Origin of the sequence: Spirillospora sp. NPDC049024, from assembly GCF_040649235.1 — a bacterium.
Classification (GTDB): Bacteria; Actinomycetota; Actinomycetes; order Streptosporangiales; family Streptosporangiaceae; genus Spirillospora.
Window position 1 is genome coordinate 115,344 of record NZ_JBEZFD010000019.1, and the last position, 56,626, is coordinate 171,969.

The following is a 56,626-nucleotide window of genomic DNA, read 5'->3' on the forward strand; positions in this document are numbered from 1 at the left end:
TCGTCTCGGACGAGCTCCGCTCGGCGATCATGTACGGGTCGCTGGAGCCCGGCGCGCAGCTCGGCGAGGCCGACCTCGCCGCGCGCCTCGGCATCAGCCGCGGACCGCTGCGCGAGGCCATGCAGCGGCTCGTCCAGGAGGGGCTGCTCGTCAGCGAGCCGCACCGCGGACTGTTCGTGATCACGCTGGACGAGGGGGACGTCGAGGACGTCTACCTCGCCCGGCTCGCGATCGAGCGGGAGGCCTGCCGGCTGATCATGGAGCGCAACCGGGGCGAGGCGGTGGCCCGGCTCACCGAGGCCCTGGAGGCGCTCGTGGCCGCCGCCCGCCAGCGCGACCGGGTCGCGATGAGCGACGCCGACCAGGCGTTCCACGAGGTGCTGGTCAGCTCGTCGGGCAGCCCGCGGCTGGAGCGGATGGCGCACACGCTGCTGGTGGAGACGCGCATGTGCCTGAACGCGCTCCAGGACACCTACCCCGAGCCCGCCGACCTCGTCGAGGAGCACCGGCGGCTCGTCGACGCGATCGGCGACGGCGAGGAGGAGCGCCTGCTCACCCTCATCGAGGAGCACATGACCGAGTCCATCACCCGGCTCCGCGAGTCCTAGCTTCCGGCGCCGCCACAGAGGAACGGCCCCGCTGGACAACCGGCCCGGGGCCACCTAGATTGCAGATTGTCGACAATCTACCGGAGGGACGCCATGGCGACGCTGTCTCCCCTGCTCAAGCAGGCCACCCCCGTCCTTGCCGAGCGCGGCGAGGGCGTGTACCTCTACGACGCCGAGGGCCGCAGGCACCTGGACTTCACCGCGGGCATCGGCGTCGTGAACACCGGCCACTGCCACCCGCGCGTGGTCGAGGCCGCGCAGCAGCAGGTGGGCACGCTCATCCACGGCCAGTACACGACCGTCATGCACCGGCCGCTGCTGCGGCTGACCGAGGCGCTCGGCGAGGTGCTGCCGGAGGGCCTGGACTCGCTGTTCTTCCTCAACAGCGGCAGCGAGGCGGTCGAGGCGGCCATCCGGCTCGCCCGGCACGCCACCGGCCGGCAGAACATCGTCGTCTTCCACGGCTCCTTCCACGGCCGGACGATGGGCGCCGCCGCCCTCACCACGGCGGGCACGAAGTTCCGCGCCGGGATCGGCCCGCTGATGCCGGGCGCCGCCATCGCGCCGTTCCCGCAGGCGTACCGGTACGGGTGGTCGGAGGAGGAGGCGACGCGGTTCGCGCTGCGCGAGCTCGACTACCTGCTCGTCACCGCGAGCCCGGCGTCCGACACGGCCGCGTTCGTGGTCGAGCCGGTGCTCGGCGAGGGCGGCTACATCCCCGCTCCCCCCGCGTTCCTGGAGGGGCTGCGCGAGCGCGCCGACCGGCACGGCATCCTGCTGGTCGTCGACGAGGTGCAGACCGGGTACGGGCGGACGGGCCGGTTCTGGGGCCACGAGCACTCGGCCGCGCGCCCCGACGTCCTGATCACGGCCAAGGGCCTGGCGAGCGGGTTCCCGCTGTCGGCGATCGCCGCACCCGAGGCGCTGATGGCCAAGGCCCGCCCGGGGTCGCAGGGCGGCACGTACGGAGGCAACGCCGTCTCGTGCGCCGCCGCACTCGCCACCCTGCAGGTCATCGCCGACGAGGACCTCGTCGGCAACTCCGCCCTGCAGGGCGCGCGGCTCAACGACGGACTGCGCAAGGTCGCCGCCGACCACCCGGCGATCGGCGACGTGCGCGGGCTCGGGCTCATGCAGGCCAGCGAGTTCACCACGCCGGACGGCGAGCCCGACCCCGCCGCCGCGGCGCGGGCGCACGCGGCCGCCGCCGAGCGCGGGCTCCTGCTGCTGACCTGCGGCGCGTACGGCAACGTCGTCCGGATGATCCCGCCGCTGGTCATCACCGGCGACCAGATCGACGACGGCCTGGCCCTGTGGGCCGAGGCCGTCGCCGACGCCGTCGGCTGAGGTCCCGCCGCGCCGCCCGGCCCAGGGCGCCCGGAGTGACGCGCCGCCTGCTAGATTCCGAACCTCGTTCGGTACGAGGAGGCGCGGTGGATCCCTGGCAGACCCCGGAGCGGGCGGCGCTGCGCGCCCTCGTCCGCGACTTCACCGCGCGGGAGATCGCGCCCTTCGTCGCCGGCTGGGAGGACGCGGGCGAGCTGCCCCGGTCCCTGCACGTCCGGGCCGCCGAGGCGGGACTGCTCGGGGCCGGGTTCCCGGAGGAGGCCGGCGGGTCCGGCGGCGGGCTGCTCGACGCGCTGATCGTCGCCGAGGAGATCATCCAGGCGGGCGGGTCGGGCGGCGTGGTCGCCTCCCTGTTCACGCACGGGATCGCGCTCCCCCACATCATCGCCTCCGGGGACGCGGCGCTGATCGACCGGTTCGCGCGGCCGACGCTCGCCGGGGAGAAGATCGGCGCGCTCGGCGTGACCGAGCCCGGCGCCGGATCGGACGTCGCGGGCATCCGCACCACCGCCGTCCGCGACGGCGGGCACTACGTCGTCGACGGCGCCAAGCTGTTCATCACCTCGGGCGTGCGGGCGGACTTCGTCACCACGGCGGTGCGGACGGGCGGGCCCGGCTTCGACGGCATCTCCCTGCTGGTCGTGGAGAAGGGCACCCCGGGCTTCACCGTCTCCGCGCCGCTGCGCAAGATGGGCTGGCTCTGCTCCGACACCGCGGAGCTGTCGTTCGACGGCGTCCGCGTTCCCGCGGAGAACCTCGTCGGCGCGGAGAACAGCGGGTTCCTGCAGATCGTCCAGAACTTCGTGACCGAGCGGCTGTCGCTGGCCGTCCAGGCGTACGCGACGGCGCAGCGCTGCCTGGACCTCACCCTGGCCTGGGTCCGGGACCGCGAGACGTTCGGCCGCCCGCTCGCCTCCCGGCAGCTCGTCCGGCACAAGATCGCCGAGATGGCGCGGCGGACCGACGTCGCCCGCACCTACACCCGCGCGGTCGCCGAGCGGCACGCGGCCGGGGAGGACGTCCTCACCGAGACGGCCTACGCCAAGAACACCGCCGTCCTCGCCTGCGAGCACGTGGTGCACGAGGCCGTCCAGCTGCACGGCGGGATGGGCTACATGCGCGAGTCGGAGGTGGAGCGCCACTACCGCGACGCCCGCATCCTCGGCATCGGCGGCGGCACCAACGAGATCATGAACGAGATCGCCGCCAAGCGCCTCGGCCTCTGACGCCGCGGCGCCGCCTGTGACGCGGGCGCGCCCGGCGGTGAGAGGGGAGACCGCCGGGCGCCGCACGGGTCAGCCGAGGGGCTTCGCGCAGTCGATGGGCCAGTACGGGCCCCAGATGTCGAGCGAGTTCAGCACGAACTTGATCATCACCGGGTCGAAGGCGATGCCGACGTGCGCGTTGGTGTCGTTCGGGCACTTGTCCTGCAGCAGGACGTTCTGCGCGTTGGAGCCGTTGAGGAACTCCGAGGTGTAGGGCGTGACGACCTCGTCGTACTTGGTGGACAGCACGATGTAGGTCGGGCCGGGCACGGTGTCGCCGCCCCCGTTGAGCTTCTTCAGGAAGTCCGAGTCGACGATCTGCTGGCCCGCCGCCGGCGCGGCCTTCACGACCTCCTGCGTGATGCCGAGCAGGGTGCCCAGCTCCACCAGCCCGGACATGTTGGTGCCGTGGTTGGACGGCACGATGCCGACCAGCTTGTTCACCTTCGCGGCGCCGCCGAGGAACTTCATGTAGTACCGCGGCATCATGCCGCCCTGCGAGTGCCCGACCATGTCGACCTTGGACGCCCCGGTGGAGGCCAGGACCTTGTCGACGAACACCGACAGCTCACCGGCCGACGTGGGAATGTCGCCGATCCCCTGGATGGGGCCGTCCTTCGGGCCGCCGTAATTGAGGGCGTAGACGCAGTACCCGGCCTTCTTCAGCGCCGGCGAGAGCTTCTGCCAGTTGAACGCCATGTTCTCGAAAGTGCCGTGCACGAGCACCACGGGGCGTGGATGCAGGAACGAGGGTTTGCAGTTCCAGTCGTTCGCCCCTTCCGGGCTCGTCTCGGCGTGCGCCGCGGGGGCGACCGCCCCGGTCAGGCCGAGTGCGGCGGGAATGGCCGCGGTGATGACCGCCCACGAGCGGAGTCGTTTGAAACGCATGGGCATCTCCCTTTTGCGGGCACGGCGAACACGGCCGGCGACCGGCCTTTCCGTTCGTCGTGCTGTCGGGGTGGAGTGCCCACAACGTACGACCGCGTTCCGGCGCGGTCTTGTGGAATGACCGCCGGTTACCGCGAGGGAATTGTCAGCCGATTAACTATCCGCCCGCGCACGGGCGGCACGGCCTGCGTCCATCGGCTCCGGTGGCCGTGCCCGGGCGGGACGGCGCGGGGACGGCCACCGAGGCGGTCACGCCTGAGCGACGGCGCCTTCCTTGAGGAGGGCCTCGGCGTCGTCGAAGCCGAGGTCGTCCAGGACGGCCCTGGTCTGGCCGCCGGGGAGGACGGGGACGCCGTCTGTCTCGGTGGAGGTCCGGGAGAAGCGGGGGGCCGGGGCGGGCTGGCGGTGGCCGGCGAGTTCGGGGAAGACCTCGCGGGAGGTGTTGTACGGGTGCTCGGCGGCCTCGGCCAGCGACAGGACGGGGGCCACGCAGGCGTCGCTGGGGACGAACACCTCCGTCCACTCGTCGCGGGTCTTCGTGCGGAAGGCGGCGGCGAAGCGCTCGCGCATGGCGGGCCAGCGCTCGCGGTCGTACTGGGCGGGGAGGTCGTCATCCCCGTCGAGGCCGAGGCGGCGGAGGAACTCGGCGTAGAACTGCGGCTCGATGGCGCCGACCGCCATGTGGCGGCCGTCGGAGGTCTCGTAGACGTCGTACCAGGGGGCGCCGGTGTCGAGCATGTTGACGCCGCGGCGGTCCTCCCAGATGCCGCCCGCGAGGAAGCCGTGGATGAAGGTGGACAGGTGGGCGGTGCCGTCCACGATGGCGGCGTCGACGACCTGGCCGCGCCCGCTCGCCCGCGTCTCGAGCAGGGCCGCAAGGACGCCGGTGACGAGGTACATGCTGCCGCCCGCGAAGTCGCCGAGCAGGTTCATCGGGACCTGGGGCGGGCCGCCGGCGCGGCCGATGGCGTGCAGGGCGCCGGTGATCGCGATGTAGCCGACGTCGTGGCCCGCGGTGTGCGACAGCGGCCCCTCCTGCCCCCAGCCGGTCATCCGCCCGTAGACGAGGCGGGGGTTGCGGGCCAGGCAGTCGTCCGGGCCGATGCCGAGGCGCTCGGTGACGCCGGGGCGGAACCCCTCGATCAGGACGTCGGACTTCTCCACCAGGCGCAGGACGACCTCCCTGCCGCCCTCGCTCTTGAGGTCGACGGCGATCGACCGCTTGCCGCGGTTGGTGAAGTCGGTGCCGCCGGCGGTCTCGCCGTCCCGGACGGCGGACGCCCGGTCGACGCGGATCACGTCGGCGCCGAGGTCGGCCAGCAGCATCGCGGCGAACGGCCCCGGCCCGATCCCGGCCAGTTCGATCACGCGTACTCCGGAGAGCGGCCCCTTGCCCATCTGCGACTCCCTGAATCTGGTTCGGTTCCCCTCAAGTGTGCCCGATCAGGGTAAGCGGATGCTGACCGGCCCGCCCTAACGGGCGGTCAGGGTGACGGGGGTACCGGGGGCGCCGCCGGCGACGAGGAGGCGGTCGCGGGTCACCGGCCGCCGGGCCCCCTCGGCGTGCGGGACGAGACCGCGCCCCGCCGCCGCCAGGTAGTACCAGCGGCCCGACGGCGCGCGCCACCACGTCCCGCTCACCGGCCGCTGGACGTCGCAGGCGCCCGTCGCCCGGCCCTCCGCCGCGAGCAGGGTCGCGAAGGCGGCGGCGCCGCCGTCGGCGTAGGCGAACCGGGTGCAGGCCCAGTCGGCGTGCCGTCCGCCGTGCGGCAGCGTCCCCGACCAGAAGTCGAACGCCATCGCCGCCGAGATGGGCCGGGACGCCGCGGGCAGCGCGCAGGCCAGCTTCTTCCAGAACGACCGGGCGGTGCGGCCCAGGACGGCGGGGCGGTCCTGCCCTCCCGGGCGCCGGTCCGGCGCGCGGTGGCCGAGGACGGCGGCGCGCGCGCCGCCGAGGTCGCCGACCGTCCGCGAGCCGAGGTGGAAGAGCGGGCCCCGGCCGCAGCCGGTGCCGGGGCGGACCGGGTCCGTCACGCCGCCGGACGTGGCGAGCCGCCGTCCGGCGAAGGTCTCCGGCCGGGCGTCCCAGGGCGCGAGGAGGTAGCGGCCGCCGCCGAGGGCGATCGGCGCGGACGGGTCGGTGCCGATCGCCGCCACGTCGACGCGGCCGGAGGCGTAGCGGGCGAGGCGGCCGCCGCTGCGCATCACCGCGAGGGGCGCGCCGTCCACCCGGCCGGCGTACAGGAGCTGCGCGGCGCCGCTGTCAGGGCGGCGGCCCCCGGGCGCGGCCGCCCAGGCGTCGGCGGCGCGCCGGGTGAAGGCCCGGTCGCCGGCGAGGTCGCCGCGGGCGGGCCAGACGTCGAGGGAGCGGGCGCCGCGCGTCCAGGCGTCCGGCGCCGCGGCGGCGAGGCTCAGGCCGCGGGCGGACGCCTCGCGCGCGCCCTCCCGCTCGGTGGTGAGCAGCGCGCCGACCAGCGCGGCGGTGAGGACGACCGCGGCCGCGAACGGGAGCACCGAGCGGGTGCGGACGGGGCGCAGCAGCGCCGGCTCGAACCGGTCGGCGCGGCGGGGCACCGGCACCTCGACGGCCTCGGCGGCGCGGATCACCGGCAAGGGGTCGCGCACCCGCAGCTCGATCAGCTGGTCCCGGACGGCGTAGCGGGGCATCCCCTCCACGTTCCGCAGGACGTAGGCGACGCGCACGTGCGGGTCGAGCCGGGACAGCGCCGCGGTCAGCGCGGGGTCGGGCAGCCGGGCGGGCAGCGCGCGCAGCCACGGGCCGAGCCCGATCTGGAGCCGGCGGGACGGGCGCAGCGCCCGGCGCAGCACCCGGGTGCGGCGGCGGGCGTGCCCGGCGGCCGAGCGGTCGCGGGCGCCGCGCGCGGTGGAGTCCACGATCCGGCGGGCGATCGCCAGCCGGTAGACGCGCTTTCCCCGCCCCGGCAGAACGAAATACGCCATCCGCACAAGATCACCATAAGCCGTTTCGGATGGCGGTGTTTCCTCGTGCGGATTTGTCATGACTTCGTCCGTCACGGCGGGCCACTCCCTCTGGGGCAGTTCCTTCGTCGCGAATCCCGAGGTTAGGGCGAAGAGGGCCGCTGCCGGAGTGCAATTGGCACAACGATTAACCGGGGCAATGGAAATGTCATCTCATTTCCCCCGAGGGTGCCGGACGGCGGTCGGGCCGGGCCTTCCCGGCGAGAGCACCCGCGCCCGTTTCCTCCCCGTACTACGCTGTTGCCCCCGGGGGGGAACCGCCCCGGGCCGCACGGCATCGAACGATCGCGCCCCCGCCGCGCCCCGGACGAGACGAGCAAGCGAGAGGGATCCCCCCACCCATGACCGAGGACGTTCCGGGCTACCGGGTGCTGGAGCAGGTCGGCGAGGGCGGCTTCAGCATCGTCTACCGCGCCCACCAGGAGCGCCTGGACCGGATGGTCGCGCTGAAGGTCCTGTCGGTCAGCGCGGTCGACGACGCGGCGATGCGGCGGTTCCAGCGCGAATGCAAGATCACCGGGCGGCTCTCCGGGCATCCGAACATCGTGACCGTGCTGGACACCGGCACCACCCGGTCCGGGCGCCCCTACATCGCGATGGAGTACTTCGAGCACGGCGCGCTCACCGACCGGCTCGCGCGAGAGGGGCCGCTGCCGGTCGCCGAGGTGCTGCGGATCGGCGTGAAGATGGCCGGCGCGCTGGCCGCCACCCACGAGACCGACGTCCTGCACCGGGACGTCAAGCCGCAGAACGTGCTGCTGTCGCGGTACGGGGAGCCCGCCCTCGCCGACTTCGGCATCGCCCGCCTGGTCGACAGCTTCGACGCCACCCACACCCAGGCGTTCACGCCGCACCACGCCGCCCCCGAGATCCTGGAGGGCCGGCAGCCGGGCGTCGGGTCCGACCTCTACTCGCTCGGCTCGACGCTCTACCAGCTGCTCGCCGGGCACCCCGCGTTCAAGGGGCCGCCCGGCGAGGGCATCGCCCTGCTGATGCTGCGGATCCTCAACGACCCGCCGCCGCCCGTCCCCCGCTCCGACGTCCCCCGGCAGGTCGCCGACGTCATCGCGCGCTCGATGGCCAAGACTTCCGAGCAGCGGTTCGCGAGCGCCGTGGAGTTCGCGCAGGCGCTCCAGCGCGTGCAGGCCGAGCTGGGGCTGCCGGTGACGGACGTGGCGCACAGCAGCCGCGGCGCCGCGCCCGGGCCGGACGCCGGCCCGCGCCCGTCCTTCCCGGACGTCTCCGGCCCGCCGCTCGTGCCGGAGTGGGCGCCGACCGCGCAGTCGCCGTCCACGCAGTCACCGTCCCCGCCGGCCGCGGCGCGGCAGGCTCCGGCGCCCGTCGCCGCGCCCGAACCGCCGCCGTCGCCGTCGCCGTCGCCGTGGGCGCCTAACGCCGTCCCGCCGCAGACCCCGGACGCCCTCCTCCCCAAGGACGGCCCGCGTCCGGCGCCCGAGCCCGCCTGGCCCCAGGCGCCCCAGGCGGGCGACCAGCGCGCGAGCGGCTCCCACACCTCACCGCACACGTCACCGCACACAACCCCGCACGCAAGCCCGCACCAGATCACCCAGGACCGTCCGCACGACGGGCCCCGCCGAGGCCTCATCGTCGCGGCCGGGATCGCGCTCGTCGGCGGGGTGTCCCTCGGCGTCGGAGCGCTCGTGCTGTCCGGCGGCGGCGACGGCGGGGGCGGGACCGCCACGGGGTCGACGCCGCCGTCCCAGACCGTCCCGCAGGGGCAGGCCACCCAGGACCCGCAGGTGCCGATCACGGCCGCGCAGCTCGCGGCGGCGCGGCCGCGCAAGGTGGTCGCGCGGCCGGCCGGTCAGAGGGCGGTGCTGCTGTGGACGCTGCCGCCGGCCGCGCGCGAGCTGCCGCTGCTCGTCCAGCAGCAGCCCGCCGGGACCAAGCCGATCGTGGCGGTCAAGGCGGGCTCGCGCTCGGCGACCATGCCGGGCCTGCGGCCGAAAACGGCCTACTGCTTCAAGGTCGGGGCGGTGCTGCGCCTCAACCCGGGCCGGGCGCCGGACGTGGCCTGGTCCGCTCCCGCCTGCGTCGGCAGGACGAAGAAGCGGGCCTAGCCGTACCGGCGCCCGCCGGGCGGCGGGTCAGGGCTCGCACGTCCAGACCGCGGGGCCCGCGAAGCTCTTCCAGTCGCCCGGCGTGTTGACCAGGTAGCCGATGATGTAGCCGGTCTTGCCGCTCCACGTGATGTTGGCGTACATGTCGCCGGCGAGGCTCGCGGCATTCGGGTGCTGGTAGTAGGCGCCCTTCTTCTGGCAGTTCACGACGACGAGTTCGCCGTTGTTGTTGTTCATGGTGGCGACGACCGTGCCGTTGTCGGCGTCGGGGATGTTCCGGATGTAGGCGTTGGAGTTCCCGTTGCGCTCGACCGGGTACTTGGCCGCGGGGCCGGTGAGCCTGGTGGCGAGGGAGGCCGCCGTGCCGGTGCCCGCGCCGTTCACGGCGGCGACCTTGAAGGTGTAGGACCCGTTCGTCCAGACGTTGCCGAGCGTCGTGGACATCGCCGAGCCCGCCGCGGCGGTCACCGTCGTGGCGCCCTTGACGGGGCCGTCCCAGGCGACCCGGTAGGCGGACGCGCCGGGCGGGGCCGTCCAGGAGACCTTCGTCCCGGACGCGGTGGCCTGCGCGGCGAGGCCGGTGGGCGCGCCCGGCGTCACGCACGGGCGCGCGGGGTCGCTGGGCGCCGACACCTGCTCGCGGGTCCGGCCGCGGGCGTCGCGGTAGCGGACGGCCACGCGGAAGCGGTACTCGCGGCCGCAGTCCCCGCCCCGGACGGTGAACGTGAACGGCCCGGCGCCCGGCGGGATCGCGGACGGGCTCGCCGCGAGGCCGGGCGGGACGTCCTTCAGCGCGTACCCGAGGACGCCGTCGCCCTGGGACGGCTGGAAGTCGATCCGCATCGTGCCCGCCCCCGGGGTGACCGACACGTTCAGCGGCGGGGTCGGCGGCTCGCCTGGGCGCGGGCGGCGCGGGTCCTGCGGGGCGGTGCTCGGCGGGGCGCCGCCGCCGGGCTGCGGGAGGGTGCGCCGCCCGGGGCCGCCCGCGACCCTGTCCCGGTACTTGTCGATGCCCTTGCGGCCGCCCTGCCCGTCGATCACGACGGCGCGCGGCCCCGCCGGGTCGTTCGCCCACAGCAGCCCGTCGCGGACGAAGACGTCCAGCCTGGCGGGCCGCCCGGTGACCGGGACCGGCGTCTCGAACCGGTTGCCCGCCGAGTCGTACACGAGCAGGGCCCCGGCCGTCTCGTCGGGGATGTAGACCTTCGGCCCGAGCATCTGCGGGGGCCGGTACCGGTGCTTCGGCATGGCGAGCCGCGTGCTGGAGTACCGCCCGGTGTCGGTGTCGACGGTCACCAGCGACCCGGTGCCGGGCACCAGCAGCGGGACCGTCTTGCCCTCGGTGGCGGGCGGGGCGAGCACGCCGCCGCGGCCCGCCTGCCTGACGGTCGCCGGCAGGGCCACGGTCAGCGGCGTCCCGGACGGCTTGACGACCGTGGCGGTGGCGGCCGTGGAGTTCACGACGACCGGGTCGCCCGCGGCGATGGTGAGCGCGAGGTCGTCGCCCGCCCCGCCGACCTTCACCGGCGGCTGCGTCCGGCCGTCCTTGAACGCGGCGACCTGCCCGTTGCCCGCCACCGGCACCCACAGGGCGCCGCGCGCGTCGATGCCCGCCTGCCCGAGGACGGGCGGCAGCGTCGCAGGCGCGCCGACCGGGGTCAGGCCGACCGGGTCGATCTGCTGGAGGACGCCCTTGACGGAGTCGACCGTGTACGCCTTCCCGGCGTCCGCGAGGACCTGGATGCCCTGGCCGAGCGGGCGGCTGGCGCCGACGTCCAGCTGGGAGGGGTCGAGCCGGCTGACCACGCCGGTGTCCTGGTCGACGAGCAGCACGGTGGCGCCGTCCTGGACGACCTTGATGTTGTGGCCGCGCATCTGCGGAGGCAGTGCGGCCTTGCCGTCCACCTTGGCGGCCGGCCCGTTGGCGTGCACGACGATGCCCTTGCCCCGCGCGGTGAGCCAGGCGCCGACGTCGGAGATCCGGTACTTGGCGCTCGCGACGCCCACCCCGTACACGACGGCGGCGATGACGAGCACGCCGGTGAGCCCGACGGCGACCTGTCCCGTCAGCCGGTCACGCCTGAACAGAACTCCCAGGCCAGACATGTCCTGAAATCACCCACCTCTTCGCACCGGACACCGTAGCCGCTCGTGTCCCACCGGCGCCGGGGGTTCGCGGGAACGCCGCCGCTCAGCGCCCGCCGAGGGCGGCGATGTACGCGGGAACGGTGATGTTGCGGCCGGAGACGACCACCACGGGGCGGCCGGTGAGCTCGACCTTCCCGGCGAGGACGGCGGCGACCGCCGCCGCGCCCGCGCCCTCGGCGACGAGCCCGTGCTCGTGGAACAGCCAGCGCAGCGCCGTCCGGATCTGCTCGTCGGTGACGGACGTCAGCTCGGCCGTGCCGCCGATCACCTCGGGGGTGACGCAGCCGGGTTCGAGGTTGCCGGGCAGGCCGTCGGCGAACGTCTCGCCGACCTCGACCTCGACCACGCGGCCGGCCGCCACCGACGCCGACACGCCCCGCGACACCGCCGACTCCACGCCAACGACCCGCACGTCGCCGCGCTCGCGCGCCCACAGGCACAGGCCGGCGACCAGCCCGCCGCCGCCGACCGGCGCGACGACCGTGAGCGGGCCCTCCGCCTGCCGGTCGAGTTCGCGCCCGATGGTGCCCTGCCCCGCGATGACCGCCGGGTCGTTGTAGGGCGAGACGTAGTGGCCGGGCAGCGTCATCGCGTACGCCTCGGCCTCGTCGTAGGTCGTCCCGTGCAGGACGAGCCGCACCGGGAACGCGCCGATCCGGTCGACCTTGACCTGCGACGCCCGGGTGGAGACCACGACGGTGACGTCCGCGCCCGCCTTCGCGGCGGCGTACCCCATGCCGAGCCCGTGGTTGCCCGCGCTCGCCGTGACGGCCGGCTCCCCCGGCGGGAGCGCGGCGACGGCCGCGAGCGCGCCCCGCACCTTGAACGCGCCGATCGGCTGGAACGTCTCCAGCTTCAGCAGGGCGCCGGGCGCCAGGCCCGACGGGACCAGCGGCGTGGGCGCGAGCTCGGCGGACACGGCCCGCCAGGCGCGGTCCAGGTCGTCCGGGCCGGGCGGGCGGACGGCGCGCACCGTCATGACCGCTCCCCCTGCGGCTCCTCCAGCCGCTCGTGGAGGCGCTCCCGGATCTCCTCGGGCGTGTAGGCCCGGCGGCGGCGCTCGGACCGCACGATCACGGCCCCGGTCGCGGCGACGCCGATGAACCCGGCGACGCCCAGCGCCTTCCAGAGGTTCGGCGCCTTCCAGAGGTCGGACGCCTTCACCAGACGGGCTGCTTTCCCCAGGGCGGACCCTCTCGACGTGCGCATACGGCTACCGTAGCGATCATGTCGGGTACGAGCATCTCCCTCGCCGAGGCCGTCGAGCTGACCCGCACCGGGGACGTGTGGCTGTTCCGCGGCCGGACGGTCGCCGACCGCGCCATCCAGATGACGACCAACAGCCCCGTGAACCACGTCGGCATGGCGCTGGTGATCGACGACCTGCCGCCGCTGATGTGGCACGCGGAGCTCGGCCGCTCGCTGCGCGACATGTGGACGGGCGGGCACCACCGCGGCGCGCAGCTGCACGACCTGCGCGACGCCGTGCTGGCCTGGGGGAACCGCTACGGTCAGCGGGCCTGGCTGCGGCAGCTCGAACCGCCGCCGACGCGGGCGATGGAGGACGCGGCGCTGCGTGCGGTGGCGCGGCTGGACGGCACGCCGTTCCCCTCGACGTCGAAGCTGGCGACGCGGTGGCTGCGCGGGCGGGTGCCGATCCAGCGGCCGGCCGAGCGGGACGCGAACCTGGAGACGGCGTTCTGCGCCGAGATCGTCGCGGTGACGTACCAGTCGATGGGGCTGCTGCCGAAGGGGCGCCGCCCGAACTGGTTCGACCCGGGCCGGTTCTGGAGCGGCGACGACCTGGAGCTGGAGACGGGCGCGGTGCTCGGCGGCGAGATCGCGGTCAGCGTGCCCGCGTCCTGACGGCCCGCTCGGGGCGCGGCGAGCCCTCCTCCGGCGACCCGTTCTCCGGCGCCCCGTCTCGCGGCGCCCTGTCCCGCAGGGACCGGGGGTGCAGGCGGCGCCGGAGCCGGCGCAGCCGCCCCGCCCTGGCGGTGACGAGGCGGCCGAGCTCGTCGGTGTGCCGCCAGGCCCGGTCGGCGGCGGCCTCGTCCGGCCGGGACGCGGCGAAGCGGCTGCGGTCGACGAGGTCGGCGAGCGGCCCGAGGTGGCCGTGGGCGTCGTCGCCGACGGCGGACGCGCCGAAGCGGGCGACCTCGTGCGCGGTCAGCGTCCTGGCCGTGGCCAGGCCGACGTCGGCGAGGTGGTCGAGCGCCTGGTGCCAGGCGCCGGTGATGCGGGCGGCGGGCGGTCCGGCCCGGCGGCGCCGCCTCCGCAGCGCGGGGGCGATGAGGACGGCGCACAGGTAGCCGAGGACGAGCGCGCCCACCGCCGTCGACGCGAACACCCACCACGGGGTGGGCGGGTCAGCGGCGGCGGGCGCCTTCCGCGGACCCTTCTGCGGCGTGTCGCCCGGTCCTTGGCCGCGCTGCTGCGAGGCCGCGTTCTTCTGCGCCTGCTCCAGCTTCTGCTCGGTCTCCCCCGCCGCGACGGAGTCGTTGTTCTTGGACCGGCGCGCACTGTCGGGGAGCGGGTTGAACCGGATCCAGCCGAGCCGGTCGAACTTGATCTCGGGCCACACCATCACGTCCCCGGAGCGGACCTGGACGGTGTCGCCCGCGCGGGCGCCGCCGTCGAAGCCCACGATGACGCGGGACGGCAGGCCGAGCGTCCGGGCCAGCAGGGCGTAGGCGGTCGCGAAGTGCTCGGGCGTGCCGCGCCTGCCCTCGCCCAGGAAGTAGTCGAGCTGCCGGTAGCTGTGGCCGGGCGGTGCGGTGACGTCGTACCGGGCGTAGCGCTTGAGGTACTCGGCGAGCATCGCGGCCTTCTGGATGGGCGACACCGCGCCCCGCGTCGCGGCCTGGGCGAACCTGCGGAACTCGGCGAGCTGGACGGGCGGCTCCTTCGCGCCCGGCCCCCACGGCAGGTCGCGCGCCGCCCTCGCCTCGGCGTCGACCGCCACCTCCGCTCCGGCGAGGTCGTCGGCGGTCCATTCCGGGACGACCGACTCGACGCGGTAGGTCTGCCCGGGGCGCAGCGGCTGCGCCGCGGCCAGCGCGCCGCTGGCGGGGTCGACGACGACGGGCAGCCCGGCGACCTCCCGCGGCCGGTCGGCGGCGGGCACCCACACGCCCGGCAGGTCGCGGATCGTGATGTGCTGCGCGACCTCGTGCTCGCGGTCCGGGTCCGGTCCCTGCGGCACGCGGCTCCCGGTCGGGACGAACCGCGCCGTGGACGACCACGTCACCCCGTCGAACCGGTCCAGCACGGCGAGCCGCTCGATCTCGCCGCGCCGCGCCCGGACCGTGAACATCACCTGGTCGGGGCTGAGCAGCCAGCCGCCGACGCGGTCCAGCGGGCTGACGCTGTCGCGCTGCTGCGGCGGCGGTGCCTGCACCTGCTCGCGCGGGTTGTACGGCTCCGCGCTGACGGGGACGACGAATCCGGCGGCGAACGCCAGCGCCCCGAGGACGGCCGCGGCGGGCACGCCGATCGCGAGGGGCCGCCACGCGGCGCCCGCGCCCGGACCGTCCGCGCGGACAAGGACGAGCACGGCGACGAGCACGACGGTCGCGGCGGCGAGCGGCAGGTTGGACCCGGGCCCGTCCACCCCGAGCAGCAGCGCGACCGCCCACACGCCGAGGGCGGGCACGCAGGGCAGGGCGCGCAGCGGCGTGCGCAGCGCCAGCTCCGCCGCCGCGAACGCCGCCAGCCACACCACCACGTGGACCAGGACGAGGTACTCCGGCTTCGCGGGGGCGGGCAGCAGCGTGGTCAGGATCGACTTCCACGAGCCGAGCACGCCCTCGCGCACCGCCTGCGGCAGCGTCCCGTCGCCGAGGGCGGGGCGCAGGACGGTGACCGAGACCGTCCCCGCCCAGGCCACGACCGTCAGCACCAGCGAGATCCACAGCGGCCACGGGCCCTTGTCCTTGCGCGGCCCCGACAGCAGCCCGCACAGCAGGGTCGGCACGACCGCCGCGACGGCGGCGACGGGCACGACCGGCCCGAGCCCGAAGACCCGCTGGAACGCCAGCCCGGCGACCGCGGCCAGGCACGCCGTCACCGCGGTCGAGGCGTACCGCGTCACCGCGCGCTCCCCAGCCGCCGCCACGCCTCCGCCAGCGCGTCCAGGTCGGCGAAGTCGACGACCTGGACGCCGGGCGGCGCCGCCGCGGGCGCGGACGGCCTGACCCGCAGCACGACGATCCGGTCGAAGCGGCCGCGGACGGCCGCGACGCGCCCGAGCTCGGCGTCGTCCGGGGTGATGACGACGAGGGAGCCGCCCGCGCGCACGCGGCGGACCGCGTCCACGGCCGAGCGCGGCCCCTCCTGCGTCTGGACGGAGGTGAGCCGGTCGAGGAGGACCTCCACGTCGTCCGGCCCGCCCCGCGTGTCGGCCACCTGGCCGTCGCCGGTCAGGATCCGGACGGGGAAGCTCGCCGACGCCGCGCCGACCGCGACCGACGCCGCCGCGTCCACGGCCAGCTCGAAGTCGTCGGGCTCCGGCCACGAGCCGGGGCGCGCCTCCAGCACGACCGTCGTCGTCGGCAGGCTGGCGTCCACGAGCTGGCGGACCATCAGCGTCCCGGTGCGGGCCGACGACTTCCAGTGGATGTGCCGCAGCTCGTCGCCGATGACGTACTCGCGCAGCGCGTGGAACGTCGCCGTCCCCGCCGGTGACCGGTCGCTGGTCGGGCCCTCCAGGTGGTGGGCGCGGCCGGACGGCAGCAGCCCCAGCCGCACCGTCCTCGGCCGGACGAGCAGGATCTGCGGCGTGCCGTACTCCCGCACCCGCCGGGCCAGCCGGAGCGGGTCGGCGCGCACCAGCCGCAGCGGCCCCACCGGGATCTCGCCGCGCCGGGCCGTCGGCAGCCGGTAGGTCACGGTGCGCGTGCCGCCGGACCGCAGCCGCGGGACGTCGACCGCCACCGGGGTCGCCCCCGCCGCGTCCTCGGCGCTGAGCCCGCGGACGCCGCGCCCCTTGTTCGTCACGTGCAGGACGCCGACCGCGGGCCGGCCGCGCTCCACCCGCGTCGGCGCGATCTCCCGGCGGACCTCCAGCTTCGGGCGCGGCAGCGTCCACAGCGCCGCCGCCCCCACGGCGGCGAGCCCGGCGACGGCCAGCACGGCGGGCTCGGGGTAGCCGAGCCACCAGCCCGCCGCGTACAGCGGGACCGAGACGGCCGCCGTCCCCCACCCGAGCGGCGTCAGCACGTCACACCCCGGCGGCCTGCGGCGTCGGGACGCCGCCCAGCGCCTCGGCGACCACGTCGGCGCCCGAGCGCCCGCGCAGCTCGGCCTCCGGCGTGACGATCAGCCGGTGCGCGATGACCGGGACCGCCAGCGCCTTCACGTCCTCCGGGACGATGTAGGAGCGCCCGGCCGCCGCCGCCCGCACCCGCGCGGCGCGCAGCAGCGCGATGCTGGCCCGCGGGCTCGCGCCGAGCCGCAGGTCGGGGTGCCCGCGGGTTGCCGAGACGACCCGCACGAGGTAGTCGTGCAGCGGCGGCGCGACGTGCAGCCGCTGCGCGAAGTCGATCATCCGGGCGAGGTCCTCGCGGCCCATCACCGGCGGCATCTGGTCGAGCATCGCCCCGGTCGGGGCTCCGGCGAGCAGCGCGACCTCGGCCTGGTGGTCGGGGTAGCCCATGGAGATCCGCATCAGGAACCGGTCGAGCTGCGCCTCCGGCAGCGGGTAGGTGCCGTCCATGTCGACCGGGTTCTGCGTGGCGATCACCATGAACGGGCGCGGCACCGGGTGCGGCACCCCCTCGACCGTGACCCGGCGCTCCTCCATGACCTCCAGCAGCGCCGACTGCGTCTTGGGCGAGCCGCGGTTGATCTCGTCGGCGACGACCAGGTTCGCGAAGATCGGGCCGGGGTGGAACTCGAACGCGCTCGTCCCCTGGTTGAAGATCGACACGCCGGTGATGTCGCTCGGCAGCAGGTCGGGCGTGAACTGGATGCGCGCCCACTTGGCCTCCACGGACGCCGACATCGCCCGCGCCAGGGTCGTCTTGCCGACGCCCGGGACGTCCTCGACGAGGAGGTGCCCCTCGGCCAGCAGGCAGATCAGCGCCAGCTCCACCTTCTCCCGCTTGCCGCGCACGACCCGCTCGATGTTGCCCGCCAGCGCCGCGAACATCTGCGCGAACCGCCCGGCCAGCGCGTCCGCGTCCATTCCGGGGTTCTCAGTCATCAGGTGCACTCCCAGAGCGTGGAGGAGAACGTCCCCGCGTTCGAGCCGGGGGTGTTCACGTAGAGGTCGCTCACCCAGCGCGTCCGGCCGCCGTATTCGATCTTGTCCCAGACGCTGCTGACCAGGCTGGGGTCGTTCGCGTCCCGGACCGAGTCGGCCCGCTGCTGGCAGTACACCTTCACCTGGCCCGTGAAGCCCTTGGGGAACTGGCCGTCGCGCGGCGCGCCCGTCCCCGGGCCGCTGTGCAGCCACGTGTTGGTGTTGTCGTTGTTGTGGCCCGGATAGCTCCTGGCGTGCGCGTCCGGGTTGAGATCCGCGGTGGCGCTCACGGCCGTTGACGACCCGGCTCCGTTGCGGGCGGTCACCTTCAGCGTGTACGTCCTCGCGTTGGCGAGGTTCCTGACCTGGTGCGAGGTGGCCTTGGTCGAGCCGGATCCGGTGTCCCAGGCGACGTCGTAGGTGACGTCGTAGCCGGACGAGGGGGCCCAACTGAGGTCCGCGCCGTGGTTGACCGGCCTCGCGGTGAGGCTGGTCGGGGGGCCGGGGGCGGTGCAGGCGGTGGCGCCGACCGGGCTGGACTCGCTGTAGGCGGTCTTGCCGCCCTTCCCCTTGTACTCGGCGGCCACCTTGTAGAGGTAGGTGGTCGTGTCGCAGGTCAGGCCGCCGACCGTGAACGTACCGCCCTGGCTGGAGCCGGGGAACCGCGCGGGGCTCGCGTTCGCGACGGGCCTGCCGTCCCGGCCGAGCAGGACGAACCGGCTCACCGGGTAGACGCCCGGCGGCTGCGCGGCCGCCGTGAACCGGACCCGGACCGAGCCGTTGTCGCCGGACGCGGCGGGCGTGGGCGGGTCGGGCGCGGCGGGGTCCCTCTTGACCGGCGGCTTGGCGGGCCTGCCCGGCGGCGGCACGGCGTTGGAGCCGCCGGTCCCCCCGCCGCCGCCGTTGCGGTTGCCCTGGCCGCCTCCCGGGTTCGCCTGGACGGGCAGCGGGCGCCGCGCGCTTCCGGGGACCTTGTCCTCGTACTTCTTGATGCGCTTCATGCCGCCGTCCGGGCCGAACGCGAGCGCGGTGGGGCCGTCGGGGTCGTTCACCCACAGCATGTGGTCGCGGACGAGGACCTCGATCGCGCCGCCGGGCCGGGTGGCCGTGATCGGCCGCTCCCAGGCGTTGCGCTCGGTGTTGAAGACCAGCAGGCGGCCGGACGTCCGGTCGGGCAGGTAGACGCGCCGCCCGAGGACGCTCGGGGGCTCGAAGGCGTGGTCCGGCACGCGCAGGGCCACCGAGTCGACCCGTCCGACGCCGGTGTCCAGCAGGTACAGGGCGCCGCCCGCGCCGAGCATCGGGACGATCTGCCCGTCGGCGACCGCCGGGGTCTTGAGGCCGTTCGCGGCCCGCGTGACGGGCGCCGGCAGGTTGATCCGCCGGGTGCCCTCGGGGCGGACGATCAGCGCGGTCGCGGACGTGCTGTCGACGACCACGGGCGCGCCGGCGGCGATCGTCAGCGCGAGGCGGTCGCCGGCCTTCCCGGCCGCGACGGGCTCGCCCTGGCGGCCGGACCGGAACGGGACCACCTGGCCGGTCTGCGGGACGGGCACCCACAGCGCGCCGTCCGCGTCGATGCCCGCCTGCCCGAGCGGCGCGGTGAGGGCCGCGGGCCCGCCGACCGGCGCCAGGCTCAGCGGGTCGATCTGCTGGACGGCGCCCTTGAGCAGGTCGACCGTGTAGGCGGCGCCGGCGCCGGAGAGCACCTGCAGGCCCGGCCCGCCGACCCGCCGGCTCCCGGTGATCTTGAGTTGGGAGGGGTCGATCCGGCTGACGACGCCGGTGTCCTCGTCGACCAGCAGCACCGTCGTCCCGTCCTGGACGACCTTGATGCGGTGGCCGCGCATCTGCGGCACCACCGCGGCCTTGCCGTCGACCTTGCCGGCCAGCCCGTTGGCGTGCACGACCAGGCCCTTCGCGCTCGCGCTCAGCCAGGCCCCCACGTCGGAGACGTGGTACCGCGCGCTCGCGGTGCCCACCCCGTAGACGAGCGCGCTCACGCCGAGCACGCCGACCAGCCCGGCCGCGATCTGGCCCGTCAGCCTGTCACGCCGGAAGTTTCGGAAAAGACCGCGCGGGCCCCTGGTCCGCGCGGAGGATCGGTCCCCGTTCAATCCCCGCTCACCCTCTCGGCGCGCCGGGCGCGGGAGCCGCGGACCCGGGGCGCGAAGGGCACCATAACGGCATTGCGGGGCGCCTCGGAACGAGATGGCGAAGATCGGCCTGGTGGTCCGGTGCCGGTACGCCGCGTTACGGGGGATGCGCCATGACATCGATCACATCCGCCCGGCGGGGGTGCCATGCCCCTGTCCGTGGGTCTGAGAACCGAACGCGAACGTTATCCGTGACGTCCTAATGTTGGGCATCGCGACGACGACTCCGAGGTGGACGTGGAAAACGTGAGCATCGCCGACCTGTGGCACCGGGTGACGGGTACGCAGCCGGATCCCCCGTGGTGGCTGGTGGCCCTCGTCGGCCTCGTGGCGCTCGCCTCGGTGGTCCACGGCCCGACCTGGCGGGTGGCGCGCAACACCGTCACGATCGCGCACGAGGGCGGGCACGCGCTCATCGCGCTGGTCACCGGCCGCAAGCTGGACGGCATCAAGCTGCACTCCGACACCTCGGGCGTCACGGTCTCGCGCGGCAAGCCGCACGGCCCCGGCATGATCTTCACGGCGATGGCCGGGTACCTGACGCCGCCGCTGCTCGGGCTGCTGTTCGCGCTGCTCCTCGCCGACGGCCGCATCACGCTGATGCTGTGGTTCTCGCTGGCCCTGCTCGCCGGGATGCTCGTCATGATCCGCAACGCCTACGGCGCGCTGTCGGTGATCGCCACGGGCGCGGTCATCTTCGCGGTGTCGTGGCTGGGCAGCGCCACGGTGCAGGCCGGGTTCGCCTATCTGGCCGCCTGGTTCCTGCTGCTGGCCGCCACCCGCCCGGTGATCGAGCTGCAGCGGATGCGGGCCCGGCACATGGCGCCGAGCTCCGACGCCGACCAGCTCGCCCACCTCACCGGCGTCCCCGGACTCGCGTGGGTGGGCCTGTTCGCGGCCACCGCCCTGCTCGCCCTGCTGGCGGGCGGCGCCCTGCTCGTCCCGGACGTCTCCATGCCCGACCTCCCGACCCCGCCCGGCTTCGGCGGGACGGGCTGACGCGCGGCCGGCGCCGCCCGTCCCCGACTGTCCGAGGGCGCGGATAGTTTCGGCTGTGTGAGGGATCGGTGGTCTCGTGAGCAGGTGCTCGGGCTCGCGCCCGACGCGTCGTCCGCCAAGGCGGCGGGCGGCGTCGCCAAGCCCGCCAAGTGGGCGCGCACGGGGTGCGACGACGAGGCGGTCTGGGGCGACTGCCAGGGCAGCGGCAAGTCCGTCTACCGGACGTGCGCCGACCTGACCGGCCCCGCGTTCCGGTGCACGTGCCCGAGCCGCAAGTTCCCGTGCAAGCACGCTCTGGCGCTGCTCCTCCTATGGGCGGACGGCCTCATCCCGGCACCCCCCGCAAGTGACACAGCCGAGGTCGGGGTGCGGCCGGGGTGGGTGGCCGAGTGGATGGAGGACCGCCAGGAGCGGGCCGGCAGGACGGCCGGGCGGCGGGCGGCGTCGGCGGCCAAGGCCCGCGATCCGAGGACGGTGGAGCGGCGGGCCAGGCGGGTCGACGACGGGCTCGCCGAGCTCGACCAGTGGCTCCGCGACCAGGTCGCGCACGGCCTCGCCCAGGCGGAGAAGGCCCCCTACCGGCTGTGGGACGACGCGGCGCGGCGCCTGGTCGACGCGCAGGCGGGAGCGCTCGCGGGGCAGGTCAGGGGCCTCGCCGCGATCCCGCGCCGGCCGGGCTGGCCCGGCCGGCTGCTGGAGGAGTACGCGCTGCTGCGGCTGCTCGTCCGCGCCTACCAGCGGCAGGAGGAGCTGCCCGAGGGGCTGCGCGCGACCGTCCGCTCGCGGGTGGGGTTCACCGTCCCGCAGGAGGAGGTGCTGTCCGGCGGGGAGCGCGTCCGGGACGTGTGGTCGGTGACGGGGTCGCGCGACACCGCGCAGGAGCTGCTCACCACGCGGCGGGTGTGGCTGCGCGGGAACCGGACGGGGCGGCCCGCGCTCGTGCTGTCCTTCGCCGCGCCGGGCACCACCCTCGACACCTCGCTCGTCGTGGGTACGCAGGTCGACGCGGAGCTGGCCTTCTACCCGGGCGCGCAGCCCCTGCGGGCCCTGGTCGCCGAGCGGCACGGGGCGGCCGTGCCGGGCACGCCCGCGGGGACGTCGGTCCGGGGGTTCCTGGACGAGCACGCCGCGGCCGTCGCGCTCGACCCGTGGCTCGACCGCTGGCCCGCGACGCTGGAGAGGGTCCGCCTGGCGCGCACCGAAGGAGGAGAACTGCACGTCGTCGACGACGCCGGGGACGCGCTGCCGCTCCGGATCGGCGAGCCGTGGCGGCTGCTCGCCCTGTCGGGGGGCGGGCCGGTCACGCTGGCCGGGGAGTGGCGCCCGCTGGGCCTGCGCCCGCTGGCCGCCTGGCACGAGGACGAGGGGACGGTGATCCTGTGACGGCGTGGGACGAGCACGTCACCGCCGCGCTGCTCGGCACCGAGCGCCGCGACCCGCCCGCCCTGGCGGAGGCGCCCGGCGACGGTGGCGAGGGCACCGGCGAGGGCGCCGACAAGGCGGGGCGGCTGCTCGACCAGGCGGCGCTGCTGGCCGTCCGGCGGCGGGCGGGCCTGGTCCCGTCGGGCGCGGGCCCCGAGCCCGTGGCGTCGGCCCCGGTGGAGGACGCCCCGGCGGTGCCGAGGGCGGCCGCGGCGCGGCTGCGGCGGATCCTCGGCGGCGAGCAGATCCGGGTGCTGCCCGAATGGCTGGACGCGGCGGCCGCCCGGGGCCTGCGGGTGCCCGCCCAGGCGCTTCCCGACCTGCTGGAGCGGGGGCGCAGTGACCGGATGCTGCGGCCGTCGATCGCGCGGGCGTGCGGGAGGCGCGGGGTGTGGCTGGCCCTCCAGAACACCGACTGGGCCTACCTGGTGGGGTCGGGCGACGATCCGGGCGGCGGCCCCGAGGTGTGGGAGACCGGCACCCGCAACCGGCGGGTCGCCTATCTGACCGGGCTCCGCGAGACCGACCCGGAGCGCGCGCGAGAACTCCTCCTGGAGACATGGGCCAAGGAGCCCGCGCCCGATCGCGCCGCGTTCATCGCCACGTTCGCGCATGGGCTGTCCCTCGACGACGAGGAGTTCCTTGAGACGGCCTTGGACGACCGCGGTAAGGACGTCCGGCAGATCGCGTCCGACCTGCTGGCCCGCTTGCCGGGTTCGGCGTACGGGGAGCGCATGGCGGCGCGCGCACGGGCCTGCCTGACCGCCGAGGAGCGCACGGTCGGGGGCCGCAGGCAGACGTGGATCCGGGTGGAGCCGCCGCACGACCACGACGAGGGCATGGCGCGCGACGGCGTCCCGTTCCATCCGAGCGGGTCGTTCGCGCCGCGCGGCGGCGGCGCGCCGGTCGGGACGCGGGCCGCGTGGCTGCGCGAGATCCTGGCCCGCACCCCGCTGGCCACCTGGGCGGAGCTGTTCGGGCTGCCGCCCATGGAGATCGTGTGCCTGCCCGTCTCCGAGTCCGACGGACGGGACGTCCGCATCGGCTGGGCGCGCGCCGCCCTGGGCCAGCGCGACACCGAATGGGCGCGGGCCCTGCTCAGGGGCGGCGTCATGGCGGACGAGCCGGAGGAGCTCGCCGACCTGCTGTCCGTCCTGCCCGGCCCGGAGCGCGACCCGGCTGCGGTCGACCTGCTCCGCTGGGTGGAGGGGCGGTCGGGCCCGCTGCGGGTCCTCGAACGGGTGCCCGGGCCGTGGGCCGGGCCGCTCGCCGCGGCGGTGGTCGAGACGCTGGCCGCGTCCGCCGAGCGGCTCACCCGCCGCGACGAACTGATGATCACGCAGCTGTGCCGGCTCGCCGACCAGCGGCTCGACCCGGCCGCCGCGGCCCGCCTGGCGGGACTCGGACCGGCCGCCCCGCAGGCCGTCACCGACCTGATCGCGACCCTGCTGTTCCGCGACGAGATGCTGAAGGAGCTCGACCAGTGACCGAAGAGGCAGGCCCGGGGGGCCTCGGGGGCGCTTCGCCCGCGCCGACCGCAGGCGCCGTGCTGCGCCCGCACGCCGAGCAGGAGCACGCCGGCGAGCTGGCGCGGCTGGCCGAGCACGACGACCGGCCGCGGCCGCCCGGCTGGCGGCTGTCGCCCTGGGCGGTCACCACGTACCTGCTCGGCGGCGAGCTGCCGGACGGCACGCTGATCAGCCCGAAGTACGTGGGCCCGCGGCGGCTGATGGAGGTCGCGGTGGCGACGCTCGCGACCGACCGGGCGCTGCTGCTGCTCGGCGTCCCCGGCACGGCGAAGACCTGGGTGTCGGAGCATCTCGCCGCCGCGGTCAGCGGCGACTCCACACTGCTCGTGCAGGGGACGGCGGGCACGGCGGAGGAGGCGATCCGCTACGGCTGGAACTACGCGCGGCTGCTCGCCGAGGGCCCCTCGGAGCGGGCGCTGGTGGAGAGCCCGCTGATGCGCGCGATGCGGCGCGGCGCGGTCGCCCGCATCGAGGAGCTGACCCGCATGCCCTCCGACGTCCAGGACACCCTCATCACCGTCCTGTCGGAGAAGACGCTGCCGGTGCCCGAGCTGAACACCGAGGTGCAGGCGCGCAAGGGCTTCACGGTCATCGCGACCGCCAACGACCGCGACCGCGGCGTGAACGAGCTGTCCAGCGCGCTGCGCCGCCGGTTCAACACGGTCGTGCTGCCGCTGCCGGAGTCCGTCGAGGACGAGGTCGAGATCGTCGCGCGCCGCGTCGACCAGATCGGCGCCGGGCTGGAGCTGCCCGAGAGCCCGGCGGGCCTGGAGGAGATCCGGCGCGTCGTCACGGTGTTCCGGGAGCTGCGCTCCGGCGCCACGGCCGACGGGCGCACCAAGCTGAAGTCGCCCAGCGGGACGCTCAGCACCGCCGAGGCCATCTCGGTGATCACCAGCGGGCTGGCCCTGGCGGCGCATTTCGGCGACGGCGTGCTGCGCGCCGCCGACGTGGCGGGCGGGATCGTCGGCGCCGTCGTCCAGGACCCGGTGTCCGACCGCGTCGTGTGGCAGGAGTACCTGGAGGCGGTCGTCCGGGACCGTCCCGAGTGGCGCGACTTCTACCGCGCCTGCCGGGAGGTCTCTTGAGCCAGGTCGAAGTCTTCGGCATCCGGCACCACGGGCCGGGGTCGGCCCGCGCGCTGCGGGATGCGCTGGAGGACTTCAAGCCGGACGCGGTGCTGATCGAGGGGCCGCCCGAGGCCGACGCGATCGTGGAGCTGGCGGGCGAGGCCGGGATGGTGCCGCCGGTCGCGCTGCTCGCCTACTCCCCCGCCCCCGCCGACGGCGACCGCAGGGCCGCGTTCTGGCCGTTCGCCGAGTTCAGCCCCGAATGGCAGGCGATCAGGTACGGGCTGTCGGCGGGCGTCCCGGTCCGGTTCTGCGACCTGCCCGCCGCGAACCAGCTCGTCCCCGCGGAGGAGGAGCCGCCCGAGGAGGGGATCCGGCTCGACCCGCTCGGCTGGCTGGCGAAGGCCGCCGGGTACGACGACGCCGAGCGCTGGTGGGACGACGTGGTCGAGCACCGCCACGACGGCCCGTCGCCCTTCCCCGCCATCGGCGAGGCCATGGCGGAGCTGCGCGGCGAGCTCGAACCTCCCCCGCGGGAGGCGCAGCGCGAGGCCCACATGCGCCGGACGGTGCGCCGCGCCCTCAAGGAGGGGCTCGACCGGGTCGCGGTCGTGTGCGGGGCGTGGCACGTCCCCGCCCTGCGGGCCAGGGTCCCGGCGGCCCACGACGACAGGACGCTGCGCGGCCTGCCGAAGACGAAGGTCGCGATCACGTGGGTGCCGTGGACGCACGGGCGGCTCGCGGGGCGCTCCGGCTACGGCGCCGGCGTGCGCTCCCCCGGCTGGTACCACCACCTGTTCACGGCCCGCGACCGCCCGATCGAGCGCTGGCTGACCGCCGCCGCCCGCGTCCTGCGCGAGGAGGACCTGCACGTCTCCTCCGCGCACGTGATCGAGGCCGTCCGGCTCGCCGAGGCCCTCGCCGCGCTGCGCGGCCGCCCCCTCGCCGGGCTGGACGAGGTCACCGAGGCGACCCGGGCCGTCCTGTGCGAGGGCGCCGAGCTGCCGGTCCGGCTCATCCAGGACCGGATGGTCGTCGGGGAGCGGCTCGGCGCCGTCCCGGAGCGGACCCCGATGGTGCCGCTGCAGCGCGATCTGCAGGCCGAGCAGCGGCGGCTGAGGCTCAGGCCGTCCGCGCTCGACAAGGAGCAGGACCTCGACCTCCGCAAGCCCACCGATCTGGAGCGCAGCCGCCTGCTGCACCGGCTCCGCCTGCTGGACGTGAACTGGGGCGTGCCGTCCGAGAGCCGGTCCAAGGGGACGTTCCGCGAGACGTGGACGCTGGCCTGGCGGCCCGAGTTCGACGTGGAGCTGATCGAGGCCGGCGCGTGGGGCACCACCGTGCGGGGCGCGAGCACCGCCCGCGCCAAGGCGGCCGCCGAGGACGCGACCGCCCTCGCCGACCTCACCGCCGTGGCCGAGCGCTGCCTGCTCGCCGACCTCGGCGAGGCGCTCCCCGCGGTCATGCGCGCCCTCGCCGACCGCGCCGCGGTGGACGCCGACGTCGCGCACCTGATGGCGGCGATGCCCGCGCTCGTCCGCGCGCTGCGCTACGGCGACGTCCGCGGCACCTCCACCGGCCCGCTGCGCACGGTGCTTGACGGCCTCGTCGTCCGCGTCTGCGTCGGTCTCCCGCCCGCGATCACCGGCCTGGACGACGACGCCGCCCGCGAGTTCCTCGGGCACGTCGACGCCGTCCACGGCGCCCTGTCCCTGCTCGCCGACGAGGGCCACATCGAGCGCTGGCGCCGCACCCTGGAGGGCCTGCTCGGCCGCCCGGACACCCTGCACGGACTCATCGAGGGCCGCCTGACCCGCCTCCTGCTCGACGCAGGGCGGCTGCACGACGTCCCCGACCGGATGGCGCGCGCCGTGTCCGTCGGCGCCGCGCCCGACCGCGCCGCCGCGTGGGTCGAGGGCTTCCTCGCCGGCGGCGGGCTCGTCCTCATGCACGACGAGGCGCTCCTGCGGCTCGTCGACGAGTGGATCTCCGGGCTGCCCGCCGACTCGTTCACCGACGTCCTCCCCCTGCTGCGCCGCACCTTCGGCGCCTATCCCGCCGCCGAGCGCCGGGCCATCGGCGAGCGGCTCCGCCGCCGCGGCGCCGCTCCCGCCGGGCGGGCCGGGCCGGCGGAGGAGGACGTGGACGCGGCGCGGGCCGCGCCGGCGGCGGCCACGGCCCTGCGGATCCTCGGATGGGAGAGGCCCTCGTGAGCGACGAGACCGTGACCGACGAGCACGCGAGCGGCGAGAGCCCGGACGACCGGCTGCGGCGCTGGCGGCTGGTCCTCGGCGGCGACCAGGCCGACGGGACCGGGGTGACGCTGGCCGGGGACGACGTCCGCATGGACGGGGCGCTGGAGCGGCTCTACGGGGCCGGCGGCGGCGAGGGGCGGCCCAGGCCCGGGCGGCGCGGCGCCGGGCTCGGCGACTCGGCGCCTTCGGTGGCCCGGTGGCTCGGCGACATCCGCACGTACTTCCCGTCGAGCGTCGTGAGGGTGATGCAGAAGGACGCGATCGAGCGCCTCGACCTCACCCGGCTGCTGCTGGAGCCGGAGATGCTGGACGCCGTCGAGCCGGACGTCCACCTCGTCGGGACCCTGCTGTCGCTGAACCGGGTGCTGCCCGACAAGGCGCGGGAGTCGGCGCGGGCGGTGGTCCGCAAGGTCGTCCGCGACCTGGAGCGGCGGCTCGCGCAGAAGACGCGCTCGGCCGTCGGCGGGGCCCTCGACCGGTCCGCGCGGGTGCTGCGCCCGAGGCGGCTCGCCGACGTCGACTGGGACCGCACGATCCGCGCGAACCTGCGCCACTACCTGCCCGAGCAGGGGACGCTCGTGCCGGAGCGGCTGATCGGGTACGGCAGGCGGCGGCAGGCCGTCAAGCGGGACGTGGTGCTCGCGATCGACCAGAGCGGGTCGATGGCGGCCTCGGTGGTGTACGCGAGCGTGTTCGGGGCGGTGCTGGCGTCGATGCGGTCGCTGCGCACGTCGCTGGTGGTGTTCGACACCAGCGTGGTCGACCTCACCGACCAGCTCCACGACCCGGTCGAGGTGCTGTTCGGCACGCAGCTCGGCGGCGGCACCGACATCAACCGGGCCGTCGCGTACTGCCAGGGGCTGGTGACGCGGCCGGCCGAGACGATCCTCGTGCTGGTCAGCGACCTGTACGAGGGCGGGATCCGCGACGAGATGCTGCAGCGGGTCGCGACCCTGACGGCGGCGGGCGTGCAGGTCGTCGTGCTGCTCGCCCTGTCGGACGAGGGCGCGCCCGCCTACGACCACGACAACGCGGCGGCGCTGGCCGCCATGGGCGTCCCGGCGTTCGCGTGCACGCCGGACGCCTTCCCCGGCCTGATGGCCGCGGCCATCGAACGGCGCGACCTCGGGGAGTGGTCCGAGCGGGCCGCGGGAGACCGGTGACGGCGTCAGCGGGAGGGGCGGGACAGGCCCCGCGCCAGTAGGACCACCACGACGGCGGTCAGGGCGGCGTGGCCCGCCAGCGCGGACGGCTGGATCTGGACGAGCGCGCCCCAGGCCGCCCACATCGCGACGCGGGCGACGCGGGCGGCCATCACCGTCCACGCCGCGGGGCGGCTGCCGCGCCACGCCAGGATCACCCCGACCAGGGTGACCACCGCGACGACGGCGAACGACGAGGCCACCACGGGCAGCAGGCCGCCCCGGTGGCCCTCGCTGAGGGACGGCCGGGCGATCAGGATCGCGAGGGCGGCGACGTCCAGCGCGGCGAGCAGCCCGGCGAGGAGCAGGCCGGCAACGACCGCCGGGCCGCGCCGCAGCCGCCGCGGCCCCGCCTGCGCGGCGGACGCCGGCGGGCCCGGAGCGGGCGCGGGTGTGATCGGACCCGGCGGAGTCGGCGCGGGCGCGGTCGGAGTCGGGGCGTGCGGCGTGGGCGCCTGCGGTGTGGGCGGGGGTGGTGGCGGCGTCCGCGGCCCCGGCGCCTGGACGAACGCGCCGCCGGCCGCCTCCGGCGCGGGGACGGCGTCGGGGGCGGGCCTAGGTGCCGGGGCCGTCGGCGGGGCGAGGCGCTCGGTGGGGATCTCCAGCCGGGCGTGCCGCTCGCGCTCGCCGAGCAGCCAGAGCAGGACGTCCTCGGAGGTGGGGCGGGCCTGCGGGTCCTTGGCGAGGCACGCGGCGGCGACCTCGGCGAGCGGGCCGGGCAGGGCGCCGAGGTCGGGCGTCTCGTGCAGGATCCGGTACATCACCGCGGGCAGCGGGCCGCCCGCGAACGGGTCGCGGCCGGTGGCGGCGAACAGCAGGGTGCTCGCCCACGAGAACAGGTCGGCGGACGGCCCGACCCGCCCGGTGAACTGCTCGGGGGCCATGTAGGCGGGCGTGCCGACGACCTGGCTCGTCATGGTCGCGCCCGCGTCGAACGCGCGGGCGATCCCGAAGTCGATCACCCGCGGCCCGTCCGGGCCCATCAGCACGTTCTGCGGCTTGAGGTCGCGGTGCACGACGTTCGCGCGGTGGATCGCCGACAGCGCCGTCACCGAGCTGATCGCGAGCCGGTCGAGGGCGGCGCCGGTGCGCGGCCCCTCGTCGCGGACGAGGGCGCGCAGCGAGGGCCCCGGCACGTACTCGCTGACGATGTAGGGGCGGTCGCCCGCCACGTCGGCGGCGAGCATCTGCGCGGTGCAGAACCCGGCGACCCGCTCCAGCACCGCCAGCTCGCGGACGAACCGCTCCCGCGCGTTCGCGTCCCCGACGAGCTGGGCGTGCAGGAGCTTGACGGCGACGCGGGAGGGCCCGGGGCCCGGCGCCGCGGGCCTGCCGAGGTACACCACCCCCTGGCCGCCGGCGCCGATCCGGCCGAGCAGCTCCCAGCCGCCGAGCCGGGTGGGATCGGCCGCCGTGAGGGGAACCGGACCCGCCATTCGCACCCCCGCGAAAAAAATCGAGCATTCCTGCGGGCACAAAACCGCTCCGCCCGGCATCGAAGAGTATAGGTTCGGCGAACCCGAGGCGGGGGAAGAGGATGCTGGAGATTCGTTCGACAATTGCGCGGCCCGGGGCCTGCGCCCGGTCGCTGGCGGGGGCCGTCGCGGCCCTCGTGGCGGCGGCGGGCGCGCTGTCCGGGTGCGGGGACGCCGGCGCGACCATCACGCGGCTGACGGTGGGATCGCCCGGTCCCGAGCCGTACACGCTGGTGGCCGGCACCGACCGGAGCGACGTGAAGGCGCGGCCGCAGGCAGGCGGCACGAGGGAGGGGGACGCACCGGGACTCTACGGCGGGACGCGCCGGGCCTCGACCTGCGACCGGGCCAAACTGGCCGCGTTCCTGCAGGCCAACCCGGAGAAGGCGCGGGCGTGGGCGGAGGTGCAGGGCATCGCGGCGGGCGACATCCCGCGATACGTGTCGCGGCTGACGCCGGTGCTGCTGCGCACCGACACGCTGGTCACCAACCACGGGTACTCCGACGGCCGGGCGACGAGCGGCCCCGCCGTCCTGCAGGCCGGAATGGGCGTTCTGGTCAATGGTTACGGAGTGCCCACAGTGAAGTGCAATTGCGGCAATCCCCTCACTCCGCCCGACAAAAAGATCTCTACCCGGAACGCGGCGTACAGTGGCCGGTCCTGGCCGGGATTCGAGAAGGGGAATGTCACCCGGATCCGGCCGCGGGATTCCCGGGAAGGGACGATCACCACTTTCGTCCTGGTCGACCCGGAGGCCACCATGGGCTTCGAGCGGCCCCGCGCCACCGAGGGCGCGGCGGACGGGCCCCCGACCGCGCTGCCGGTGACGGAGACGGTGGCCGCGCCGAGCGACTCGCCCGCGCCGTCCGGCTCGGGCCTGGAGACGCCGGGCACCGAGTCGCCGGGCACGGAGTCGCCCGGCACGGGGACGCCCGGCCCGGAGACGCCGGGGCCGCAGACGCCGGGGACGGAGCCGCCCGGGCCGGAGACGCCGGAGCCCGGGCCCTCGACCCCGGGAACGGGCGTGACGACGCAGGCCCCGGGTACGGGCGCCGGGGGGATGGAGACGCCGGGCGAGGGCGGGCACGGACCGGTGTCCCTGCCGCCGTCGGAGGAGCCCGCTCCCGTGACCTCCTGACCCTGGTGCGCTATCTTTGCTCATATGAGCAGTGCTTCAGATGTCATCGCCCCGGACGCCTGCGCCGTCCGGGTGGTCGACGCCGCGAAGGTCGCCGCCGTCTCGGCGTCCCTGCCGGACGGGGACACGATCACCGAGCTGGCGCAGGTGTTCGGGCTGCTGTCCGACCCCGGACGGCTGCGGGTGATCACCGCGCTGCTCGAAGGAGGGGAGATGTGCGTGTGCGACATCGCGGCGGCCTGCGGGCACTCGGAGTCCGCGGTCTCGCACGCCCTGCGCCTGCTGCGCGCCAACCGCGTGGTCCGGGTCCGCCGCGCCGGCCGGATGGCCTACTACCGGCTGGCCGACTCGCACGTCCGGCTGCTGCTCGATCTCGCCCTCACCCACGTCGGCCACGGGGAGGAAGGCACATGATCGGGGACCGTGAGGACGCGCCCGGCAAGCGGGGGCACGAGGGGCACGGCCACGGCCACGGGCATGGCCACGGGCACGCCGTCTCGGCGGGGGCCGACCGGCGGCTGCTGACCGGCGCGCTGGCGCTGATCGTCGCCTACATGTCGGGCGAGGTGGTCATCGGCCTGCTCGCCGGGTCGCTGGCGCTGATCACCGACGCCGCGCACATGATGACCGACGCGTTCGCGATCGCGCTGGCGCTGGTCGCGATGCGCATCGCCGCGCGCCCGCCGAAGGGCGGGTACACCTTCGGCCTGCGCCGCGCCGAGATCCTGTCCGCGCAGCTCAACGGCCTGACGCTGATCCTGCTCACCGTCTACTTCGTGTACGAGGGCGTCCGGCGGCTGATCGAGCCGCCCGCCGTGGAGGGGCAGTTCGTCTTCTGGACGGCCCTCGCGGGCATCGCCGTCAACGTCGCGGCGACCGTGCTGATCAGCCGGGCCGACCGGCGCAGCCTGAACGTCGAGGGCGCGTTCCAGCACATCCTGAACGACCTGTTCGCGTTCGTCGCCACCGCGGTCGCGGGCCTGGTCGTGTGGACGACCGGCTTCGCCCGCGCGGACGCGATCGCCTCGCTCGTGGTGGCCGCGCTGATGCTCAAGGCCGGGTACCGGCTGCTGCGGGACGCGGGCCGGGTGCTCATGGAGGCCGCGCCCGCAGGCGTCGACCCGTCCGAGCTCGGCGCCCGGCTCGCGGGGCGCCCGTGCGTGGAGGAGGTCCACGACCTGCACGTGTGGGAGGTCAGCTCGGGCTACCCGGCACTGTCGGCGCACGTGCTCGTCGACACGCAGGGCGACTGCCACGCCGTCCGCCGCGACCTCCAGGAACTGCTGCGCGACGCCTACGGGATCACGCACACGACGCTGGAGGTCGACCACGTGGACGAGCCCGCCGGCGGCGGGCACGGCCACTGCGACGACGCGCACGGCCCCCGCCATATGGCGGAGGCCGACGAGCCCCACGAGCACGCGGGCACCACCCCGTGCGACCACTAGCGGGCGCGGTCGCGAGGGCCGGTCGGCCGCGGAGCCTGGTGGTCGCCGAGCTCACGTGACCCGCGGGTCCTGCCACCGGCGGGCCCCGCGGTCAGCGTGATCGGCCGACCGGCGGGGCCCGGTGGTCAGCGGCGGGTGCAGGGGGCGCCGTTGAGGGTGAAGGCGGACGGGGCCGGGTTCGTCCCGCCGCTCGATCCGTTGAAGCCGATCGTCACCGAGCCTCCCGGCCGGATCGTCCGGTTCCAGTCGAGATCGCGTGCGGTGACGTCCGGGCCCTTCTGCGTCCAGGAGGCGTTCCAGCCCTGGGTGACGCGCTGGTCCGCCGTGAACGAGAAGCCCAGCGTCCAGCCCGAGACGGGCGAGTCGCCGGTGTTCGCGACGGTGACCTGCGCGGTGAAGCCGCTCCCCCACTGGCTCTGCACCGTGTAGCCGACCTCGCACGCCGACGCGGCCGGGCCGTCGTCCGCGGGGATCTCGACCAGCGTGATCGAGGACGCCGGGAACGTCGAGGTGAACCCGTCCGCGCCCACGGTCACGTCCGGGGCCCGGACGATCGCGGACTGGTCCGCTCCGCTGTACCGGTAGACGCGCCCGGCCGCCGGTCCCGACCGCCCTGCGATCGAGACCGTGCTGGTGAGGTCGTCGGTGCGCGACTTGTTCACGATCATCAGGGTGAGCGCCTTGTCGGACGAGCGCTCCGCCGCGTACACCGCGAGCCTGCCCTGGTCGGCGCTCGACGCCCGGACGGACGTCTCGCCGAACGAGGCCCCCGCGCCGTCGTAGTTCCGGTACATGCGGAAGGCGTAGGCGCCCGGGTCGGACGTGCCCGGCGGCGCCCACAGCGTCGCCAGGTCGAGGCCCTCGCGCCCGAAGATCCCGAGGACGTCGGCCTGGGCCAGCGCCCCGTTCAGGTGCCCGAGCGCGCCCCAGTTGTACTCGGTGATCGCCAGCTTGGTGCCCGGGTAGTTCTGCTCGACGAGGTCCCGCATCCGGGGGATGAACTTGATCGGCTGGTTGATCCAGCTCTCGTCGGTGTAGGAGGGGTCCCACAGCTGCCGGGTCGAGCGCAGCCGCAGCTCCTGGGTCGCCGCGTCGCCGGGGTCGGCGGAGGACACCCCGGCCTGCTGCGGGTAGATGTGCTCGTCGAAGTAGTCGAGGATGCGGGTCCCGTGCTCCTCCTCGTAGGCCTTCATCTGCCGGAGGTACCAGTCCGCGAACGGGAGGCCGTCGTGCGCCGCCCGGTCCGGCGGGTCGGACCAGCAGTCGCCGCCCTCCCGGTCGCAGGTCTGCTTGTCCAGGCCCGACAGGGTGAGCGACTGGAAGCCCCAGCCGACCGGCCCGAGCGTCTTCGCGCCCGGGTCGGCGGCCTTCACGGCGGAGGCGATCGCGTACGTCTGGCGGCGCATCTCGTCGTAGCCGGCGCCGTCCGGGTGGACGTCCCGGTGGGTCGCGTGCCAGAGGTCGGGCTCGTTGTCGAGGTCGTAGAAGCGCACGCCGCCGCCGTCCGCCCGGCCGTACTTGCCGGTCAGGTGGGACAGCCAGTCGGTGACGTACTCGGGGCCCGCCGGGACGCTGGTGTCCGCGGGGTCGTTGCCGGTGACGTTCGTGCCGTCCGGCTTCACGCCGTTGCCGCAGTCGGGCCGCCACTGGGTGTCGGCGCTCTGCTGCGGCCCGTACTTGGCGATGCCGAACCCGCAGGCGTAGTCGCGGCCCTTCGGCGTCCAGCCGATGAGCGGGACGGTGAGGAGCGTGTCGGTGCCGGTCCGGCGGTCCTGCTCGGTGAACTGGTCGGTCTCGGACCCGTCGGGGAGCTTCGCGGGGTCCGGCGCCGGGCCGGGCACGTTCTCGAAGTACCAGTCCGAGCCCCGGTTGGTCTCGTCGTAGAGGTAGTTGTAGCGGGTCGTGGCGTTGCCGCCCCACCGCCGGACGGGGAGGCGCAGTTCCTTGGCGAGGGCCTCGTCGGCGAAGTTCATCCCGTAGACGTAGGGGCTGATCGCGTGCCGGGACGCGGACGGGTCGACGGTCAGCGCGGGACCGTCCGCGGCCTGCGCCGGGGGTACCGCCCACGGCAGGAGCGCGGCGGCCGCCACGGCGGCGAGCCAGGCCTTCCGGGTCATGTCACACCTCGCATGCCTTGTCGTTGACCTCGAACGCGGCGGGCGCGCCGCTCGCCGCACCGGTCGCCTGGAACCCGACGGTGACGGAGGCGCCGGGCGCGAGGGAGGCGTTCCAGTCCAGGCTCTTGGCGGTGACGGCGGCGCCGCTCTGCGACCAGGTCGCGCTCCACCCCTGGGTGACCTTCTGGTCGCCGGGGAACGCGAACTCCAGCGTCCAGCCGTTCAGCGCCGAGGACCCGCCGTTGGTGATCGTGACCTGCGCCGTGAAGCCGCCCGACCAGCTGTTCTGCACCGTGTAGGCGACCTTGCAGGACGTCCCCGGCGTGCCCGGGTCCCCGGGGTCGCCGCTCGGGTCCCCCGCGCCGAGCAGGTAGGGGTCGAGGTAGGACTGCTTGGCCGTGTTCACGGTCGTCCAGTCGTCGTTGAGGATGCCGCCGGTGTCGCCCGAGTTGGGGTTCCACGACCAGAAGGTGAAGGAGATCCCGCCGGTGCCCTTGCCGAGGTAGGCCATCAGGGTGCGCAGCCAGGTCTGGTCGCGCGGGTCCGAGAGGGTCGTCCCGAACTCGCCGAGCAGGACGGGCGCGACGTTGTTCTTGTAGAGGTAGCCCCAGTTCTTGTCCCAGATCCCGGCCAGGTTGGACGGGAAGGACGGGTCGTCGAACCACGGCTGCGGGTACACCGAGGTGGCGTAGTCGTGGGCGGAGTAGACGAGCCGGTTCGGGACGTCCAGCCGCACCGGGTACTGCGCCGCGCCCTGCAGGTTTCCGCCCCACCAGTAGTTGTCGCCGCCGTGGTCGTTGACGCCCTCGACGATGATCAGCCAGTTCGGGTTGGCCGCGAGGATCGCGTTCCCGGCCCGCTCGGCGGCGAGGCGCCAGTCCCGCGTCTGGTCGCCGCAGCCCCAGCAGGCCGGCGAGTGCGGCTCGTTGTGCAGGTCGGCGCCGATGACCGTGGTGTCGCCCGCGTAGTGCCGGGCGAGCATCGTCCAGTCGGAGATCCAGCGCGACTCGGGGTAGGCGGCGGTGTACCAGAGCGCGGACTGGCCGCCGGAGTCCGGGCGGTGGCGGTCGAGGACGACCTTCAGCCCGATCCGTCCCGCGTAGGCGATGATCTTGTCGAGGATCTGCAGCCCGTTCAGGCCCTGCAGGTCCGGGTTCTTGGCGTAGTCGATGCTGTTCGGGCTGCTGCCGGAGTCGAAGAGCTGGCTGCTGTAGGGCAGCCGCAGCGTGTTGCACTTCAGGCTCTTGATCTGGTCGAGCATGTCCTTGTAGCCGCGCGACCAGAGGCCGTGCGGGGCGTAGTTGGACGTCTCGGCGCCGAACCAGTTGATGCCCGTCATCCGCACCGGCTGCCCGTTCGCGTCGAGCAGCTGCCGGCCGCTGGTGTGCCAGTAGCCGGCGCCCGCCGCCCGGGCCGGGCGCGGCACGGCCTGGACGAGGGCCAGCGCCAGCAGCGCGGCCACGAGGATCGGGACGAGCCGGATCCGCCGGAGTCTCGCGGTCATGGTCGTTCTCATGCGGGGTCCTCGGTTCGAGCCAGTGGGAGCGCTCCCAAGGTCGCGACCGGCGACCGGCCTGTCAAGGACGCGGCCGGGCGCCCCGCGGTGACCAGGCGTCCCGCGTGAAAACCCGTGAAACGGCGGCGCGCCCCTACGAGAGCCCGAACAGCTGGGCCGGGCCGCGCCAGCAGACCGACCGCAGCCAGTCGTCGCCGAGGTCGAGCGCGGCCAGCGACTCCAGCTGGTGCGCGTACTCGTAGGGGATGTTCGGGAAGTCGGTGCCGAGCAGGACGCGCCCCTCCAGGCCGAGGTCGCGCAGCCGGGGCAGCAGGGCGTCCGGGAACGGCGCCAGCGCGGCGAAGCGGGTGAAGATCATCGTCGTGTCGAGGTGGACGCGCTCGTAGGCGTCGGCGAGGGCGAAGAAGCCGTCGAACTCCGGCGCGCCCAGGTGGGCGACGATCGCGGTCAGGCCCGGGTGGCGGGCGAGGACCTCGCCGAACGGCCCGGGACCGGTGTAGCCGTTGGCGACCGGCCCGGAGCCGGCGTGCACGAGGGCGGGCACCCCGGCGTCCGCGAGCATCCCCCACACCGCGTCCAGCTCCTTGAGGCGCGGGTCGAAGCCGCCGACCTGGAGGTGGACCTTGAAGACGCGGGCGCCCGCGTCCAGCGCGCGGCGCACGTACTCCTCGACCCCGGGCTCGGGGTAGAACGTCGCGGTCTGGATGCATTCGGGAACGCGGGCGGCGAACTGGGCGGTCCACTCGTTCAGCGACTCGGCCATGCCGGGCTTGTGCGGGTAGGTGAGCGAGGTGAACGCGCGGACGCCGAGCCCGCGCAGGAAGCCCAGCCGCTCCTGCTCGGAGTCGCGGTAGCGGATGGGCCACTCGGTGCCGATCAGCGGACCGGCCTCGTCGAAGTACCCCCACACCGCGCTCATCAGGCGCGGCGGCATGAAGTGGACGTGGACGTCGATGATGCCGGGCAGCCCGAGCGAGCGCCAGAACGCGGGGACAGCTGAATCAGAACGGGGTTCGGCCACGACCCGACCCTAGCCGCCGCTCAGGTGATCTCCGCGAGCAGGGCGGGCAGCGTGGCCCTCAGTTCGCGGCGCCAGTAGGGCCAGGTGTGGGTACCACGGTAGAAGTGCGTGGACACCGGGACGCCGAGCTTCCTCAGCTTGCCCGCGAACTCCCGCGAGACGGTGTGGGCGAGGGCCTCCAGCACGTCGCGGGAGGCGGCCTCCCGGGACGCCGGGCCGTGGTCGAAGGGGCCGGGGGTACCGTCCCCGGCGCTCACGTGCACACGGACGCCCGCAAGCCGGCCCGCGAGGTCGTAGGGGTTGTGCTGCCGCCACACGACGCGCTGCGCCTCGGGGTCGCCCCACACGTCCGTCCAGTCGAGGGACGGAGCGCCGATCGCGACGCTCAGCTCGACGAGGTCGGCGACGTCGAGCCCGGACGGGTCGCGGTGCAGCGTGTGGACCGGCCCGCTGAACGACGCGGCCGCCCGGAAAAGGCCGCGGTGCCTGGCCGCATACGCCAGCGCCCCGAGCCCGCCCATCGCGTTGCCCGCGACGGCGCGCTCCGACCCGGCCCGGTATCCGCGCTCCAGGATCTGCCGGAGCTCGGCGAGATGGAAGGTCTCCCACTTCGGCACGCCGCCGCCTCCGCGGTTCCACCAGTCGGTGTAGTTGCCGCAGGGGCCGCCGTCCGGCATGACGACGATCACGTCGGCGTCCTCGGTCAGCTCCTCGATGTCGCTGTGCTCGCTCCACGCGGTGTGGCCGTCCCGGCCCGCGCCGGCTCCGTGCAGGAGCCAGAGCACCGGCCAGGTGCGGGAGGCGTCCCGTGACCAGCCCGGAGGCAGCAGGAGGCGGGCATGGGCGACGCTCTCCAGGACGGGCGAGCGGACCGCGAGGTCGAGGACGCGGCGGCGCGGGCGGCGCTCGCCGACCACGGCCGCGCCGTCGTCGGCGGGGGCGCCGGCCGGGGCCGTGCCGCCCGCCGCGATCGACGCGGTCAGCCCGGCGACCGCCGCGATGAGACCCGCACCCGCCAAGCCGCGCATCCACATGTCCACGCCCCGGTCTTCCAGAACTCGCCTTCTGTAAAGGTTCCCTCTGACGGGAATGTTTCAACGCTGTGTAATCGGTTTATAAAATGTCGGGCCGGGAGTTCCGGTCCACGTTCCTTGTAAGGTGACGCGGACGAAGGGGGCGACCGGCGGAGATGCGGAGCGTCCAGATGCGGAGCAAGGCGGAGCTGCAGGCGGCGATCGCGGACGGCGGACGCGCGGTGCTTGTGATCAACTCCCGCTCCCGGCGGGGCCGGCGGCTCTACGGCACGGCCCGCCGCCTGCTGCGCGAGGCGGGGCTGGAGTTCCCGCACGTGTTCCCGGTGACCGACCCCGCCCGGCTGCGGGAGCTGTTCGCCGACGTCCTCGCCCTGGAGCCCGACCTCGTGGTCGTCGGCGGCGGGGACGGCACGGTCGCCGAGGCGGTCGGGCACCTGGCGCACCGCGACATCGCGCTCGGCGTGCTGCCGCTCGGCACCACCAACAACTTCGCCCGCAGCCTGGAGCTGCCGCTCGACCTGCCGGGCGCGGTCGCGACCCTCGCCCTCGGCCGCCCGGACGCCGGCAAGGTCGCCGACGTCGACGTCGGCTGGTTCGAGTCGACGGGCGACCCGCAGGGCGAGGGGCCGGGCGCCGACCGCGAGCACATCTTCGCCAACATGGTGAGCCTCGGCCTGTCGGTCGAGGTCGCCGAGCACGTCCCGCACACGCTCAAGCGCTTCATCGGGCGCCCGGCGTACGCGCTGACGGCGGCGCGGCTGCTGCCCCGGCACGAGGCGTTCACCGCCCGCATCACGATCGACGGCGAGACGCACGAGGTCGCGACGCACCAGCTCAACATCGCCAACGGCGCGCACCACAGCGGGCAGCGGATCGCCCGCGACGCCAGCCCGGACGACCGGCTCCTCGCCGTCTACCGGCTCGGCGACGAGCGGCGGCTGCGGCTGGCGTCGGCCACGGCCCGGCACGTCCTCACCGGCCCGTGGCGGTCGCTCGAGGACGACGCCTTCCTCACCACGGCGCACGTCGAGGTCGAGACCGACCCGCCGATGCAGGTGGACGTGGACGGCGAGGTCCGCGGCCGCACCCCGGTGTCGATCAAGCTGCGCGGCAACGCCCTGCGGGTGATCGTCCCGCAGTCGTTCGTCGACACCTGACCGGCCGGGAGACCCGCGCGGCCGGCCGCTACCGCGCCGTCGCCCCGGGCACCTCGTCGGGCCGGCCCGGTTCGCGCTCGTCGGCCATGACGTAGGCGCCCGCCTCCAGGCGTTCGATCAGGCCGAGCGTCCAGGCCGTGGCGGAGTCGGCGGAGTGGACCCACCAGCCGAGCAGCTCGCGCAGGTGGTCGGAGGGGTTCAGCTCGTCCAGGTGCGGGGCGACGGAGGCGCGCCAGCCGGCCAGGCCGTCGAGGCGCTCGCGCAGCAGGGCCAGCGCCTCGGCGCGCGGCAGCTCGGTGAGGAACCCGAGGCCCGCGGTGAGCATCTCCGGGTGCCGGACGTCGACCGCGGCGAGGGCGCAGCGCAGCAGCCGGTGGAACTCCGCCCGGCCGGCCTCGGTGATCTCGTAGTCGGTGTGCGGCGGCCCGGCCTCGCTCTCCTCCACCTCGTGGGCGTGCAGCAGGCCCTCCTTGGCCAGCTGCCTGAGCGCGTGGTAGATCGAGCCCGGGTTGACGTGGGCCCACTCGTCCGAACCCCAGGAGAGCAGCTCGCGGCGGACCTCGTAGCCGTGCGCCCGCCCGAACCGCCGCACCCCGCCGAGCACCAGCAGCCGCGTCGTCGACATCCTCTCCCCCTGATCGCAAACCTGTTCAGGGTAGAGGGTCCCGCGCGCGCCGCGCGCGCGGGTCACCGCTTCAGGGCGTCGAGATCCTCGGGGGCGAGCGCCAGGTCCGCGGCGGCGACGTTCTCCTCCAGGTGGGCCGGGGAGCCGGTGCCGGGGATCGCGAGCATCACGGGCGAGAGCGCGAGCAGGCCCGCGAGGAGCACCTGCGGGACGGTGGCGCCGTGCCGGGCGGCGACCGCGTTCACGCGCGCGTCGTCCGGGATGCCGAACCCGCCGAGCGGGAAGTAGGGCGCGTAGGCGATCCGGTCGCGCTCGCAGGCGGCCAGCATCTCGGTGTCCTGCGGGAGCGTCACGTCGAACCGGTTCTGGACGGCCGCGACGGGCGCGATCCGCCGCGCCTCCTCCAGCTGGGCGGGGGTCACGTGGCTGAGCCCGAGGTGCCGGATCAGGCCCTCCTCGCGGAGCCCGGCCAGGACGGCGAAGCGCTCCCCGACCGGCTCGTCAGACGGGGCCTCCAGGCCGCCGGGCCGCAGGTAGACGAGGTCGAGCCGGTCGAGCCCGAGCTCGGTGAGGTTGCGCTCCACCTCGGCGCGCAGCCCGGACGCCGGGACCTGCCCGGTCGGCATCGGGTCGCCCGGCCCCCGGTACGGTCCCACCTTCGTGGCGATGACCAGGCCGGGCGGGTAGGGGGCGAGCGCGGCGCGGATCATCTCGTTGGCCGCCAGGCCGTCCTGGTGGTAGTAGAACGCGGCCGTGTCGATGTGGTCCACGCCCAGCTCGACGGCCCGCTGGAGGATCTTGATCCCGGTGTCCCGGTCGTTCGGCGGCCCGCCGAGGGTGCTCACGGGCAGCCGCATCGCGCCGAAGCCCATCCGGGAGATCCGCAGGTCGCCGCCGAGATCGAAGTGTCGTGTCATGCGGTCCACTGTGCTGCGCCCGCCCGCCCGGGGCGAACGGCTGGCAGCTTGCTGCCACGGCGGCGCGGGGCGGGCCGCGTGGCAGACTGGATCCGTGAGCGTCGACCTTGACCGGAACGTCGTGCTGCGCGGCGACGCGGAGCTGGTCGAGCGCGCCGGACCGCTGTTCCTCGCGTGCGAGGAGTTCGCCTGCGCGGCGACCGACCAGAACACGTGGGCGCTGCCCGGCCTGCGGGAGCGGATCGTCGCCGAGCGGCGCCGGATCCGGCCCGCGCCCGCCGTCCGCAAGCTGTACACCCCGGCGGCCCTCGCCGACGAGGAGTCCGAGCGGCGGCTCCTGGAGGTCGCCGCCGCGGGGGTCCTCGTGCGGATCTGCCCGACGCCGCTCCCGCACGAGACGATCATCGTGGACCGCAGGGTCGCCATCCTCGCCGGACCGCCCGAGGGCGGCGTCCGCGAGTACACCGTCGTCCGGTCACCGGGCGTGGTGAAGGGCGTCGTCTCGCTGTACCAGGCGACCTGGGAGACGTCGGCGGAGCTGGCCGACCACCGGCGCGGCCGGCCGCCCGCGCTGGGCGAGGAGAGCCTGCGCATCCTGCGGCTGCTCGCCGGCGGGCTGAAGGACGAGGCGGCGGCGCGGCGGCTCGGCATGTCGCTGCGCACCTACCGGCGCCGCGTCGCGGAGATCCTCGTCCTCCTGGACGCCGACTCCCGCTTCCAGGCGGGCCTGCGCGCCCACGAGTTCGGACTCATGCGGCGGTCAGGTCGGGGGCGTGGGGGCACTCCCCACAATGACTCGCCTGAGGCTCTCGGTCAGGGCGTCAGCCGCCGACGAGCGGGACGAGCCTGATGAAGACCAGGTCGGGGTCGCCGGTGAGGTCGATCTCCTCGTCGAGGTCCTCGACCTGCCGGTCGCCGGCGAGCACGAAGAAGCCGTTGCCGAGGAAGGCCCGCTCGGCGATGTCGGCCTGCCGCTCCCAGTCGAGGCGGCGGGGCTCGCGGAGCCGGTAGCCGTTCAGCTCCGCCTCGGCGCCGTCCGGGCGGACCAGGCCGTTGAACCGGTCGGACGGGCGGGCGTTGTGCCGGGCGACCTCCTCGCGGACCCGGAGCCTGATCAGCTCCCGTACGGTCATCCGGTCGGGCAGCCCGGCCACCTGGAACCCGGCGACGGGCGCGCCCGCCGCCGTCTCGTCGCGGAAGGTCACGGCGGGCATCAGGCACCTCTCTTGATCTGCGCCAGGATGGACTCGTCCTCGATCGCGCCGTCGGCGGCGAGGAGGAACGCCTTGCTGAGGATGAGGGAGAGCCGCTCGTCCTCGAACGGGAGGAAGACCTTGGCGCCGGTCCTGCGGCGCTCGGGGACGATGCAGAGGTACGTGTCGTCCGGTTCCATCGCGATGTTGGCCGAGCCGAGGTGGATCCTGTAGGTGCGCAGGTCGCCGCGGACGATTAGGTGGCGGCCGTCGATCGTGCAGCGGTCGGCGATCTTCGTGCGCGGCAGGACGCGCTCCAGGGCGTCCCTGCGGGTCCGGGTCGACTCGGCCAGGTCGGCGTGCCACTCGCGCACCCAGTACTCGTGCGCCTCGCCGTCCTCCCACATGGGGTCGGCGGCGATGGAGGTGACGCCGACGAACAGGTCCACGTCCCGCATCGCCTCGCTGAACACCGGCGGGGGGACGTCGGCGAGCGCCGCCTCCCGCCAGCCGCCGCCGTCGGCGCGGCGGTCGAACATGACGCGGTTCGTGCCGGCGATCTCGTGCTCGCCCTGCCAGTCGGCCAGGACGTGGGAGAACCTGACCCGCCACTCCCCCGCCGCGAGCGTCCGGGCCGCCTCGTCGGAGCCTCCGCCGTCCCAGGGGCCGAGCAGCGCGCTCGTCCAGCCGCGGGCCCGGAAGAGCGCGAACATCCGCCGGTAGTGGACGAGGTGGGCGGCGAACCGGTTGGAGTAGGTGACAGTGTCCTTTTCTGCCGGGGTGAGCAGGTAGATCTCGCGGAACGCCTGCTTGAACGGCTGCCGGATCCGCCGGTCGACGAGCAGGTCGCGCCATGCGCGCACCTCGTCCGGCCGCGACCTGATCGGGTGCCACAGCCGGACGGGCGCGTCGTCGGCGGCGCCGGGCAGTTCACCCGTCTCGGGAAGGACGGTGCGCCGGTCGCCGGGGGCGACCTCGATCTCCCAGAGGAGCGCGCGCACCGTGGGCCCGGCGATCGGATGGAGCAGGAGCGTGTCGCGCCACTGGCCGAACGGATGGACGGCGTCGACGGTGAACCCGGCCTCCAGCGCCCGCGCGAGCGTGACGAGCTGGGCGTTGACGCGCGCGACGAGGTCGCGGAGCTCCTTGAGCTCGTCCTTGTGGTCGCGGCGGGCGGCGGCGGGGACGCCTTTCAGGGCCTTGCCGTCCTTCTCGAAGGAGAGCTCGGCCTTGCCGGCGACGGTGACGACGGCGGTGTGGCCGCCGAGCTCCCGGCGCAGGACGCCGCCGGGCCCGAACCCGTGGTCGGGGAGGCGCAGCGCGACCTCGGTCCGCTCGGCGAGCGCGGCCTCGACCTTCTTGAGCATCTTGTCGAGCTGCTTGGGCACCCCCGCGTGCCGGACGTTCCGGCGGACGTTCCGGACGGCGGTGACCAGCTCGGGCGTCGGGAACTCCTGCGCGGCCCGGACGATCTCGTAGAGCAGCGCCTGCGACGGCAGCGTCTTCGCCTGCGTCGGCGCCACGGAGACGTCGGGCAGGAGGCGGTCGAACAGGGCGGGCAGCCACGGCTCGTCGCGCAGCAGCGCGATGCGCGCGGCGAGCCCGACGGCGGCGACCTCGTCCCCGGTGAACGCGCTGTCAGCGCGGAACGGGATCTCCCCTTCCTGGACGGCGCGGGCGCGGGCGGCGGCGGCCTCCAGGGCCCGGCGGGCGAACTCGGCGCAGGCGGGGACGGCGGCGACCCGCTCCCACACCTCCGGCGGGACAGGCGGAGCGTTGAACGACCGGTTCTCGGCCACCTGGGCCAGCAGGACCCGTTCCACCGGGGCGAGGCGCAGGACGGCGTCCAGTTCATCGTGCACGATCGGCCCTTTCCAGACCTGGTGGAGGCGCCCGGCGACCGCGCGCAGGACGTCGTCGCCCGCGAGGCCGCCGATCGCGAGCAGCGCGAAGGGCTGGTCGAGGCGCTTGCGGCTCAGGAGGTACTCGACCAGCGTCCGGGCCGGGCCCGAGACGTCGGGCCAGGGCCCCGTGCACCGGACCAGCGCGCCCGCACCGAGCTGGATGTCGGCCCACTTGCGCTGGGCCAGCCCGCCGACGAGCGCCTGGAACATCCGCTCGCACGCCTCCGGCGTGTAGCGCGGCTGCCGGCTCTTGGCCTCGTCCTCGATCCTGAGCCGGACGGACATCGACACGAACGGAGCCTCACGGCCCACCGCGTAGGCGGCGGGCACGAGGGCGCCGAGGTCCTGGTCGGACAGGACCGACAGGTCGGGATACCAGGTGCGGAACTCCTCGTCCTCCGGCGCCGGGTCGGTCATGGCGCGCAGCAGCCGCGCGGGCAGGTCCATCAGGCGCCCCTCTTGATCTGCCGGAGGACGGACTCGTCGGTGATCCGGTGGTCGGCGGCGAGCAGGAACGCGGTGCCGAGGATGCGCGTGAGCCGCTCGTCCTCGACCGGCAGGAACAGGCCCTTCTGCCGGGCCCGGCGGGCCGGCTCGACCAGCAGCCGGTCGTTGCCCGGCTCCATCAGCACGCCGCCGGAGCCGAGGTGGACGCGGTAGGTGCGCAGCCCGCCGCGGACCACGAGGAACCGCCCGTCCACCGAGCAGCGGTCGGCGATCTTCGTGCCGGGCAGGACGCGGCGCAGCACGTCCCCGCGGATCTCGGCGCTCGCGGACGGCTCACCGAACGGGTCCTCGTCCGCGGCCGGGGCGGCCCGCAGGAACAGGTCGGCCTCCCGCATGCCCTCGCTGAACACCAGCGGCGGGACCTCCCGCGGCGGCACGTCCCGCCAGCGGCCGGCGATCCGCCGCTCGAACGCCACCCGCGCCGGGCCTCCCCCGCGGCCGACCCGCCACGCGCCCCCGGCGAGGACGCGCCGCAGCCGCGCGTCGAGGCGGCCGCGGCGCAGGTCGGCCCCGGCGCCGGACGGGCCGGGGCGGTAGGTCTCGCGGAACGCCTGCCGGAACGACTGCGTCATCCGGTTGCCGGTGACGAAGGCCCGCCAGGCCCGGACGGCGCCCGGGAACGCCCGCGCCGGATGCCACAGCCGCACCCGCGCGCCGCGCGGCGGGACGGGCAGGGCGCGGCCGTCCACGGTGACCAGCACGTCCTCGCCCGGGGTGGCGGCGTGCCAGTGCCCGTCCGGCGTCTCGAACTCCCAGACCAGGCCGGACGCGACCGCGCCGGTGACCGGATGGTCGCGGTAGTGCCGGCACCACTGGCCGTACGGCCAGGTCCGCTCCAGCGCCATCAGCGCCTCGACCCGCGCCCGCTCGGCGGCCAGCGTCTCCCGGACCTGCTTCGCCAATGCCTTCGTCTCCTTGACCTGGGCGGCGAACGGCACCCTGAGCGCGCCCGGGACGGTCGGCAGCGGGCGGCCGTCCGCGCCGATGAAGGTGAGCCGCACGGTCAGCGGGTCGGTGATGGCGAGGACCGCCTGGTAGCCGCCGATGTCGCGGGCGAGCGAGCCGTCCCTGCCGAGGCCGTGCGCGGGCACGGCGGGCTCGTCGGGGCCGGACGGGCGGTCCAGGAGGGCGAGCGCGGCCGGCGGCGCGTGAAGGTCGTCGGACATGAGGTGATCTTTCCAGATGGAAGCTCCGGTTCCGGGGCGTTTCAGGTGATCACACCCCCGATCTGGCGGCGGATCGAGGCGTCGGTGATCTTGTGGTCGGCGGCCAGCAGGAACGCCTTGCTGAGGATGAGCGAGAGCCGCTCGTCCTCGAACGGCAGGTACAGCGTGCCGGGCGGCCGGCGGCCCTGGACGATGCAGAGGTAGGCGCCGTCCGGTTCCATCAGCACGTTGGCGGACCCGAGATGGATCCGGTAGGTGCGCAGCTCGCCGCGCACCACCAGGTGGCGGCCGTCGAGGGCGCAGCGGCCGGCGATCCGCGTGCGCGGCAGGATGCGCTCCAGCGCGGCGCGGCGGACCTCGGCGCTCGCGGTCAGCGCGCCGAAGGCCGCCGCGCGCCGGTAGGCGGCGTGGCGGTCCTCGCCGCGGTCGGCCCAGTCCGGGTCGGCGGCGATGGAGGTGACGCCGACGAACAGGTCCACGTCCCGCATCGCCTCGCTGAACACCGGCGGCGGGACGTCGGCGAGCGGCGCCTCCCGCCAGCGCCTGCCGTGCCTGCGCTCGAAGCGGACCTGGTCGGTCGCGGCGTGCTCGACCGTCCAGTCGCCGCCGTCGTCGACCGGCTCGTGGTAGAAGCACGCCCGCCATTCGCCGCCGCCGAACTCGCCGCGCGCTTCGCCGTTGTAGCCGCCGTCGTGCGGGCCGAGGAAATTGGCCTGCCAGCCCCTTTCCTTGAACAGGGCGTACAGCCGCCGGTAGTGGACGATGTGCGCCGCGTACCGGTTGGAGTAGGTCGCGGTCTCCTCTTCCGCGGGGGTGAGGAGGTAGATCTCGCGGAACGCCTGCTTGAACGGCTGCCGGATCTCCTCCTCGACGACGCGCTCCCGCCAGGCCCGCACCTCGGCCACGGCCGCCCGGATGGGATGCCAGAGCCGCACCTGCGCGGCACCGCCGCCGGTGGCGCCGGAACCGACCGGCAGGGACGCGCGCCAGACGCCGTCCTCGCCCTGGAACTCCCAGATGAGGCCGCGGACGACGGCGCCGGTGATCGGGTGGTCGCGGTAGTGCTCGCACCATTCGGCGTAGGGCCAGACGCGGTCCTCGGACATGAGGCCCTCGACGCGCGCCCGCTCGCTCGACAGCGTCGCCCGCACCTCCTTGGCGAGTGACTTGAGCCGCCTCAGCTCCTCGGGGAAGCCGTCCTTGACCGCGGCCGGGGCCGTCCGGGAGGCGAGGCCGTCCGCGCCTGTGAAGGTCATCCGGACAGTGGCCGCGCCTTCGACCGCGACCCGCGCCCGGTGGCCGCCGAGCGTCCGCTCCACCGCACCGTCCGGGCCCAGACCGTGAGCGGGGACGGTGCGCTCGACGAGCTGCGCCCGCGTGATGCCCTGCCGCTCGGCCGCCGCCTGGAGCGCCGTGTCGAGCTGCTTGCGCAGCGCGCGGTCCCTGATCGGCGCGCGGAGCCGCCACAGCGCCTCCAGCGCGCGCGGATCGTCGATCGCGCCCAGCGCGTTGATCGCGGCGCCCGCGACCTTGAGGTCCCTGACGACGTCGCCGGACACGCTCGCGCGCAGGGCGAGCGAGCGCAGGCGGGGCACGGCCTCCGCGCCGCCGGTGAGGGCCCCCGCCCAGACGATTCCGCGCGCGACGTCCCCATGGTGCGGTTCGACCAGGTGGTGGTACCTGCAGGACCGGTCGAGGCCAGGGGCGTCATCGTGGGGGCAGTACGGCTCGTCCTCGGCGAGGGCGCGGAGGCACTCGGCGACGTCCTCGCGCGCGGCCGCCTCGTCGATGAGGGCGACGCACGCGCGGTGCCACTTCAGCGTGGGGCGCGGCGCCGAAAGGCTCGCCAGGTGCCGGACGAACCGGGTCAGCTCGGCCGACGGCGCCGCCCGCGCACGCTCCCGGAGCGGGGCGGCCCACGTGCCGTGGACGGGGAGCGCCCCTTCGGGCAGGTACGCCTCGTCCACGATCGCCAGCAGCGCCTGGAGGCGGCGGTCGACCCGCTGCCGGTACCCGATCGGGACGTCGGCCCGCGCGAAGCGGCCCTCGACCCGCTTCAGCAGCGGCGCCAGCCCCCGCAGAGCCCCGGCGTCGAGGCGCTCGGCGGCGGGGAGGACTTCTTGGAGGAGCAGGGCGAACCGGTAGCCGTCCTCCCCGGACTCGCAGGCGCGCGCCAGCAGCGCCTGGACCGTTTCGAGGCCGTCGCGCGTGCGCGCTTCCGTGGCGGGGGTGGCGTCGGGCATGCCGGGATGCTGGCAGATCCGACCGACAAAACGCGCCGCGGCGACACCTGTTCAGTGACTTCGTGGTCACCTACGCTCGGGGGGTACCGAGACAGAATGAGGTTCGGGGCGGCCATGGCGCACAGCGTTGTGATCATCGGGAGCGGGTTCGGCGGGATCGGGATGGCGATCCGGCTGCGGCAGGCCGGCGTCCACGACGTGGTGGTCCTGGAGAAGGCCGGCGACCTCGGCGGGACCTGGCGCGACAACACCTACCCGGGCGCGGCCTGCGACGTCCCCTCCCACCTGTACTCCTTCTCGTTCGAGCGCAAGACGGACTGGTCGCGCCGATTCCCTCCGCAGGCGGAGATCCTGGAGTACCTGCGGCACTGCGCCCGCGAGTACGGCGTGCTGGAGAAGATCCGGTTCGGCGCCGAGGTGACCGAGGCGCGCTTCGACGAGGACGCGGCGCTCTGGCGGATCTCCACGACGACCGGTGACCTGGAGGCGCGGGTCCTGGTCTCGGCGTGCGGGCAGCTCAACCGGCCCGAGCTGCCGCCGATCGAGGGGCGCGAGTCGTTCGCCGGCCCGTCCTTCCACTCCTCCCGCTGGGACCACGGCACCGACCTGCGGGGCAAACGCGTGGCGGTGGTCGGGACCGGGGCGAGCGCGATCCAGATCGTCCCGGAGGTCGCCGCGCAGGCGGCGGAGCTGCTGCTGTTCCAGCGGTCCGCGCCGTACGTGATCGACAAGCCCGACCGGCCGTACCGGGCCTGGGAGCGCGCCGCGCTGCGGGCCGTGCCGGGGCTGTACTCGCTGAGCCGCGCCAGGATCTACTCGCTGTTCGAGGCCCGCGCGCTCGGCTTCATCCGGTACCCGCGGCTGATGGGGGTCATGGAGCGCGGCTTCCGCCGGTTCCTGGCCGAGCAGGTCGCCGACCCCGCGCTGCGCGCCGAACTCGTCCCCGGCTACCGCATGGGTTGCAAGCGGATCCTGCTGTCCGGCGACTACTATCCGGCGCTGACCAGGCCGAACGTCCATCTGATCACCGACCCGATCGAGCGCGTCACCCCGGCGGGGATCCGGGCGGCGGGCCGCGCGCACGAGGTGGACGTCATCGTGTACGCGACCGGGTTCCGCTCCACCGAGTTCCTGTCCCCCATGAAGATCGTCGGACGGGACGGCCGGGAGCTGAACGAGGCGTGGCGGGACGGCGCGCAGGCGCACCTCGGCATCACGGTCAGCGGGTTCCCGAACCTGTTCCTGCTGTACGGCCCCTACACCAACCTCGGGCACAACTCGATCATCTACATGCTGGAGTCGCAGTTCCGGTACGTCCTCGGCTGCGTGGAGGCGCTGCGCGGCGCGGGCCTCGACTGGATCGACGTGCGGCCGGACGTGCAGGACGCCTTCACCCGGGACATGCAGGAGCGGATGCGCTCGACCGTGTGGCAGGCGGGCTGCCAGAGCTGGTACATGACGGCCGGCGGCAAGATCGTCAACAACTGGCCGGGCTACACCTTCGCCTACCGCCGCGCGACCCGCCGCCCCGACCCGCGGCACTTCCGCGCGCGCCGCGCTACCGCCCGGTAGCCGACGCGGCCTAGGCTCGGTGCCATGCCGACCGCCTTCATCACCGGCGCGACCGCGGGGATCGGTGCCGCCTTCGCCCGCCGCCTCGCCTCCGACGGGTTCGACCTGGTCCTGCTGGCCCGCGACGCCGAGCGGCTGGAGCGGACCGCCGCCGACCTCCGCGCCACCTACGCCGTGCGCGCCGAGACACTGCCCGCCGACCTGTCCACCGAGGAGGGGCTCGCCGCGGCGGAGGAGCGCGTCCGCAAGGACGTCGACCTGCTGGTCAACAACGCCGGGTTCGGCAACAAGGGCGTGTTCCTGGACGTGCCGGTGTCGGACGAGCTGACCATGCTCCGCGTGCACTGCGAGGCCGTCCTGCGGCTCACGCACGCCGTCCTCCCCGGCATGCTGGAGCGCGGCCGGGGCGGCGTCGTCAACGTCTCGTCGGTCGCGGCGTTCGCGACGCGCGGCACGTACGGGGCCTCCAAGGCCTGGGTCGTGAACTTCAGCCAGGGCGTCGCCGCCGACATCCGGAACCGGTCGCGGGGCAAGGTCCGGGTGATGGCGCTCTGCCCCGGATACGTGCACACCGAGTTCCACGACCGCGCCCAGATGGACATGTCAGGCGTGCCGGAGTTCCTGTGGCTGGACAAGGACGACGTCGTCGCCACCGCCCTGCGCGACCTGCGCCGCGGCGTCCAGGTCAGCGTCCCGGGGGCGCAGTACAAGGCCGTCGTCGGCGCCACGCGGCTGCTGCCGCGCGGGCTCATCGCCCGCCTGTCGTCCACCACCGGCCGTAAATACGATTGATCATTTAGTCAAGGGTCACGGCCTTGTCACGGGCGGTGCGACAAGGCAAGGTGGCAGGGAAGTCGATTCGATGGCGCGCCGGACGACTCTTCCCGCCCCCGTCCGCCGAAGGGTCTTTCCCGATGGGTCACGACCTGGGCCACGCCGCCCTCGCCCTGCTCGCCACCACCGTCTACTACATCGCCTTCCTCGTCTTCCGCGTCTCCGCGCGCCGGATGGAGCCGCTGCGCGGCAGCCGCCCCTTCCGGGTCGCCCGGCTCATGCTGACCGACCCCGTCTGGCTCGGCGGCGGCCTGCTGCTGTTCCTCGGCCTCGGCTACGAGGTCGTCGCCTTCTCCGCGATACCGCTCGCCGTCGCACAGCCCGTCTTCGCCATCGGGCTGGTGTTCCTCGTCGCCTTCGCGGTGGGGGTCCTCGGTGAGCGGCTGAGCCTGCGCGAATGGGCGAGCGTCGCGCTGTTCGTCCTCGCCACGGGGCTGATCGGGCTCTCGGCCACGGCCGAGGGCGAGCCGCACGCGGACGCCACCCTCATCGGGACGCTGACCCGCCCGTGGCCGATGCTCGCCGTGTGCGCCCCGGCGGTCGTCGTCGCGGCCCTGGTGTGGCTGGTCGGCGACCGCCGCACGGGCGGGCGGCACGCCCGCAAGCTCGCCGGGGTCGCCTACGGGATCGGCGCCGGGGCCTGCGCCGGGCTGGCCGAGGCCGGCATCCGCGGCATCTCGATCCGCTACGAGGACACCGGCAGCGTGCGGGCCGTGCTGGAGTCCCCCTACCCGTACCTGACGCTCGGCCTCGCCGCGATCGCGCTCGGCCAGTTGCAGGTCGCGCTGCAGCGCTGCCGGGTCGCGATCGTCGCGGTCGTGCTGACCGTCATCGGCCGGACGTACCTGGTCGTCAGCAGCACCGTCCTGTTCGGCGAGCAGTGGCCGCGCGACACCGGGCCGTTCGCGCTGCGTGCGGGCGGCTTCGCGCTGGCGCTGGCCGCGCTGGCGCTGTTCCCCCGGTACGAGGACCCGGTCGCGCCGGTCCGCGCGGCCGCCGGGAAGGGCGTGCGCGCGACCCCCTGATCGCTTACAGTGCCGGGATGGCGCTGCTCTCCCGCCGGCTGCTCGGCACCGCACTGCTCGGAGCCTCCCTGGGGCTCGCGCCGCTCGCCGCGCCGCCCGCGAACGCCGTGCTGGGCGGCGCCCCGGTGCCCGCGGCGCGGTACCCGTGGCTGGCCGCGGTCGGGTCGCCGATCTTCTTCGTCCGGGCGTCCGGGCAGTTCTGCGGCGGCGTGCTGACCGCGCCCGACCGGCTCCTCACCGCGGGCCACTGCGTGTCGATGTTCCGCTCGGTGCCCGGCGTCCTGACGGTCACCTTCGGCCGCGACGACCTGACGAACCGGGGCGGGGAGACGGTCACGGTCAAGTCGGTGCGCGTGCACCCGAAGTACCGCGAGACCTCCTTCAAGGGCGAGACCGTCAGCCACCACGACCTCGCCGTCCTGACGCTCGCCCGCCGCGTGAACCGCCCGTCCGCACCCCTCGGCGCGCCCGGCGACGCCCGCACCGGCGAGATCGCCGGGTGGGGCTTCACCTCCGAAAGCGACCTGTTCAACACCCGCCTCCGGGCGGCCCGCGTGCCGCTCCCCGGCGATGCGGCGTGCCGGCGCGCGTACGGCGACTCCTTCGACCCGTCCGACATGCTGTGCGCCGGATCGGCCAAGGCCGACTCCTGCCAGTTCGACAGCGGCGGCCCACTGATCGCGGGTGGGCGCGTCGCCGCGCTCGTCTCCTGGGGCTACGGCTGCGGCAAGCCCGGCTACCCCGGCGTCTACGCCGAACTGGCCTCCATGCCCTGACCCGGCACCCCCGCCGGACGCCGGAACCGGCCGCGGAACGTTCCTACCCGCGCGGACGGATAAACTCGCCCGCGTGTCCGAGCCGAAGTTCGAAGTCCAGATGCTGCACGACCGGGTCATGATCAAGACCGAGAAGGACAGCGGTGAGCGCCGCAGCACCGGCGGCATCGTCATCCCCGCGACGGTCGAGCAGCAGAACCGGCTCGTCTGGGGAGAGGTCTGCGGCGTCGGCCACCACGTCCGGATCGTCAAACCGGGCGACCGCGTGCTCTACCACCCCGGCGACCAGTACGAGGTCGAGATCCAGGGCGAGAACTACCTGGTCATGCGCGAACGCGACCTCCACGCCATCGCCAGCGAACGCCCCGAACACGGCACAGGGTTGTATCTCTAGCCCTTCTCTCCTCCATCTGCCCGGCAGCCACCGGCGCGGACCGGCCCGGCGCGTCCCGGGCGGCGGGTCAGTGCGCGGCCTCGAACTTCTGGATCACGTCGGCCGGGATGCGGCCGCGGTCGTTGACCGGGATGCCCGCCGACCGCGCCCACCGGCGGATCTCGGCGCTGCGCTCGCGGCTGCCCGCCGTGCGCGCGGCGGGCCGGCCCACCGCGCGGCGCGCCTTGCGGGCGTGCTCCCGGTAAGGCTCGATGACCTTGCGCAGTTTGGCGGCGTTCTTCTTGTTCAGGTCGATCTCATAGGCCTTACCGTCGAGCGCGAACGAGACGGTTTCCACGGCCTCCCCACCGCTGATGTCGTCGACCAGGTGAACCTTGACCTGCTGCGCCATGAATTGCCTTCCCCTTCGGTCAGTGACGAATGACGGTCCTGTCTTCCATACTAGGCCGCCGGGGAACAGACCAGGTCATCGGCGCTGCGCCGGGCATGGCCGCGGCCGTGCGAGGCACCGCCCCATGTCCCGGTATAAAGGCAGCGGACCGGCACACGCGCGACGCCTCTGCAATTCGAACCCTGCCTTGGGGATCTTATTGCAATTCTGTGTCCATTGCAGCGCTCTCCTCCTTCGGGCCTTGGCGGCCCTGCTGCGCCTATTGCAGTGCTCTCCTCCTTCGGGCCTGGCGGCCCTCCATCGTCGGGCACTGCGGGCGATCGCTGGCATCGCTCCGGCTCGCCTTGCGGCTCACTGCGCGATCAGATTCTTGCTTCGCTCGAATCTGCCTTCGGACGCGATCGCGGACCCCGGGTCGGTGCGTGGTGCTGTGGTGGCTTCGGTCTTCGGTTCTCAAGGGGTGGTGGGGAAATTGCCGCGGAAGACGTTGTGGGGGTCGTGGTGGGTCTTGATGCCGCGCAGGCGGGTCAGGGTCTGCGGGGTGAACGCGTTCGCGGCGGTCTCCTCGGGGTTGAGGAAGGTGAAGGGCTTGCGGCCGCTGACGGGCAGCAGGCCGGCCAGCGCGGCCTGCTTCGCGGCGACGGCCTCGGCGGTCGCCGGGTCGGACGGGATGCCGAACATGTAGAGCGCGTAGGGCTCGGTGAGCGGTCCGTGGGGGCTGTCGGACGGCTGGGCGAACGCGCCCTCCAGGTGCCGGATCTGCACGCTCAGCAGGGGGGCGATGGGGTCGGCCAGCAGCGCCTTGACCGCGCCGTCGTCCAGGGCGGTGAGCAGTTCGGCGCGCGAGCGGCCCGCGCCGGGGTCGGTGGGCTCGGCCGTGATGGCGCCCAGTTCGGAGACCGGCATCACCGCCCTGCCGTCGGACAGGGGGCGGGGCAGCCCGTCCAGGGGCCGCAGCAGGTCGCGCGCCTCGTCCGCCGGGCCGAGGTAGGTGGCGTCCACGGCGACCATGGGGGCGGCGCCGGGGAAGTGCAGCAGGTCCAGCCATGCGGTCAGCTCGTCCGGGGCGGCGGAGGTGATCTGGCGGTAGGCGTCCATCACCTCGGGCGCGTGCTCGGCCGGCCACAGCACCCGGCCGCCGTACAGGTGCGGCGCGGGATGCAGCGCCAGTTCCAGGGACGTCACCACCGCGACGTCGCCGCCGCCTCCTCGCAGCGCCCAGAACAGGTCCGGGTCGGTGTCCGCGGTGACGCGCCGGCGGCGGCCGTCCGCGTCGACGATCTCCAAGGCGGTGACGGAGTCGGCGACCCAGCCGTGGGCGCGGCCGAACCAGCTCAGCCCGCCGCCGAGGGCCACCCCGGCGACGCTGACCACGGGAGAGCTTCCGGGCAGGCCGGTCAGGCCGTGCGGCGCGACCGCCGCCTGGAGCCGTCCCGAGGCGACGCCCGCGCCGACGCGGGCGCGGCGGGCGGCGGGGTCGATCTCCAGGCCGTCCAGCCGCCGGGTGCGCAGCAGGATCGCGCCCTCGGTGCGGCCCGTGGCGCCGTGCCCGTTCGGCTGGGTCGCGATGCCCAGCCCGGCCGTGCGGGCGTGCCGGACGAGCGCGGCGACGTCATCGGCGTCGGCGGCCTCGACCACGGCCGCGACCGGCTGCTCCACGGCCAGGTTCCAGGGACGGCGCGCGGCGTCGAACCCCGGGTCGCCGGGCAGCAGGACCCCGCCGCGGACGGCGGATCGCAGAGCGTTCATCATTTTCCTCCGTAGTGCCAGCTCAGGTGAGTGGAGAACGAGCTCCGCAATAGAACCTAGGAGGAAAGAAGACCGGCGATAGAGTGCAATCCCATGGCGGAAAACTGGGTCAATCTGGCGGAACGGATCGGAGCGGACCTCCATCTGGAGCTGCCGGGCGGCGGCGGGCGCCGGGCCGCGCTGACCCGGGCGCTGCGCGCGGCGGTCCGCTCCGGGCGGCTGGCCCCCGGCACCCGGCTGCCGCCCTACCGTTCGCTGGCCGCCGACCTCGGCCTGGCCCGCAACACCGTCGCCGACGCCTACGCCGAACTCGTCGCCGAAGGCTGGCTGACCGCCCGCCAGGGCTCCGGGACGCGCGTGGCGCTCGGCGCGCAGCCGGCCCCGGCGCGCCAGGCGGCGCGCTCCGCCGGCGGCCGTTCGCCCGGACCGGCGCACGACCTCCGGCAGGGGCAGCCGGACGCCTCGTCCTTCCCGCGCGCCGCCTGGCTGGCATCGGCCCGCCGGGCGGTGACGGCCGCGCCGAACGAGGCCTTCGGCCCCGGGGACCCGCGCGGGCGCCCCGAACTGCGCCGCGCGCTCGCCGAGTACCTGGCCCGCACGCGCGGCGTCCGGACCGACGCCGACCGCATCGTGGTCTGCTCCGGCTTCGCACACGCCCTGCGCCTGCTGTTCGGCGGCGGCCCGCTGACCGGCCCCCTGGCGGTCGAGGGGTACGGCCTGCCCTTCCACCGGGGGCTGCTGGAGCAGGCCGGCGTGCGGACCCGTCCCCTGGCCGTGGACGGCGACGGCGCCCGCGTCGACGAACTCTCGAAGGCGGACCGCGCCGTGCTGCTGACCCCCGCGCACCAGTTCCCCACCGGCGGTCCGCTGCATTCGCGCAGGCGCACGGCGGTGGTGGAGTGGGCCGCCGCATCGGACGGGCTCATCCTCGAAGACGACTACGACGGCGAGTTCCGCTACGACCGCCAGCCGGTGGGCGCGGTGCAGGGCCTGGCCCCCGACCGCGTCCTCTACATCGGGTCCGCCAGCAAGAGCCTGTCCCCCGCCGTCCGGCTCGGCTGGATGGTGCTGCCCGACCACCTGGTGGACGGCGCGCTCAAGGCCAAGGGCGAGCGCGAGGCGTGGGCGGGCGTGCTCGACCAGCTGGCCCTCGCCGACTTCCTCGACTCCGGCTCCTACGACCGCCACGTCCGCCGCATGCGCCAGCGCTACCGCGCCCGCCGCGACCGCTTCGTCACGGCTCTGGCCGAGCAGGCCCCCCACGTCCACGTGACGGGGATCGCGGCCGGCCTGCACGCCGTCCTGCGCCTGCCGCCCGGCACCGAGACCGCGGCCCTGGAGGCCGCGACCCGGGCGGGAGTGGCCGTCGACGGCCTGTCGATGTTCCGCCACCCCGCCGCCCGCCTCCCGCCCGAGGACGGCCTGGTGGTCGGCTACGCGACACCGCCCGACCACGCCTTCGAGAACGCGCTGCAAGCCCTCGTACGCGTCCTCGCGCGCCCCGAGCTCAGCCGCCGAACAGGGGCAGGGTCGCCCTGACCGTCTCCACCACGCCGTAGATCAGCGGGATGCCGACGACGGCCCAGGAGACGACGAGACGCGGCACGGCCGTGTCAGTGGCCGTGTCGGTGGCCGTGTCGGTGGCCGTTTCGGGGGCCGTTTCGGGGGCCGTTTCGGGGTTCTCCTCCGGCGCGGGGCCCGGCGTTGACGCCATGGTCCTTCTCCTTCGGTGTCAGGGGTTCAGGTGGCCGGGCTGGGGTCGGAGACGCGGGCCTCGGCTTCCGCCGCGTGGTGCCGATCCGCCACCGGGCGGATCAGCAGGTTCGCGGCGAAGCCGATCGCGAGGACCCCGACCATGGTGAACAGGGCGGGCCGGTAGTCGGCGGCCACGAGCGCGCCCGGCTCGCCGCGCGCGTCCAGGAACCGGTTCACGATCAGCGGCCCGGCGATGCCCGCCGCCGACCAGGCGGTCAGCAGCCGGCCGTGGATCGCGCCGACCTGGTAGGTGCCGAACAGGTCCCGCAGGTAGGCCGGGACGGTCGCGAACCCGCCGCCGTAGAAGGAGATGATCAGCGCGGCGAGGGCGACGAAGAACGCGGTCGAGGCGTCCCCGAAGAGGGCCAGCAGGACGTAGGCGGCCATGCCGACGCCGAGGTAGCCCACATAGGTGCGCTTGCGGCCGAGGTAGTCCGAGGTCGAGGACCAGACG

At 74.8% G+C, this 56,626-nt stretch carries 47 protein-coding genes (2 of these 47 only partly in view); 22 read left to right on the plus strand and 25 right to left on the minus strand.

Annotated features, from left to right (window positions below; all coding sequences use genetic code 11):
* The 3 genes from AB0C21_RS30635 to AB0C21_RS30645 form a co-directional block, all read left to right on the plus strand.
* Nucleotides 1–608 carry the 3' portion of a GntR family transcriptional regulator gene (locus tag AB0C21_RS30635; protein WP_500208872.1) on the plus strand. The gene continues 52 nt to the left of window position 1, outside the view, so 608 of the gene's 660 nt are visible here — the last part of the coding sequence; the start codon falls outside the window, past its left edge; it ends in the stop codon at nt 606–608.
* Nucleotides 609–701: 93 nt separating this feature from the next.
* Nucleotides 702–1,955: an aspartate aminotransferase family protein gene (locus tag AB0C21_RS30640; RefSeq protein WP_353821805.1), complete on the plus strand. Its 1,254-nt coding sequence runs from the start codon at nt 702–704 to the stop codon at nt 1,953–1,955.
* 86 nt (nt 1,956–2,041) lie between these two features.
* Nucleotides 2,042–3,181, plus strand: coding sequence for an acyl-CoA dehydrogenase family protein (locus tag AB0C21_RS30645; protein ID WP_500208874.1), 1,140 nt, complete (start codon nt 2,042–2,044; stop codon nt 3,179–3,181).
* A 69-nt stretch (nt 3,182–3,250) separates the two neighbouring features.
* Here AB0C21_RS30645 and AB0C21_RS30650 read toward each other — a convergent pair whose 3' ends face one another.
* The 3 genes from AB0C21_RS30650 to AB0C21_RS30660 form a co-directional block, all read right to left on the minus strand.
* On the minus strand, nt 3,251–4,108 hold the full coding sequence (locus tag AB0C21_RS30650; protein ID WP_500208876.1) for a lipase family alpha/beta hydrolase: 858 nt from the start codon (nt 4,106–4,108) through the stop codon (nt 3,251–3,253).
* A 249-nt stretch (nt 4,109–4,357) separates the two neighbouring features.
* Complete coding sequence (locus AB0C21_RS30655) at nt 4,358–5,506, minus strand: CaiB/BaiF CoA transferase family protein (RefSeq protein WP_500208878.1); 1,149 nt, start codon at nt 5,504–5,506, stop codon at nt 4,358–4,360.
* Nucleotides 5,507–5,581: 75 nt separating this feature from the next.
* A complete protein-coding gene (locus AB0C21_RS30660) occupies nt 5,582–7,069 on the minus strand; it encodes a hypothetical protein (protein ID WP_500208879.1) in 1,488 nt (495 codons plus the stop codon).
* 380 nt (nt 7,070–7,449) lie between these two features.
* Here AB0C21_RS30660 and AB0C21_RS30665 point away from each other — a divergent pair, with 380 nt between their 5' ends.
* Nucleotides 7,450–9,189, plus strand: a complete 1,740-nt coding sequence (locus tag AB0C21_RS30665) for a serine/threonine-protein kinase (protein WP_500208880.1) — start codon at nt 7,450–7,452, stop codon at nt 9,187–9,189.
* A gap of 27 nt (nt 9,190–9,216) precedes the next feature.
* On the opposite strand, the gene AB0C21_RS30670 is transcribed toward AB0C21_RS30665, so the two are convergent.
* The 3 genes from AB0C21_RS30670 to AB0C21_RS30680 form a co-directional block, all read right to left on the minus strand.
* Entirely contained in the window at nt 9,217–11,295 is a 2,079-nt protein-coding gene (locus AB0C21_RS30670; RefSeq protein WP_500208881.1) for a fibronectin type III domain-containing protein, read from the minus strand.
* 85 nt (nt 11,296–11,380) lie between these two features.
* Nucleotides 11,381–12,316: a threonine ammonia-lyase gene (locus tag AB0C21_RS30675; RefSeq protein ID WP_500208883.1), complete on the minus strand. Its 936-nt coding sequence runs from the start codon at nt 12,314–12,316 to the stop codon at nt 11,381–11,383.
* Entirely contained in the window at nt 12,313–12,546 is a 234-nt protein-coding gene (locus tag AB0C21_RS30680) for a hypothetical protein (RefSeq protein WP_200842328.1), read from the minus strand. The genes AB0C21_RS30675 and AB0C21_RS30680 overlap by 4 nt, the downstream gene beginning before the upstream one ends.
* An 18-nt stretch (nt 12,547–12,564) precedes the next feature.
* On the opposite strand from AB0C21_RS30680, the gene AB0C21_RS30685 reads away from it, so the two are divergent.
* Complete coding sequence (locus tag AB0C21_RS30685; RefSeq protein WP_500208885.1) at nt 12,565–13,203, plus strand: hypothetical protein; 639 nt, start codon at nt 12,565–12,567, stop codon at nt 13,201–13,203.
* Here AB0C21_RS30685 and AB0C21_RS30690 read toward each other — a convergent pair.
* Genes AB0C21_RS30690 through AB0C21_RS30705 form a run of 4 tightly spaced genes read right to left on the minus strand, consistent with a single transcriptional unit; the run spans nt 13,184 to nt 19,584 of the window.
* Nucleotides 13,184–15,430, minus strand: coding sequence for a transglutaminase TgpA family protein (locus AB0C21_RS30690; protein WP_500208887.1), 2,247 nt, complete (start codon nt 15,428–15,430; stop codon nt 13,184–13,186). The two genes, AB0C21_RS30685 and AB0C21_RS30690, sit on opposite strands and share 20 nt — an antisense overlap.
* Complete coding sequence (locus AB0C21_RS30695; RefSeq protein WP_500208889.1) at nt 15,427–16,557, minus strand: DUF58 domain-containing protein; 1,131 nt, start codon at nt 16,555–16,557, stop codon at nt 15,427–15,429. Before AB0C21_RS30695 ends, AB0C21_RS30690 begins: the two co-directional genes overlap by 4 nt.
* A 1-nt stretch (nt 16,558) precedes the next feature.
* Nucleotides 16,559–17,542 carry an AAA family ATPase gene (locus tag AB0C21_RS30700; RefSeq protein WP_500208891.1) on the minus strand — a complete coding sequence of 328 codons (984 nt, stop codon included), beginning with the start codon at nt 17,540–17,542 and terminating at the stop codon, nt 16,559–16,561.
* Nucleotides 17,542–19,584, minus strand: coding sequence for a fibronectin type III domain-containing protein (locus AB0C21_RS30705; protein WP_500208893.1), 2,043 nt, complete (start codon nt 19,582–19,584; stop codon nt 17,542–17,544). The genes AB0C21_RS30700 and AB0C21_RS30705 overlap by 1 nt, the downstream gene beginning before the upstream one ends.
* A 390-nt stretch (nt 19,585–19,974) precedes the next feature.
* On the opposite strand from AB0C21_RS30705, the gene AB0C21_RS30710 reads away from it, so the two are divergent.
* Genes AB0C21_RS30710 through AB0C21_RS30735 form a run of 6 tightly spaced genes read left to right on the plus strand, consistent with a single transcriptional unit; the run spans nt 19,975 to nt 28,175 of the window.
* Nucleotides 19,975–20,736 carry a M50 family metallopeptidase gene (locus tag AB0C21_RS30710; protein WP_149263669.1) on the plus strand — a complete coding sequence of 254 codons (762 nt, stop codon included), beginning with the start codon at nt 19,975–19,977 and terminating at the stop codon, nt 20,734–20,736.
* Between the two features lie 57 nt (nt 20,737–20,793).
* Nucleotides 20,794–22,119, plus strand: a complete 1,326-nt coding sequence (locus AB0C21_RS30715) for an SWIM zinc finger family protein (protein ID WP_500208895.1) — start codon at nt 20,794–20,796, stop codon at nt 22,117–22,119.
* Nucleotides 22,116–23,645 carry a DUF5691 domain-containing protein gene (locus AB0C21_RS30720; protein WP_500208897.1) on the plus strand — a complete coding sequence of 510 codons (1,530 nt, stop codon included), beginning with the start codon at nt 22,116–22,118 and terminating at the stop codon, nt 23,643–23,645. The genes AB0C21_RS30715 and AB0C21_RS30720 overlap by 4 nt, the downstream gene beginning before the upstream one ends.
* Complete coding sequence (locus AB0C21_RS30725; protein WP_500208899.1) at nt 23,642–24,775, plus strand: ATP-binding protein; 1,134 nt, start codon at nt 23,642–23,644, stop codon at nt 24,773–24,775. Before AB0C21_RS30720 ends, AB0C21_RS30725 begins: the two co-directional genes overlap by 4 nt.
* On the plus strand, nt 24,772–26,970 hold the full coding sequence (locus AB0C21_RS30730) for a DUF5682 family protein (protein WP_500208901.1): 2,199 nt from the start codon (nt 24,772–24,774) through the stop codon (nt 26,968–26,970). The genes AB0C21_RS30725 and AB0C21_RS30730 overlap by 4 nt, the downstream gene beginning before the upstream one ends.
* The gene (locus AB0C21_RS30735; protein ID WP_500208902.1) at nt 26,952–28,175 is read left to right on the plus strand and encodes a VWA domain-containing protein; all 1,224 of its coding nucleotides are present in this window, start codon (nt 26,952–26,954) and stop codon (nt 28,173–28,175) included. The genes AB0C21_RS30730 and AB0C21_RS30735 overlap by 19 nt, the downstream gene beginning before the upstream one ends.
* A 5-nt stretch (nt 28,176–28,180) precedes the next feature.
* Here the strand turns inward: AB0C21_RS30735 and AB0C21_RS30740 are convergent, their stop codons facing one another.
* The gene (locus AB0C21_RS30740) at nt 28,181–29,650 is read right to left on the minus strand and encodes a serine/threonine-protein kinase (RefSeq protein WP_500208905.1); all 1,470 of its coding nucleotides are present in this window, start codon (nt 29,648–29,650) and stop codon (nt 28,181–28,183) included.
* Between the two features lie 101 nt (nt 29,651–29,751).
* On the opposite strand from AB0C21_RS30740, the gene AB0C21_RS30745 reads away from it, so the two are divergent.
* From AB0C21_RS30745 to AB0C21_RS30755, 3 genes are read left to right on the plus strand one after another with little or no spacing between them, the layout of a single operon-like run.
* Nucleotides 29,752–30,828 carry a DUF6777 domain-containing protein gene (locus AB0C21_RS30745; RefSeq protein ID WP_500208906.1) on the plus strand — a complete coding sequence of 359 codons (1,077 nt, stop codon included), beginning with the start codon at nt 29,752–29,754 and terminating at the stop codon, nt 30,826–30,828.
* 24 nt (nt 30,829–30,852) lie between these two features.
* Nucleotides 30,853–31,242: an ArsR/SmtB family transcription factor gene (locus AB0C21_RS30750; protein WP_149263675.1), complete on the plus strand. Its 390-nt coding sequence runs from the start codon at nt 30,853–30,855 to the stop codon at nt 31,240–31,242.
* Nucleotides 31,239–32,276 (plus strand): cation diffusion facilitator family transporter, encoded by a 1,038-nt coding sequence (locus AB0C21_RS30755; protein ID WP_149263676.1) that lies wholly within the window; start codon nt 31,239–31,241, stop codon nt 32,274–32,276. The genes AB0C21_RS30750 and AB0C21_RS30755 overlap by 4 nt, the downstream gene beginning before the upstream one ends.
* 125 nt (nt 32,277–32,401) lie before the next feature.
* Here the strand turns inward: AB0C21_RS30755 and AB0C21_RS30760 are convergent, their stop codons facing one another.
* From AB0C21_RS30760 to AB0C21_RS30775, 4 genes are all read right to left on the minus strand, one after another.
* Entirely contained in the window at nt 32,402–34,393 is a 1,992-nt protein-coding gene (locus AB0C21_RS30760) for a glycoside hydrolase family 44 protein (protein ID WP_500208908.1), read from the minus strand.
* A 1-nt stretch (nt 34,394) separates the two neighbouring features.
* Entirely contained in the window at nt 34,395–35,897 is a 1,503-nt protein-coding gene (locus tag AB0C21_RS30765; protein ID WP_500208909.1) for a cellulase family glycosylhydrolase, read from the minus strand.
* 145 nt (nt 35,898–36,042) lie between these two features.
* Nucleotides 36,043–36,930: an amidohydrolase family protein gene (locus AB0C21_RS30770; RefSeq protein ID WP_500208911.1), complete on the minus strand. Its 888-nt coding sequence runs from the start codon at nt 36,928–36,930 to the stop codon at nt 36,043–36,045.
* A 20-nt stretch (nt 36,931–36,950) separates the two neighbouring features.
* The gene (locus tag AB0C21_RS30775) at nt 36,951–37,949 is read right to left on the minus strand and encodes an alpha/beta hydrolase (RefSeq protein ID WP_500208913.1); all 999 of its coding nucleotides are present in this window, start codon (nt 37,947–37,949) and stop codon (nt 36,951–36,953) included.
* A 185-nt stretch (nt 37,950–38,134) separates the two neighbouring features.
* Here AB0C21_RS30775 and AB0C21_RS30780 point away from each other — a divergent pair, with 185 nt between their 5' ends.
* Nucleotides 38,135–39,121: a diacylglycerol/lipid kinase family protein gene (locus AB0C21_RS30780; protein ID WP_353820857.1), complete on the plus strand. Its 987-nt coding sequence runs from the start codon at nt 38,135–38,137 to the stop codon at nt 39,119–39,121.
* A gap of 28 nt (nt 39,122–39,149) precedes the next feature.
* Here the strand turns inward: AB0C21_RS30780 and AB0C21_RS30785 are convergent, their stop codons facing one another.
* Together AB0C21_RS30785 and AB0C21_RS30790 are read right to left on the minus strand one after the other, a co-directional pair.
* On the minus strand, nt 39,150–39,746 hold the full coding sequence (locus AB0C21_RS30785; protein ID WP_500208915.1) for a PadR family transcriptional regulator: 597 nt from the start codon (nt 39,744–39,746) through the stop codon (nt 39,150–39,152).
* A 62-nt stretch (nt 39,747–39,808) separates the two neighbouring features.
* Complete coding sequence (locus AB0C21_RS30790; RefSeq protein WP_500208917.1) at nt 39,809–40,663, minus strand: aldo/keto reductase; 855 nt, start codon at nt 40,661–40,663, stop codon at nt 39,809–39,811.
* Between the two features lie 94 nt (nt 40,664–40,757).
* Between AB0C21_RS30790 and AB0C21_RS30795 the strand changes: the two genes are divergently transcribed.
* Nucleotides 40,758–41,513, plus strand: a complete 756-nt coding sequence (locus AB0C21_RS30795; protein ID WP_500208919.1) for a DNA-binding response regulator — start codon at nt 40,758–40,760, stop codon at nt 41,511–41,513.
* On the opposite strand, the gene AB0C21_RS30800 is transcribed toward AB0C21_RS30795, so the two are convergent.
* Genes AB0C21_RS30800 through AB0C21_RS30815 form a run of 4 tightly spaced genes read right to left on the minus strand, consistent with a single transcriptional unit; the run spans nt 41,485 to nt 47,676 of the window.
* Nucleotides 41,485–41,877, minus strand: coding sequence for a hypothetical protein (locus tag AB0C21_RS30800; RefSeq protein ID WP_149263684.1), 393 nt, complete (start codon nt 41,875–41,877; stop codon nt 41,485–41,487). The genes AB0C21_RS30795 and AB0C21_RS30800 overlap by 29 nt on opposite strands.
* On the minus strand, nt 41,877–44,207 hold the full coding sequence (locus AB0C21_RS30805) for a DUF4132 domain-containing protein (protein ID WP_500208921.1): 2,331 nt from the start codon (nt 44,205–44,207) through the stop codon (nt 41,877–41,879). Before AB0C21_RS30805 ends, AB0C21_RS30800 begins: the two co-directional genes overlap by 1 nt.
* Nucleotides 44,207–45,433 carry a DUF4132 domain-containing protein gene (locus AB0C21_RS30810; protein ID WP_500208923.1) on the minus strand — a complete coding sequence of 409 codons (1,227 nt, stop codon included), beginning with the start codon at nt 45,431–45,433 and terminating at the stop codon, nt 44,207–44,209. The genes AB0C21_RS30805 and AB0C21_RS30810 overlap by 1 nt, the downstream gene beginning before the upstream one ends.
* A 41-nt stretch (nt 45,434–45,474) precedes the next feature.
* Entirely contained in the window at nt 45,475–47,676 is a 2,202-nt protein-coding gene (locus tag AB0C21_RS30815) for a DUF4132 domain-containing protein (protein ID WP_500208925.1), read from the minus strand.
* Nucleotides 47,677–47,790: 114 nt separating this feature from the next.
* Here AB0C21_RS30815 and AB0C21_RS30820 point away from each other — a divergent pair, with 114 nt between their 5' ends.
* The 5 genes from AB0C21_RS30820 to AB0C21_RS30840 all read left to right on the plus strand — a co-directional run bounded on the left by AB0C21_RS30820 (nt 47,791) and on the right by AB0C21_RS30840 (nt 52,277).
* Nucleotides 47,791–49,248 (plus strand): flavin-containing monooxygenase, encoded by a 1,458-nt coding sequence (locus AB0C21_RS30820; RefSeq protein WP_500208927.1) that lies wholly within the window; start codon nt 47,791–47,793, stop codon nt 49,246–49,248.
* A gap of 24 nt (nt 49,249–49,272) precedes the next feature.
* Nucleotides 49,273–50,040, plus strand: a complete 768-nt coding sequence (locus tag AB0C21_RS30825; protein WP_500208929.1) for an SDR family NAD(P)-dependent oxidoreductase — start codon at nt 49,273–49,275, stop codon at nt 50,038–50,040.
* 122 nt (nt 50,041–50,162) lie between these two features.
* Nucleotides 50,163–51,107 (plus strand): DMT family transporter, encoded by a 945-nt coding sequence (locus tag AB0C21_RS30830; RefSeq protein ID WP_500208931.1) that lies wholly within the window; start codon nt 50,163–50,165, stop codon nt 51,105–51,107.
* Between the two features lie 17 nt (nt 51,108–51,124).
* Nucleotides 51,125–51,883, plus strand: coding sequence for a serine protease (locus AB0C21_RS30835; protein ID WP_500208933.1), 759 nt, complete (start codon nt 51,125–51,127; stop codon nt 51,881–51,883).
* A gap of 73 nt (nt 51,884–51,956) precedes the next feature.
* Nucleotides 51,957–52,277 carry a GroES family chaperonin gene (locus AB0C21_RS30840; protein ID WP_149263692.1) on the plus strand — a complete coding sequence of 107 codons (321 nt, stop codon included), beginning with the start codon at nt 51,957–51,959 and terminating at the stop codon, nt 52,275–52,277.
* A gap of 67 nt (nt 52,278–52,344) precedes the next feature.
* Here AB0C21_RS30840 and AB0C21_RS30845 read toward each other — a convergent pair whose 3' ends face one another.
* A complete protein-coding gene (locus AB0C21_RS30845; RefSeq protein WP_500208935.1) occupies nt 52,345–52,668 on the minus strand; it encodes a histone-like nucleoid-structuring protein Lsr2 in 324 nt (107 codons plus the stop codon).
* A gap of 453 nt (nt 52,669–53,121) precedes the next feature.
* On the minus strand, nt 53,122–54,417 hold the full coding sequence (locus AB0C21_RS30850) for an FAD-binding oxidoreductase (protein WP_500208937.1): 1,296 nt from the start codon (nt 54,415–54,417) through the stop codon (nt 53,122–53,124).
* Between the two features lie 93 nt (nt 54,418–54,510).
* Here AB0C21_RS30850 and pdxR point away from each other — a divergent pair, with 93 nt between their 5' ends.
* Complete coding sequence (pdxR, locus tag AB0C21_RS30855; protein ID WP_500208939.1) at nt 54,511–55,956, plus strand: MocR-like pyridoxine biosynthesis transcription factor PdxR; 1,446 nt, start codon at nt 54,511–54,513, stop codon at nt 55,954–55,956.
* Here pdxR and AB0C21_RS30860 read toward each other — a convergent pair.
* Together AB0C21_RS30860 and AB0C21_RS30865 are read right to left on the minus strand one after the other, a co-directional pair.
* Nucleotides 55,925–56,131 (minus strand): MFS transporter small subunit, encoded by a 207-nt coding sequence (locus AB0C21_RS30860; RefSeq protein ID WP_500208941.1) that lies wholly within the window; start codon nt 56,129–56,131, stop codon nt 55,925–55,927. The two genes, pdxR and AB0C21_RS30860, sit on opposite strands and share 32 nt — an antisense overlap.
* A 26-nt stretch (nt 56,132–56,157) precedes the next feature.
* Nucleotides 56,158–56,626, minus strand: the end of a protein-coding gene (locus AB0C21_RS30865; RefSeq protein ID WP_500208943.1) for an OFA family MFS transporter. The gene runs 914 nt beyond the window's last position; only the last 469 of its 1,383 coding nucleotides appear in the window; the start codon falls outside the window, past its right edge; its stop codon occupies nt 56,158–56,160.

Excerpts from the sequence above, each read along its gene's own strand:
- AB0C21_RS30640 (WP_353821805.1), top strand. The coding sequence starts at position 702 with ATGGCGACGCTGTCTCCCCTGCTCAAGCAGGCCACCCCCGTCCTTGCC.
- AB0C21_RS30650 (WP_500208876.1), bottom strand. The coding sequence starts at position 4,108 with ATGCGTTTCAAACGACTCCGCTCGTGGGCGGTCATCACCGCGGCCATT.
- AB0C21_RS30655 (WP_500208878.1), bottom strand. The coding sequence starts at position 5,506 with ATGGGCAAGGGGCCGCTCTCCGGAGTACGCGTGATCGAACTGGCCGGG.
- AB0C21_RS30660 (WP_500208879.1), bottom strand. The coding sequence starts at position 7,069 with ATGGCGTATTTCGTTCTGCCGGGGCGGGGAAAGCGCGTCTACCGGCTG.
- AB0C21_RS30665 (WP_500208880.1), top strand. The coding sequence starts at position 7,450 with ATGACCGAGGACGTTCCGGGCTACCGGGTGCTGGAGCAGGTCGGCGAG.
- AB0C21_RS30670 (WP_500208881.1), bottom strand. The coding sequence starts at position 11,295 with ATGTCTGGCCTGGGAGTTCTGTTCAGGCGTGACCGGCTGACGGGACAG.
- AB0C21_RS30675 (WP_500208883.1), bottom strand. The coding sequence starts at position 12,316 with ATGACGGTGCGCGCCGTCCGCCCGCCCGGCCCGGACGACCTGGACCGC.
- AB0C21_RS30680 (WP_200842328.1), bottom strand. The coding sequence starts at position 12,546 with ATGCGCACGTCGAGAGGGTCCGCCCTGGGGAAAGCAGCCCGTCTGGTG.
- AB0C21_RS30685 (WP_500208885.1), top strand. The coding sequence starts at position 12,565 with ATGTCGGGTACGAGCATCTCCCTCGCCGAGGCCGTCGAGCTGACCCGC.
- AB0C21_RS30700 (WP_500208891.1), bottom strand. The coding sequence starts at position 17,542 with ATGACTGAGAACCCCGGAATGGACGCGGACGCGCTGGCCGGGCGGTTC.
- AB0C21_RS30735 (WP_500208902.1), top strand. The coding sequence starts at position 26,952 with ATGGGAGAGGCCCTCGTGAGCGACGAGACCGTGACCGACGAGCACGCG.
- AB0C21_RS30740 (WP_500208905.1), bottom strand. The coding sequence starts at position 29,650 with ATGGCGGGTCCGGTTCCCCTCACGGCGGCCGATCCCACCCGGCTCGGC.
- AB0C21_RS30745 (WP_500208906.1), top strand. The coding sequence starts at position 29,752 with ATGCTGGAGATTCGTTCGACAATTGCGCGGCCCGGGGCCTGCGCCCGG.
- AB0C21_RS30750 (WP_149263675.1), top strand. The coding sequence starts at position 30,853 with ATGAGCAGTGCTTCAGATGTCATCGCCCCGGACGCCTGCGCCGTCCGG.
- AB0C21_RS30755 (WP_149263676.1), top strand. The coding sequence starts at position 31,239 with ATGATCGGGGACCGTGAGGACGCGCCCGGCAAGCGGGGGCACGAGGGG.
- AB0C21_RS30760 (WP_500208908.1), bottom strand. The coding sequence starts at position 34,393 with ATGACCCGGAAGGCCTGGCTCGCCGCCGTGGCGGCCGCCGCGCTCCTG.
- AB0C21_RS30765 (WP_500208909.1), bottom strand. The coding sequence starts at position 35,897 with ATGACCGCGAGACTCCGGCGGATCCGGCTCGTCCCGATCCTCGTGGCC.
- AB0C21_RS30780 (WP_353820857.1), top strand. The coding sequence starts at position 38,135 with ATGCGGAGCAAGGCGGAGCTGCAGGCGGCGATCGCGGACGGCGGACGC.
- AB0C21_RS30785 (WP_500208915.1), bottom strand. The coding sequence starts at position 39,746 with ATGTCGACGACGCGGCTGCTGGTGCTCGGCGGGGTGCGGCGGTTCGGG.
- AB0C21_RS30790 (WP_500208917.1), bottom strand. The coding sequence starts at position 40,663 with ATGACACGACACTTCGATCTCGGCGGCGACCTGCGGATCTCCCGGATG.
- AB0C21_RS30800 (WP_149263684.1), bottom strand. The coding sequence starts at position 41,877 with ATGCCCGCCGTGACCTTCCGCGACGAGACGGCGGCGGGCGCGCCCGTC.
- AB0C21_RS30805 (WP_500208921.1), bottom strand. The coding sequence starts at position 44,207 with ATGGACCTGCCCGCGCGGCTGCTGCGCGCCATGACCGACCCGGCGCCG.
- AB0C21_RS30810 (WP_500208923.1), bottom strand. The coding sequence starts at position 45,433 with ATGTCCGACGACCTTCACGCGCCGCCGGCCGCGCTCGCCCTCCTGGAC.
- AB0C21_RS30815 (WP_500208925.1), bottom strand. The coding sequence starts at position 47,676 with ATGCCCGACGCCACCCCCGCCACGGAAGCGCGCACGCGCGACGGCCTC.
- AB0C21_RS30820 (WP_500208927.1), top strand. The coding sequence starts at position 47,791 with ATGGCGCACAGCGTTGTGATCATCGGGAGCGGGTTCGGCGGGATCGGG.
- AB0C21_RS30825 (WP_500208929.1), top strand. The coding sequence starts at position 49,273 with ATGCCGACCGCCTTCATCACCGGCGCGACCGCGGGGATCGGTGCCGCC.
- AB0C21_RS30830 (WP_500208931.1), top strand. The coding sequence starts at position 50,163 with ATGGGTCACGACCTGGGCCACGCCGCCCTCGCCCTGCTCGCCACCACC.
- AB0C21_RS30835 (WP_500208933.1), top strand. The coding sequence starts at position 51,125 with ATGGCGCTGCTCTCCCGCCGGCTGCTCGGCACCGCACTGCTCGGAGCC.
- AB0C21_RS30845 (WP_500208935.1), bottom strand. The coding sequence starts at position 52,668 with ATGGCGCAGCAGGTCAAGGTTCACCTGGTCGACGACATCAGCGGTGGG.
- AB0C21_RS30850 (WP_500208937.1), bottom strand. The coding sequence starts at position 54,417 with ATGAACGCTCTGCGATCCGCCGTCCGCGGCGGGGTCCTGCTGCCCGGC.
- pdxR (WP_500208939.1), top strand. The coding sequence starts at position 54,511 with ATGGCGGAAAACTGGGTCAATCTGGCGGAACGGATCGGAGCGGACCTC.
- AB0C21_RS30860 (WP_500208941.1), bottom strand. The coding sequence starts at position 56,131 with ATGGCGTCAACGCCGGGCCCCGCGCCGGAGGAGAACCCCGAAACGGCC.